This is a genomic window from Cellulomonas sp. (assembly GCF_017744555.1).
Lineage (GTDB): Bacteria > Actinomycetota > Actinomycetes > Actinomycetales > Cellulomonadaceae > Cellulomonas.
In genome coordinates this window covers 1-57,413 of the sequence record NZ_JAGIBD010000006.1, presented here as the reverse complement: position 1 = coordinate 57,413, position 57,413 = coordinate 1, and the positions used below count along the sequence as shown (strand labels likewise).

The 57,413-nt window shown below is 73.7% G+C and carries 53 protein-coding genes (1 of these 53 running past the window's edge); 43 read left to right on the top strand and 10 right to left on the bottom strand.

What is annotated here, in order from left to right:
• From J7523_RS05820 to J7523_RS05805, 4 genes are all read left to right on the top strand, one after another.
• On the top strand, window positions 1-1,005 hold the 3' portion of the coding sequence (locus J7523_RS05820) for an ATP-binding protein (RefSeq protein WP_291883497.1). 558 nt of this gene lie to the left of the window's left edge; the window shows 1,005 of its 1,563 coding nt (coding positions 559-1,563); its start codon lies off the left edge, out of view; it ends in the stop codon at window positions 1,003-1,005.
• A gap of 34 nt (window positions 1,006-1,039) precedes the next feature.
• Window positions 1,040-1,477 carry a response regulator gene (locus J7523_RS05815; protein ID WP_291883494.1) on the top strand — a complete coding sequence of 146 codons (438 nt, stop codon included), beginning with the start codon at window positions 1,040-1,042 and terminating at the stop codon, window positions 1,475-1,477.
• A gap of 88 nt (window positions 1,478-1,565) precedes the next feature.
• Window positions 1,566-2,501, top strand: coding sequence for a PAC2 family protein (locus tag J7523_RS05810; protein ID WP_291883491.1), 936 nt, complete (start codon window positions 1,566-1,568; stop codon window positions 2,499-2,501).
• A 260-nt stretch (window positions 2,502-2,761) separates the two neighbouring features.
• Window positions 2,762-2,965, top strand: a complete 204-nt coding sequence (locus tag J7523_RS05805; protein WP_203758173.1) for a cold-shock protein — start codon at window positions 2,762-2,764, stop codon at window positions 2,963-2,965.
• A 96-nt stretch (window positions 2,966-3,061) separates the two neighbouring features.
• Here the strand turns inward: J7523_RS05805 and J7523_RS05800 are convergent, their stop codons facing one another.
• Complete coding sequence (locus J7523_RS05800) at window positions 3,062-3,970, bottom strand: fused MFS/spermidine synthase (RefSeq protein WP_291883486.1); 909 nt, start codon at window positions 3,968-3,970, stop codon at window positions 3,062-3,064.
• 101 nt (window positions 3,971-4,071) lie between these two features.
• Between J7523_RS05800 and J7523_RS05795 the strand changes: the two genes are divergently transcribed.
• Genes J7523_RS05795 through J7523_RS05785 form a run of 3 tightly spaced genes read left to right on the top strand, consistent with a single transcriptional unit; the run spans window position 4,072 to window position 6,261 of the window.
• Complete coding sequence (locus tag J7523_RS05795; protein ID WP_291883483.1) at window positions 4,072-4,533, top strand: SAV_6107 family HEPN domain-containing protein; 462 nt, start codon at window positions 4,072-4,074, stop codon at window positions 4,531-4,533.
• A gap of 16 nt (window positions 4,534-4,549) precedes the next feature.
• Window positions 4,550-5,821, top strand: coding sequence for a DNA polymerase IV (locus J7523_RS05790; RefSeq protein ID WP_291883480.1), 1,272 nt, complete (start codon window positions 4,550-4,552; stop codon window positions 5,819-5,821).
• A 38-nt stretch (window positions 5,822-5,859) separates the two neighbouring features.
• Window positions 5,860-6,261, top strand: a complete 402-nt coding sequence (locus J7523_RS05785) for a DUF3040 domain-containing protein (protein ID WP_291883477.1) — start codon at window positions 5,860-5,862, stop codon at window positions 6,259-6,261.
• 134 nt (window positions 6,262-6,395) lie between these two features.
• Here the strand turns inward: J7523_RS05785 and J7523_RS05780 are convergent, their stop codons facing one another.
• The 3 genes from J7523_RS05780 to J7523_RS05770 are packed head-to-tail and all read right to left on the bottom strand — an operon-like array spanning window position 6,396 to window position 10,980.
• Window positions 6,396-8,708 (bottom strand): DUF3488 and transglutaminase-like domain-containing protein, encoded by a 2,313-nt coding sequence (locus J7523_RS05780; RefSeq protein WP_291883474.1) that lies wholly within the window; start codon window positions 8,706-8,708, stop codon window positions 6,396-6,398.
• Window positions 8,705-9,979 carry a DUF58 domain-containing protein gene (locus tag J7523_RS05775; RefSeq protein ID WP_291883472.1) on the bottom strand — a complete coding sequence of 425 codons (1,275 nt, stop codon included), beginning with the start codon at window positions 9,977-9,979 and terminating at the stop codon, window positions 8,705-8,707. The genes J7523_RS05780 and J7523_RS05775 overlap by 4 nt, the downstream gene beginning before the upstream one ends.
• A complete protein-coding gene (locus tag J7523_RS05770; protein ID WP_291883470.1) occupies window positions 9,979-10,980 on the bottom strand; it encodes an AAA family ATPase in 1,002 nt (333 codons plus the stop codon). Before J7523_RS05770 ends, J7523_RS05775 begins: the two co-directional genes overlap by 1 nt.
• A 369-nt stretch (window positions 10,981-11,349) precedes the next feature.
• On the opposite strand from J7523_RS05770, the gene mraZ reads away from it, so the two are divergent.
• From mraZ to J7523_RS05655, 22 genes are all read left to right on the top strand, one after another.
• Window positions 11,350-11,826 carry a division/cell wall cluster transcriptional repressor MraZ gene (gene mraZ, locus J7523_RS05765; RefSeq protein WP_203758165.1) on the top strand — a complete coding sequence of 159 codons (477 nt, stop codon included), beginning with the start codon at window positions 11,350-11,352 and terminating at the stop codon, window positions 11,824-11,826.
• Between the two features lie 190 nt (window positions 11,827-12,016).
• Entirely contained in the window at window positions 12,017-13,018 is a 1,002-nt protein-coding gene (rsmH, locus tag J7523_RS05760) for a 16S rRNA (cytosine(1402)-N(4))-methyltransferase RsmH (RefSeq protein WP_291883469.1), read from the top strand.
• Window positions 13,015-13,440: a hypothetical protein gene (locus tag J7523_RS05755; RefSeq protein ID WP_291883467.1), complete on the top strand. Its 426-nt coding sequence runs from the start codon at window positions 13,015-13,017 to the stop codon at window positions 13,438-13,440. The genes rsmH and J7523_RS05755 overlap by 4 nt, the downstream gene beginning before the upstream one ends.
• A 329-nt stretch (window positions 13,441-13,769) precedes the next feature.
• Window positions 13,770-15,476 carry a penicillin-binding protein 2 gene (locus J7523_RS05750; RefSeq protein ID WP_291883465.1) on the top strand — a complete coding sequence of 569 codons (1,707 nt, stop codon included), beginning with the start codon at window positions 13,770-13,772 and terminating at the stop codon, window positions 15,474-15,476.
• Between the two features lie 106 nt (window positions 15,477-15,582).
• Window positions 15,583-17,154: a UDP-N-acetylmuramoyl-L-alanyl-D-glutamate--2,6-diaminopimelate ligase gene (locus J7523_RS05745; RefSeq protein ID WP_291883463.1), complete on the top strand. Its 1,572-nt coding sequence runs from the start codon at window positions 15,583-15,585 to the stop codon at window positions 17,152-17,154.
• Window positions 17,151-18,590 carry a UDP-N-acetylmuramoyl-tripeptide--D-alanyl-D-alanine ligase gene (gene murF / locus J7523_RS05740; RefSeq protein ID WP_291883461.1) on the top strand — a complete coding sequence of 480 codons (1,440 nt, stop codon included), beginning with the start codon at window positions 17,151-17,153 and terminating at the stop codon, window positions 18,588-18,590. Before J7523_RS05745 ends, murF begins: the two co-directional genes overlap by 4 nt.
• Window positions 18,587-19,669 (top strand): phospho-N-acetylmuramoyl-pentapeptide-transferase, encoded by a 1,083-nt coding sequence (gene mraY, locus J7523_RS05735; protein WP_291883458.1) that lies wholly within the window; start codon window positions 18,587-18,589, stop codon window positions 19,667-19,669. Before murF ends, mraY begins: the two co-directional genes overlap by 4 nt.
• Window positions 19,670-21,085 carry a UDP-N-acetylmuramoyl-L-alanine--D-glutamate ligase gene (gene murD / locus J7523_RS05730; protein WP_291883455.1) on the top strand — a complete coding sequence of 472 codons (1,416 nt, stop codon included), beginning with the start codon at window positions 19,670-19,672 and terminating at the stop codon, window positions 21,083-21,085.
• A 6-nt stretch (window positions 21,086-21,091) separates the two neighbouring features.
• Window positions 21,092-22,336, top strand: coding sequence for a putative lipid II flippase FtsW (ftsW, locus tag J7523_RS05725; RefSeq protein ID WP_291883451.1), 1,245 nt, complete (start codon window positions 21,092-21,094; stop codon window positions 22,334-22,336).
• Window positions 22,329-24,923 (top strand): UDP-N-acetylmuramate--L-alanine ligase, encoded by a 2,595-nt coding sequence (murC, locus tag J7523_RS20590; RefSeq protein WP_363266542.1) that lies wholly within the window; start codon window positions 22,329-22,331, stop codon window positions 24,921-24,923. The genes ftsW and murC overlap by 8 nt, the downstream gene beginning before the upstream one ends.
• Before the next feature lie 260 nt (window positions 24,924-25,183).
• Entirely contained in the window at window positions 25,184-25,981 is a 798-nt protein-coding gene (locus J7523_RS05710) for a cell division protein FtsQ/DivIB (RefSeq protein WP_291883448.1), read from the top strand.
• Between the two features lie 218 nt (window positions 25,982-26,199).
• A complete protein-coding gene (gene ftsZ / locus J7523_RS05705; RefSeq protein ID WP_291883445.1) occupies window positions 26,200-27,450 on the top strand; it encodes a cell division protein FtsZ in 1,251 nt (416 codons plus the stop codon).
• Window positions 27,451-27,476: 26 nt separating this feature from the next.
• A complete protein-coding gene (pgeF, locus tag J7523_RS05700) occupies window positions 27,477-28,193 on the top strand; it encodes a peptidoglycan editing factor PgeF (RefSeq protein WP_291883443.1) in 717 nt (238 codons plus the stop codon).
• Window positions 28,194-28,369: 176 nt separating this feature from the next.
• Window positions 28,370-28,861, top strand: coding sequence for a cell division protein SepF (gene sepF, locus J7523_RS05695; RefSeq protein WP_291883441.1), 492 nt, complete (start codon window positions 28,370-28,372; stop codon window positions 28,859-28,861).
• Between the two features lie 3 nt (window positions 28,862-28,864).
• Window positions 28,865-29,149, top strand: coding sequence for a YggT family protein (locus tag J7523_RS05690; protein ID WP_291883438.1), 285 nt, complete (start codon window positions 28,865-28,867; stop codon window positions 29,147-29,149).
• 140 nt (window positions 29,150-29,289) lie between these two features.
• Window positions 29,290-29,958 (top strand): DivIVA domain-containing protein, encoded by a 669-nt coding sequence (locus J7523_RS05685; RefSeq protein ID WP_291883435.1) that lies wholly within the window; start codon window positions 29,290-29,292, stop codon window positions 29,956-29,958.
• A 136-nt stretch (window positions 29,959-30,094) separates the two neighbouring features.
• Complete coding sequence (locus J7523_RS05680) at window positions 30,095-30,556, top strand: TraR/DksA family transcriptional regulator (protein WP_203758150.1); 462 nt, start codon at window positions 30,095-30,097, stop codon at window positions 30,554-30,556.
• Between the two features lie 20 nt (window positions 30,557-30,576).
• Window positions 30,577-31,182, top strand: a complete 606-nt coding sequence (gene lspA, locus J7523_RS05675; protein ID WP_291883432.1) for a signal peptidase II — start codon at window positions 30,577-30,579, stop codon at window positions 31,180-31,182.
• Window positions 31,175-32,113: an RluA family pseudouridine synthase gene (locus J7523_RS05670; protein ID WP_291883429.1), complete on the top strand. Its 939-nt coding sequence runs from the start codon at window positions 31,175-31,177 to the stop codon at window positions 32,111-32,113. Before lspA ends, J7523_RS05670 begins: the two co-directional genes overlap by 8 nt.
• 120 nt (window positions 32,114-32,233) lie before the next feature.
• The gene (gene dnaE, locus J7523_RS05665) at window positions 32,234-35,773 is read left to right on the top strand and encodes a DNA polymerase III subunit alpha (protein WP_291883426.1); all 3,540 of its coding nucleotides are present in this window, start codon (window positions 32,234-32,236) and stop codon (window positions 35,771-35,773) included.
• 46 nt (window positions 35,774-35,819) lie between these two features.
• Window positions 35,820-36,188, top strand: coding sequence for a metalloregulator ArsR/SmtB family transcription factor (locus tag J7523_RS05660; RefSeq protein ID WP_291883684.1), 369 nt, complete (start codon window positions 35,820-35,822; stop codon window positions 36,186-36,188).
• 93 nt (window positions 36,189-36,281) lie between these two features.
• Window positions 36,282-36,779, top strand: coding sequence for an SRPBCC family protein (locus tag J7523_RS05655; RefSeq protein ID WP_291883423.1), 498 nt, complete (start codon window positions 36,282-36,284; stop codon window positions 36,777-36,779).
• A 3-nt stretch (window positions 36,780-36,782) separates the two neighbouring features.
• Here the strand turns inward: J7523_RS05655 and J7523_RS05650 are convergent, their stop codons facing one another.
• Entirely contained in the window at window positions 36,783-37,001 is a 219-nt protein-coding gene (locus J7523_RS05650; protein ID WP_291883419.1) for an RNA-binding S4 domain-containing protein, read from the bottom strand.
• 85 nt (window positions 37,002-37,086) lie between these two features.
• Here J7523_RS05650 and hisD point away from each other — a divergent pair, with 85 nt between their 5' ends.
• The 4 genes from hisD (at window position 37,087) to J7523_RS05630 (ending at window position 43,127) form a co-directional block, all read left to right on the top strand.
• Complete coding sequence (gene hisD / locus J7523_RS05645; RefSeq protein WP_291883415.1) at window positions 37,087-38,409, top strand: histidinol dehydrogenase; 1,323 nt, start codon at window positions 37,087-37,089, stop codon at window positions 38,407-38,409.
• A gap of 133 nt (window positions 38,410-38,542) precedes the next feature.
• Window positions 38,543-39,565, top strand: coding sequence for a 3-oxoacyl-ACP synthase III (locus tag J7523_RS05640; protein WP_291883412.1), 1,023 nt, complete (start codon window positions 38,543-38,545; stop codon window positions 39,563-39,565).
• Window positions 39,562-42,144 carry an alpha/beta fold hydrolase gene (locus tag J7523_RS05635; protein WP_291883409.1) on the top strand — a complete coding sequence of 861 codons (2,583 nt, stop codon included), beginning with the start codon at window positions 39,562-39,564 and terminating at the stop codon, window positions 42,142-42,144. The genes J7523_RS05640 and J7523_RS05635 overlap by 4 nt, the downstream gene beginning before the upstream one ends.
• Window positions 42,141-43,127 (top strand): NAD-dependent epimerase/dehydratase family protein, encoded by a 987-nt coding sequence (locus J7523_RS05630; protein ID WP_291883407.1) that lies wholly within the window; start codon window positions 42,141-42,143, stop codon window positions 43,125-43,127. Before J7523_RS05635 ends, J7523_RS05630 begins: the two co-directional genes overlap by 4 nt.
• A 22-nt stretch (window positions 43,128-43,149) precedes the next feature.
• Here J7523_RS05630 and adhP read toward each other — a convergent pair whose 3' ends face one another.
• Window positions 43,150-44,181, bottom strand: coding sequence for an alcohol dehydrogenase AdhP (adhP, locus tag J7523_RS05625; RefSeq protein ID WP_291883405.1), 1,032 nt, complete (start codon window positions 44,179-44,181; stop codon window positions 43,150-43,152).
• A gap of 152 nt (window positions 44,182-44,333) precedes the next feature.
• Between adhP and J7523_RS05620 the strand changes: the two genes are divergently transcribed.
• The 8 genes from J7523_RS05620 to J7523_RS05585 all read left to right on the top strand — a co-directional run bounded on the left by J7523_RS05620 (window position 44,334) and on the right by J7523_RS05585 (window position 52,057).
• Window positions 44,334-45,449, top strand: coding sequence for a histidinol-phosphate transaminase (locus J7523_RS05620; protein ID WP_291883402.1), 1,116 nt, complete (start codon window positions 44,334-44,336; stop codon window positions 45,447-45,449).
• Between the two features lie 47 nt (window positions 45,450-45,496).
• Window positions 45,497-46,108 (top strand): imidazoleglycerol-phosphate dehydratase HisB, encoded by a 612-nt coding sequence (gene hisB / locus J7523_RS05615; RefSeq protein WP_291883399.1) that lies wholly within the window; start codon window positions 45,497-45,499, stop codon window positions 46,106-46,108.
• Complete coding sequence (locus tag J7523_RS05610; RefSeq protein WP_291883397.1) at window positions 46,105-46,596, top strand: hypothetical protein; 492 nt, start codon at window positions 46,105-46,107, stop codon at window positions 46,594-46,596. The genes hisB and J7523_RS05610 overlap by 4 nt, the downstream gene beginning before the upstream one ends.
• A gap of 256 nt (window positions 46,597-46,852) precedes the next feature.
• On the top strand, window positions 46,853-48,529 hold the full coding sequence (locus J7523_RS05605; protein WP_291883394.1) for a cellulase family glycosylhydrolase: 1,677 nt from the start codon (window positions 46,853-46,855) through the stop codon (window positions 48,527-48,529).
• Between the two features lie 97 nt (window positions 48,530-48,626).
• Entirely contained in the window at window positions 48,627-49,778 is a 1,152-nt protein-coding gene (locus tag J7523_RS05600) for a cellulose binding domain-containing protein (RefSeq protein ID WP_291883392.1), read from the top strand.
• Window positions 49,779-49,888: 110 nt separating this feature from the next.
• Complete coding sequence (hisH, locus tag J7523_RS05595; RefSeq protein WP_291883388.1) at window positions 49,889-50,539, top strand: imidazole glycerol phosphate synthase subunit HisH; 651 nt, start codon at window positions 49,889-49,891, stop codon at window positions 50,537-50,539.
• 26 nt (window positions 50,540-50,565) lie between these two features.
• On the top strand, window positions 50,566-51,306 hold the full coding sequence (gene priA, locus J7523_RS05590; protein WP_203758135.1) for a bifunctional 1-(5-phosphoribosyl)-5-((5-phosphoribosylamino)methylideneamino)imidazole-4-carboxamide isomerase/phosphoribosylanthranilate isomerase PriA: 741 nt from the start codon (window positions 50,566-50,568) through the stop codon (window positions 51,304-51,306).
• Window positions 51,307-51,319: 13 nt separating this feature from the next.
• On the top strand, window positions 51,320-52,057 hold the full coding sequence (locus J7523_RS05585) for an SseB family protein (RefSeq protein ID WP_291883382.1): 738 nt from the start codon (window positions 51,320-51,322) through the stop codon (window positions 52,055-52,057).
• A 135-nt stretch (window positions 52,058-52,192) separates the two neighbouring features.
• Here J7523_RS05585 and J7523_RS05580 read toward each other — a convergent pair whose 3' ends face one another.
• From J7523_RS05580 to J7523_RS05570, 3 genes are read right to left on the bottom strand one after another with little or no spacing between them, the layout of a single operon-like run.
• On the bottom strand, window positions 52,193-52,723 hold the full coding sequence (locus tag J7523_RS05580) for a hypothetical protein (RefSeq protein ID WP_291883379.1): 531 nt from the start codon (window positions 52,721-52,723) through the stop codon (window positions 52,193-52,195).
• A 13-nt stretch (window positions 52,724-52,736) separates the two neighbouring features.
• Entirely contained in the window at window positions 52,737-53,468 is a 732-nt protein-coding gene (locus J7523_RS05575; protein WP_291883376.1) for a serine protease, read from the bottom strand.
• The gene (locus J7523_RS05570; RefSeq protein ID WP_291883374.1) at window positions 53,465-54,271 is read right to left on the bottom strand and encodes a hypothetical protein; all 807 of its coding nucleotides are present in this window, start codon (window positions 54,269-54,271) and stop codon (window positions 53,465-53,467) included. Before J7523_RS05570 ends, J7523_RS05575 begins: the two co-directional genes overlap by 4 nt.
• Before the next feature lie 105 nt (window positions 54,272-54,376).
• Between J7523_RS05570 and J7523_RS05565 the strand changes: the two genes are divergently transcribed.
• Complete coding sequence (locus tag J7523_RS05565; protein WP_291883372.1) at window positions 54,377-55,819, top strand: MFS transporter; 1,443 nt, start codon at window positions 54,377-54,379, stop codon at window positions 55,817-55,819.
• Here J7523_RS05565 and J7523_RS05560 read toward each other — a convergent pair.
• Window positions 55,800-56,159 carry a DUF1844 domain-containing protein gene (locus tag J7523_RS05560; protein WP_291883369.1) on the bottom strand — a complete coding sequence of 120 codons (360 nt, stop codon included), beginning with the start codon at window positions 56,157-56,159 and terminating at the stop codon, window positions 55,800-55,802. The genes J7523_RS05565 and J7523_RS05560 overlap by 20 nt on opposite strands.
• Before the next feature lie 370 nt (window positions 56,160-56,529).
• Here J7523_RS05560 and infC point away from each other — a divergent pair.
• On the top strand, window positions 56,530-57,413 hold an 884-nt coding region (infC, locus tag J7523_RS05555), incomplete at its 3' end, for a translation initiation factor IF-3 (protein ID WP_291883367.1).

Below are 57,413 nucleotides of genomic sequence, written 5' to 3'. Positions count from 1 at the left end.
CTCGACCGGTGGACCCGTATCGCGTCGTCCATCGTCTCGGTGCTCGTGCTCGCCGCGATCGCCGTCGGGGTCCTGCTCTGGGTCGCGCTCAAGCGGTGGGTCGTGGAACCCGTCGACGCGCTCGCCGCGGACGCGCGCGCGGTGTCGTCCGGCGAGCTCGACCACCCCGTCCAGGCGACCGGCCCGGGCGAGATCGCGACGCTCGCGGCGGACGTCGAGACGATGCGCGTCTCGCTCGTCCGACAGGTGCAGGTGGTCGAGGCGAGCCGCGCCGAGATCACGCTCGCGCACGACCGGCTCACCGAGCAGGCGGAAGAGCTGCGTCGCTCGAACCGCGACCTCGAGCAGTTCGCGTACGTCGCGTCGCACGACCTGCAGGAGCCGCTGCGCAAGGTGGCGAGCTTCACCCAGCTCCTGCAGAAGCGGTACGGCGGCCAGCTCGACGAGCGGGCCGACCAGTACATCGAGTTCGCCGTGGACGGCGCCAAGCGCATGCAGCGGCTCATCCAGGACCTGCTCGGGTTCTCCCGGGTGGGGCGCGTCGGCGGCGAGGTGAGCGACGTCGACCTGGGCCAGACGCTCGCGCAGGCCGAGGACAACCTCGAGGAGTCGATCGCCGAGGCGCACGCGGTCGTCACGCACGACGAGCTTCCGGTGGTGCGCGGCGAGTCGGCGCTGCTCGTCCAGCTGTTCCAGAACCTCGTCGGCAACGCCGTGAAGTTCCGCCACCCGGACCGCCCGCCCCACGTGCACATCTCGGTGGCGCGCACCGACGACGCGTGGCAGTTCGAGTGCCGCGACAACGGGATCGGCATCGACGCCCAGTACGCTGACCGCGTCTTCGTCATCTTCCAGCGGCTGCACGCCAAGGACGTGTACGAGGGCACCGGCATCGGGCTCGCGCTGTGCAAGAAGATCGTCGAGTTCCACGGCGGCCGGATCTGGATCGACCAGCGGGAGGGCGACGGGACCAGCATCTGCTGGACGTTGCCGGACCGGACCTGACCTCGCCCGCCGGGCGACGAGAGCGGAGTGCTGCGTGCCGAACGAAAAGATCATCGACGTCCTCCTGGTCGAGGACGACCCGGGCGACGTCCTGATGACGCGCGAGGCCTTCGAGCACAACAAGGTCCGCAACCGCCTCTCGGTGGTCGCCGACGGCGTGAGCGCCATGGAGTTCCTCCGCAAGGAGGGCGAGCACGCCGACGCCCCGACGCCCGACCTGATCCTGCTCGACCTCAACCTGCCGCGGATGGACGGGCGCGAGGTCCTGCAGGCGCTCAAGGCGGACGACAGCCTGCGCTCGATCCCGGTCGTGGTGCTCACCACGTCCGAGGCGGAGGAGGACGTCGTGCGCAGCTACTCGCTGCACGCCAACGCGTACGTCACGAAGCCCGTCGACTTCGACCGGTTCATCGACGTCGTCCGGCAGATCGACGAGTTCTTCGTCGAGGTCGTGCGGCTGCCGGGCCGCTGACGGGGGAACACACCTCCCCACCTGTGCGTTGTGGCCCGGTGTACCTGCTCGACGAGGGCAGGCGCCGGACGGAAGTGAGCGCACACGCATGCTGAACCCCTCGGACATCTACGACGTCGACCCGGAGGTCGCCGCGCTGCTCGAGACCCGTGCCCCGGAAGGGTCGGGCCCGGTGCTGGTGCACGCGGTGCGCGGGTTCGTCGACGCGGGCAGCGCGGGGTCGCTGCTGGCCGACCACGTCACGGACGAGCTGCCCAGCTCGCGTCTCGTGACGTTCGACGTCGACCAGCTGCTCGACTACCGGTCGCGCCGCCCGATGATGACGTTCGACGCGAGCACGTGGAGCGCGTACGAGGAGCCGGAGCTCGTCATCGACCTCGTCGACGACGTGAACGGTGTCCCGTTCCTGCTGCTGCACGGCGTCGAGCCGGACGTGCAGTGGGAGCGGTATGTCGCCGCCGTCCGCCAGATCGTCGAGCGCTTCGACGTCTCGCTGACGGTCGGCGTGCACGGCATCCCGATGGGGATCCCGCACACGCGTCCGATGTCCGTGACCGCGCACGCGACGCGTCCCGAGCTCGTCGCCGACCACGCCGCGTGGTTCGGCACCGTCCAGGTCCCGGCGAGCGCGAGCGCGCTGCTGGAGCTGCGGCTCGGACAGTCGGGGCACGACGCGATGGGGTTCGCGGTGCACGTGCCGCACTACCTCGCGCAGTCGGCGTTCCCGCAGGCGACCGTCGCGGCGCTGCACAGCGTCGAGCGGGCGACGGGCCTCGACCTCAGGTCGGCGGCCCTGACGGAGGCGGCCGGCGAGGCGATGCGGGAGATCGAGCGCCAGGTGGCGGGCTCGGAGGAGGTCGGCGCGGTGGTGCAGGCGCTCGAGGAGCAGTACGACGCGTTCGCGCGCAACGCCGGCCGGACGAACCTGCTCGCCGGGTCCGTCGACCTGCCGACGGCCGAGGAGCTGGGCGCCGAGTTCGAGCGTTTCCTCGCGCAGCAGGGGGACGACGGAACGCCGTCCTGATCTGTGACCGAACCTTTACCGGATCGTTGTGGGAGCGTTTCTGACAAGCGTCCGAAAACGTGGCGTGGCCCACACTGCCATGCAAGGATGCCAGCGTTGCAGTGACGTACTCGTTTGACCGGCGCCGATCCCGGGGTTGACCTCGGCGGTCGATCCCGACCAGTCGTTCCGGCTGGGCCATCCGGTGCAGGACGTGAGGCATTGCGGCACGGCACGGGCAGAAGGCGCGGCCGTCACCGGTTGGACAGAAGGAACAGAACATGGCACAGGGTGCTGTCAAGTGGTTCAACGCTGAGAAGGGCTACGGCTTCATCGCCCAGGACGGCGGCGGCGCCGACGTCTTCGTGCACTACTCCGCGATCGACACGCAGGGCTACCGCTCGCTCGACGAGGGGCAGCGCGTCGAGTTCGAGATCACGCAGGGCGACAAGGGCCCGCAGGCCGAGCGCGTCCGCCCGCTCTGATCTCCCGATGACGGTCGCACCGCGACCACACTTCTGACGCAGGGCCGCACCTCCGGGTGCGGCCCTGCGGCGTCTCTCGGGTGGTGCGCGTGCCGATCACGCGTCGGCCGGCTCCGCGTCGGTCTCCGGCGCTGTCTCCGGCGCCCGGTCGAGCAAGGGCGGGGTCGCGCCGCGGAAGGCACGGAGCTCGTCGCCGTGCAGCAGCCGCGCGGGCGCCGGGAGGCTGCGGATCGCGCGGTCCAGCGCCGCCGACGGGAGCACCGCGGCGTCGTCGGTGCCCGCGAGGACCACGTTCCCGTACCCGCGGCCGCGCAGCAGCGCAGGCTCCGCGACCGCGGCGACGTCGGCGAACACCTCGGCGAGAGTCGCGACCTCGGCGCGCGTCGTCGTGAGCGGCGGCCGGTCCGCGCAGTTGGCGAGGTAGAGGCCGCCCGGACGGAGCACCCGCGCGACGTCACGCGTGAACTCCAGCGTCCGGACGTGCGCCGGGGTGGTGTCGCCGGCGAACACGTCGCGCACCACGACGTCCGCCGACCCGTCGGCCATGGCCGCGAGCTGTTCCCGGGCGTCGCCCGACCGGATGCGCAGCGCGGGGGAGCGCGGCAGGTCGAACCAGCCGCGCACGAGCTCGGGGAGGCCCGTGTCCAGCTCGACGGCGATCTGCTGCGACCCCGGACGCGTCGCGTGCACCCAGCGGGCGAACGCGCACCCCGCGGCGCCGAGATGGACGACGGTGAGCGGCCCGCCGCTCATGTCGAAGCGGTCGACGACAGCGGCGAACTGCTGCATGTACTCGAACACGAGCCGGGTCGGGTCGGCCAGGTCGAGGTAGGAGCTGGGCACGCCGTTGACGAGCACGGTGACGGCGTCCGCGTCGTCCGGGTCGGCGACGAGCTCGACGGTTCCGGTCGCGATGGGTACCGGACCGGTCGGCCACGACGCCCGTCGTGTGGGTGGTCGCTGCGAGGCTGGTGCACGTCGGGAGCTGCGGTCACGGCCGGACATGCGCCCACGGTACGCAGCGGCAACCGACGGGCGCGTCCACGTGACGGTTGACGGACATCGAACACCTGTTCGATACTGAGTGGCGGGAAGGAGCTCACGCGATGGCACACCAGATCGACCGACCTCTGCCGGGCGTCGGCGCGCCGGGTTCCGCACGCGTCGCGGAGCTGCTCAGCCGCGCGGACGCGGAGCTCCTCGCCGCCCAGTTCTCGTCCGAGGCGTGGGAGCAGTTCTCGCACGCCCATCTCGCGGCGGTGCGCGCAGGCGCCGCCGTGGTCGCCGCGACCGGACGCCCGAGCGGTCGGCGTGGACCCCGCTCGGTCTGGGAGATGCTCGACGCCGTCGCCCCCGAGCTCGCACGCTGGTCCGCCTACTTCGCGGGTGCGGCGTCGCTGCGCTCGGCGGTGGACGCCGGACGGTTCGACGCGATCTCGCCCGCGCGGGCCGAGCAAGCCGTGTGCGCCGCGGAGGACTTCGTCGACGCGACCCGCGACCTGCTCGACGCGCGAGCCGACGTCGTCGACGAGCGCTCCGCGCGGATGCTGACCGTGAGGGCGTCATGAGGGGACGTCCGCGGCGGTGAGCAGCGGACCGCGGTCGGACGCCGCCCGGCGCGACGAGCGCGACGGCGAGGACGGCTGCTCGGTGCTCCACGTCGAGCTCGACGCGTTCTTCGCCTCGGTCGAGCTCGCTCGCCGTCCGCAGCTGCGCGGACGGCCGATGATCGTGGCCGTCTCCGACGGTGGTGTCGTGCTCGCAGCGACCGACGAGGCGCGTGCGCTCGGCGTTGATCGGCCCATGCCGGTGGCGACGGCCCTCACGCTCTGCCCGCAGGCGGTGGTCGTCTCTCCGGACCCCGCGACGTACCGCGAGGTGTCGGTGGGTGTCATGGCCGTCCTGCGCGACGTCACCGCGATCGTCGAGCAGGTCGGCCTCGACTCCGCGTTCCTCGACGTCAGGGGAGCGCGCCGGAGGCTCGGCCCGCCGTCGGACATCGCGGCGCGCATCCGGTCGCGCGTGCGGGACGACTTCGGCCTCACGTGCTCCGTGGGGATCGCGTCGACCAAGGCCGTGGCGGTGCTGGCCTCGAGCCTCGCGGGACCGGACGGGGTGCTGCTGGTGCCCAAGGCGGCCGCGCTCAGCTTCCTGCGTGCCCTTCCGGTCGGCGCGCTCGGGGGTGTGGGGCAGCGTGCCGAGGCCGCCCTGGCGAGTCGTGGAGTGCGCACGGTCGCCGACCTGGCCGACAGCGACCTGGCGGTCGTCCAGCGGGTCGTCGGCGCGGTGGCGGGGTCCCACCTGTTCGACCTGGCGTGGGGACGTGACCCGAGGCCGGTCGACCCGGAGCGTGCTGAGCGCTCGGTCGGTGCGGACGTGACGTTCGAGGACGGCGCGGCGGATGTGTGCGCGATCGAGCTCGCGGCACTGGAGCTCGCCGAGCGGTGCACCGCGCGACTGCGTCAGCGAGGCAGGGTCGCTCGCACGGTGAGCGTCACGGTGCGGACCTCCGACCTCCGGACGCTCACTCGTTCGCGCACGCTCACGACACCGACCGACGTGGGTCGGGAGGTGAATCTCGTGGCCCGGACGCTGCTCGCGGGAGCGGACCTCGGCGGCCAGCCGGTGCGACTCGTGGGGCTCCGGCTCGAGGGGCTGTCGGCGGCATCCGGCCTGGTCCGTGACCCGACGCCGGAGGAGGCGTCGGACCTCCCGGACTCGCGGTGGCGAGGTGTCGATCCCGCCGTCGGTCAGCCGTGCGACGTGTCCGGGGCTGCGGCGGTCTGGGCGAGCGCCACGCCGGTCGGTCGGCCCGCCGCTTCGACTACCACCATCGTTCCCTCCGATCTATCCTGAACCCGTCATGGGTTTTCCTTGGTGCAACGGGGGTCAGGATGCCTCTCTCCGAGTACGAGCAGCGCGTACTTGAGCAGATGGAGCGCCAGCTGACGTCTGACGACCCTCGGCTCGCGAACACGCTGACCCAACGTGGACGACGGTCGTTCGGTCGGTACGCGCTCGCGGGTACCGGTGCGGTCGTCGGCCTGCTCGTCCTCGTGCTCGGTGCCGCCAACAGCACCGCGTGGCTCGGCGTCATCGGGTTCGTCGTGATGTTCGCGGCAGTCGCGTTCGCGTTCGCGAAGCCGCGCAGCGCGGCGGCCCGCCGCGGACCGCAGGGCACGGTGCAGGCGGACGGCGCCATCAAGCCGGCCGCCGCCTCCCGGCACCACAAGCCGGGGTTCATGGCACGGCTCGAGGAGCGGTGGGACCGCCGGCGCGGCGAGAGCGGCCGCTGATCTGACGTCGACGACCGTCGGCACGAGGACGTGCCGGCGGTCGCCTGCTGTCCGGGGTCGGAAGAAGGACCAGGTCGCTGGACTCGCGGCTCGCGCGCGACGAGCGCGCCGGGGGTCGGGCACGCTCGGCGCGGTCAGCCGCCGCGGACCAGGTCGCTCGGCTCCGCCGCGTCGGCCGACGCGGGCGCGCCGCCCGTCTGGCGCTCCTTGAGCAGCGTCTCGACACCGCCTACCAGCTCGTCGACCCACCGGTCGAGCTCGTCGGGGTCGAACTCGATGGGCTCACGGGCGTACCGCTCCCGCTCGACGGTGCGCGCGAGCGCGACGAGCGCAGCCTCGGGCGCACCGCTGAGGGCGGTTCCGGACGCGGTCCGGACCTGGTCCTGCACGGTGGCGACCACACCGCGCGGGGTGGTCGCGTCGGTCCACGTGACGCCTCGGTTCGCGAGCCCGCGCCGGGCGCGGAGCCAGGCCCGCTCGGGAGTGAGGTCGGCCCGGGTGCGGGTCCGGCGCCGGGCGACGGTGAGACCGAGGATGCTCGCGACGAGCACGAACCCGACGACCACCCCGATCGTCACCCAGTGGTCGCTGGTCGACTCGGCGGTGGCGGTGGACGACTGCCCGCTCGGCCGGGTCGTGGCGACCGACGGTGCGACGCCGCTCGGCGCGGCCTCCGACGGCTGGCTGCCAGGCTGCGAGATGGCGGTGAACGGGTCGCTCCAGATGGGCGGCGCGCCCGTCTGGACGGCCGGCGTCGGCTCGAAGCGGACCCACCCGGAGCCCTCGAAGTAGAGCTCGGGCCACGCGTGCGACTTCTTCCCGCTGACCAGGTAGAGGCCGTCGCCGTTGGTGTCGCCGGGCAGGAACCCGACGCCGACGCGCGCGGGGATGCCGAGCGTGCGCGCCATCATCGCCATCGACGTGGCGAACTGGACGCAGTACCCGCGTCGGGACTGGAGGAAGTCCCACACGGCGTCGGAGCTGCGGGCCGGGGGGACGCGGGTGTCGTACGTGAAGTTGGTCGTCGCGCGGAAGTACGACTGCAGGTCCATGGCCTGCTCGTACGGGGTGGTCGCGTCCTCGGTGACGTCCTTGGCGAGGGCGGCGATGTCGCCCGCGTGCGACGTCGCCGGCACGACGAGCGAGGCGCCGCCGTCGCCCGGGTCGCCGACGTCCGCGTTCTCGAGGTCCTCGGCCTTGAGGTCGGGGACCTCCACCACCATGCCGTAGTGCATGCCGTCGAACGTGCTGCGCTGGCCGACGACCTCGTCGCGCTTCTCGTCGTACCCCCACGCGCCCCGCACGTCGACGGTTCGCGGGAACGTGCTGACCGGAAGGTGCCGCTCGCGGAGCGACCCGACCTCGACCTGCACGGTCGCGAGGGTCCCGCGCGCGGCGTCGGGCGCGCTGCCGCGGATCTCGGGGTCGGACGTGAGGAGCTCGTCGGGTTCCCACGTCCCGCTCGGGTCGGCGTCGTCGCGCTGCCAGGTCTGGCCGTCGAACGAGGTGAGCGTGAAGGCCCGCAGCGGTCCAACGAGCCGGGCGGTCACGGTGTCGACAGGGTCGGCCGACGCGCCCGGCGACGGCTCGACGACCGCGGGTTCCGGCTGGCCGTCCGCGCCGACCACGGTGTAGCGCAGCACGATCTGCCCGGACCGGGTGCCGAGGCTCTCGCGCAGGTCGAGGTTGTCGCTCAGCTGCAGCGGGCCGACCGGGCCGGTGCCGAAGTCGGGGAGCCGCAGCGACGCCCACCCAGGCAGCGCGGCGATGACGGGCCCGGCGACGAGCGTGGCGACGACGACGCCGGTGGCGCACACGACGGCGGTGCCCACGCGTCGTCCGCCGTCGCTGTGCGCGGAGGCCGGCGCGGCGCCGAGGGCGAGCAGGAGCAGGTAGGCCAGGCCGGTCCAGGCCAGCGCCCAGGCGCTCGCGGGGAAGCCGAGGACGACGGCGGGGAACCACAGCGTCACGAGCGCCAGCCCGGCCCACGCGGGCGCGCCGAGCCCCACGGCGACCAGGTCGGCCAGGAGCAGCACGAGGAGCGCGCCGGTCACGACGAGCAGCTCGGCGGGCCGGACGCCGGGCATGGGGACGAGCGACTGGTTGATCACGGTGACGCCCTCGTGCGCCGCCGCGAGGGTCCGCTCGAACGCGCCGACGTCGGGCAGCACCTGGATGCGTCCGGGGGGCGCGCCGTACCGGACGACCAGACCCGCGACCGACACGAGCAGCCCGGCGAGCGTCGGGGCCCACCAGGAGCGGGTCACGGCGCGGACGCCTGCGCACACGGCGGCGACCAGGACGATCGCGACCCAGGCCCGGACGAGCCAGGTGGTGCCGTCGATGAGCCCGGTCAGCGCGAGCAGGCTCGACCCGGTCGCGACGGCGCACAGGCCCGTCGCGAGGGTCGCCCGGGGACCACGGGGGATCCGCGCGCGCGCGTTCATCGCACGCTCCCGAGCAGCCGGAGCCAGCACGCGACGAGGTCCTCTCCGGGAACCACGACGCACGCGCGCCAGCCGGCCCGCTGCAGGGCGTGCACCGTGTGCTCGGCCTCGCGCTGCTGCGCCGGGTTCGGGCCCTCGGCACGCACGACCGCCCAGCCCTGCGCGGTGTCGGCCACGTGCGCGAGCGCGGCGCGGGCGGTCCCGCCCAACGGGCCGAGCACGGCCAGCACGATCTCGCCGCCCGCGTCAGTGGTCTCGAGGAGGTGCGCCGCGGAGACGAGCTCGGCGTCGGCCTGCTCGCTGGTGCGCGGCGCCTCGAGGTCGACGGTGCGGTCCAGGAGCGCGGCGCGGACGGCAGGGCCGGTGCGGGCGTGCACGAAGCCGACGGGGGACCGGCGCGCGAGGGCCGACCCGGGTGCGACGTCGGGGGCAGCACCGCCGACGAGGCGCACGGGGTGACCGGCGTCGAGCATCGCGAGCGCCATCGACGCCGCGAGCGAGATGCTCCACTCCAGCGCGGCCGCGCGGGCCGGGAGGTCGAGCAGGACGGAGACGGGGCGCATGCCGGCCCGCTCGTCGGAGCGCACCATGAGCGCACCGCGCCGGGCGCTGCTGCCCCAGTGCACGCGCCGCAGGTCGTCGCCCTCGCGGTAGTCGCGCAGCGAGGCGTCGTCGGTCGACGGGGTGCGTGCCCCGAGGGCGACGCGGTCCGGCTCGCCGACGAGCACGTCGGACGGCGTCGGCAGCGGGACGACGGCGGGCCACACGACGACCTCGGCGGGGTCACCGAGGGTCGCGGTCGTGCGCGCGACGCCGAACGGGTCGGTGCGCGTCACGACGAGCGGCCCCAGCGGCCAGCGACCCCGGCGCGCGGCCTGCACGGTGTAGCTGACGGTGACGCGCTGCGCGCTGCGGGCCACCCGGGCGCGCAGCGGTCGGCCCGCGGACAGCTCGGTCGCGGCCTGCTCGGCGAACTTCAGGCCGGCGAGCCGCACGCGCGCGGCCTGGTCGGTCGCAGTGATGACGACGTCGACGAGCGCCTCCTCACCGGCGTGCACGGGGTTCGGCGTGGTGCTGCGCATGATCGACAGCCGGTGCCTGCCCCGTCCGGGGTCGAGCAGGCCGACGCCGATCGCGGCACCCACGACGAGCAGCAGCGCGAGCGAGCCGATGCGCACGAGGTCCACGGACCCGAGGAACACGCCGACGAGCATCACGGCGACGCCGGCGAACGCGAGCCCCCAGCCCCGGGTCGTGGGTCGAAGTCGCATCAGCCGATCGCGCGACGGGCGCGCGCCGTCCCGACGCTCACCGGGAGCGGGATCCGCTCGACGATCTCCCCGACGATGTCGGAGGTGCTGCGCCCCGAGAGGCGCGACTCGGTGCTGGGCAGCAGACGGTGCGCGAGCACCGGCTCGGCGAGCTGCTGGACGTCGTCGGGAAGCACGTGGTCGCGGCCCCCGATCGCCGCGAGGGCCTTCGCGGCCCGGAGCAGCTGGATCGCGGCGCGCGGAGAGGCCCCGAGCCGGAGGCCGTGGTCCTCCCGGGTGGCCGTCACGAGGTCGACGACGTACCGCTTGACGGCCGGGGCGGCGTACAGGCGGCGTGCGGTGTCGATCAGCGTGCCGACCGTCGCGGCGTCCGTGACGGGCTTGAGCGCGTCGAGCGGGTCCGACGTCTCCTGCAGGTCGAGCATGTCGAGCTCGGCGTCGACGCTCGGGTAGCCGACGGTCAGCCGGGCCATGAAGCGGTCGCGCTGCGCCTCCGGCAGGGGGTAGGTGCCCTCCATTTCGACCGGGTTCTGCGTGGCGACGACCAGGAACGGCCGGGGCAGGGGATAGGTCTGCCCGTCGACGGTGGCCTGCGCCTCCTGCATGCACTCCAGCAGGGCCGACTGCGTCTTCGGCGAGGCGCGGTTGATCTCGTCGCCGATGACGACGTGCGCGAAGACCGGTCCGGGCCGGAACTCGAACTCGTGCGTCTGGCTGCGGAAGATGTTGACGCCGGTGAGGTCGCTCGGGAGCAGGTCCGGCGTGAACTGGATGCGGCCCACCGTGCAGTCGATCGTGCGCGCGAGCGCCTTGGCCAGCGTCGTCTTGCCGACGCCGGGCACGTCCTCGAGCAGCAGGTGACCCTCGGCGAGCAGGACCGCGAGTGTCGTGCGCACGAGCTCGGGCCGTCCGGTCATCACCGACTCGATGCCGGCCCGCATCTGTGTCGTGATGTCGACGACGTCGTCGAGCTCGCTCGACGACGGCACGGCCTGCAGCATGACGCCTCCCTTGGCGGAACTGTGACGAGCCTAAGGGGAAGGGGGGCTCCCGGCACCCACCTTCCCCTCCACTTCGCTCCACCGCGGGACGACGTCCGACCTGCGGCAGCACGCAGCGTGCCGGTCGAGCGTCCTGTTCGTCCAGGCGAGTCCGTTTGCGCGGGACGTCGACACGCCAGGACGCCCCGCGGGCCGGTTCCGCCCCCCACTTCGCTCCACCGCCTCTGACCTGCGGTTTCACCCCCACGTTCGGGTGAAATGGGCCTCTCTTCCGGTGGCCGGTGGAGGGAAGTGGAGTACCGTGGAGGCACGTGGTGAGGCGGGGAGCGCGGCACCGAGTGCGGGACCGGACCTGAGGAAGGAGGCGGGGTGACCCATGAGTCGTCCGCCGGCTTCGTCGGGTCGTTCGCGCCCTTCCTCGGCACCTACACCCCGCGCCTCGACGAGAAGGGCCGGCTCATCCTTCCCGCGAAGTTCCGCGGCCAGCTCGCCCCTGGGCTGGTCATGACGCGCGGGCAGGAGCGCTGCCTCTTCCTGCTCCCGATGGACGAGTTCCGCCGCATGCACGACCAGCTGCGTCAGGCGCCCGTCACGAGCAAGCAGGCGCGCGACTACCTGCGCGTGTTCCTGTCGGGCGCGAGCGACGAGCTGCCGGACCGGCAGGGCCGCATCTCGATCCCGCCGATGCTGCGCAAGTACGCCGGTCTCGACCGCGACGTGGCCGTGATCGGTGCGGGCACGCGCGTCGAGATCTGGGACCTCGAGGCGTGGGAGACGTACCTCGCCGAGCAGGAGGCCGGCTACGCCGACACCGCGGAGGAGGTCTTCCCGAACGGCCCGTTCTGACCGCACGACCGCTCCACCGCTCGACAGCCTCGCCCCGCACCCGCACCGCACGCCCGCACTCCCGCCCGACGAGACCTCCTCCCGTCCTTCCTGACGCACTTCCCCGGCGTCAGGGGGTCGGTGGGGGATCTGGTCGGACGGCGGAGGGGCCGCCTGACCACACACCCCCGACGCACCGAGAGGAGCAGCCATGACCGACGACGCCGCCAGCCGTCACACGCCGGTGCTGCTCCAGCGCTGCCTCGACCTGCTCGAGCCGGCGCTCGCGGGCGACGGCGCCGTGATGGTCGACTCGACGCTCGGCATGGGCGGGCACACGGAGGGCGTGCTGCGGGCGTTCCCGCACGTGCGCGTCGTCGGGCTGGACCGCGACACGCAGGCGCTCGAGCTCGCGGGCCGCCGGCTCGCCCCGTTCGGCGACCGGTTCACGCCGGTGCACGCGATCTACGACGAGATCGGCGCCGTGCTCGCCGGTCTCGGCATCGCGCAGGTACAGGGCGTCCTCATGGACCTCGGCGTCTCGTCGCTGCAGCTCGACGAGGTCGACCGCGGCTTCTCGTACGCGCAGGACGCCCCGCTGGACATGCGGATGGACGCGACCACGGGCCTCACGGCGGCGGACGTGCTCAACACGTACGACGAGCGCGCGCTCGCCCGGATCCTGCGGGAGTACGGCGAGGAGCGGTTCGCGCCGCGCATCGCCCGGGCGATCGTGCGGACGCGCGCCACGACCCCGCTGACCCGGACCGGCGAGCTCGTCGACCTGGTGCGGGCCAACATCCCGGCCGCGACGCGCAAGACGGGCGGCCACCCGGCCAAGCGCACGTTCCAGGCGCTGCGCATCGAGGTGAACGGTGAGCTCGAGGTCCTCGAGCGCGCGGTGCCGGCCTCGATCGAGACGCTCGCGGTCGGCGGTCGCATCGTCGTCGAGGCCTACCAGTCCCTCGAGGACCGGATCGTCAAGCGGGCGTTCGCGGCCGGAGCCACGTCGAGCGCGCCGCCCGACCTCCCGGTCGAGCCCGAGACCCACGCGCCGTACCTGCGGCTCGTGACCCGCGGGGCGGAGGAGGCCGACGAGGCCGAGCTCGCCCGCAACCCCCGGTCCCAGTCCGTCCGCCTCCGCGCGGCGGAGCGGATCCGTCCCACCCCCGACCACATGCGTGGTCCCCAGTCCGGCAGGAGGGCAGCATGAGCGCTCAGTCAGCAGTCCGTACCAGCGCCGCGCGCGCCTACCCGGCACCGGCACGTCCCCGTCCGGAGCAGGCGCCGGCACCCCGGCTCCTGCTGGTCCGCGCGCCGCAGACGACCCGCACGCGCGTGCCGTTCGTGCTCGCGTGCATGGCGATCCTCGCCGGTGCGTTGCTGTCGGCCCTGCTGCTCAACACGCAGATGGCGCAGGGGTCGTACGAGCAGTACCGCCTGGCCAACGAGCTGGGCCGGCTCGACCAGGACCAGAAGGACCTCGACGCCGAGCTCGACCGCATGGCGGCACCGGCTCAGCTCGCCCAGAAGGCGCAGGAGCTCGGCATGGTGCCGGCCGACGGCACCGGTTGGGTCACCCTGTCCGACGGCACAGTGCAGGGGGCGCCGGCACCCGCCGGAGCCGGCGGATGACGACGCCCGTCGGCGGGTCGACCCGGTCTTCGTCGCGCGGCCCGCACACTGGGCGCATGTCCGCCGCCCGCACGCCTGGTGCCGCCCGGGCCACGGGTGCGCCGCGCACGGCGGGACCACGGCCGGACGCGACCCAGCCGCGCACGGCGAGCACACCACGCGATCGTTCGGGCACGGCCGGCGCCCGCCCCGCCAGGACGGTGTCGGCGCGTCCGACGACCGGCGTGGTGCCGCGTCCACGAGGTTCCGGCCGCGGACCGGTCGGCCGCACGGTCGTTCCGCCGCCGCCGCGGGGGCCGCGGCCGCCCGTCTCGGGGTCACGCGGACGGATGGCGTTCCTCACGATCGCGATCGTCGCCGTCATCGCGGTCTTCGCGGGCCGTCTCGTCTACGTGCAGGGCCTGCGCGGCCCGGAGATCGCCGCCGAGGCGCGCGACGCGCGGCTCCTGTCGTTTTCGCAGCTCGGGACGCGCGGGCAGATCACGGACGCGAACGGCGTCGCCCTGGCCTCGTCCGTCGAGCGCTACGACATCTCGGTGAACCAGAAGCTGATCGGGCAGTTCCGCAGCACGGGAACGCCCGCCGTCCCCGACGGTGCCGCCGGAGCCGCCGCCCGTCTCGCGCCGTTGCTCGACATGAGCGCCGCAGAGCTCGGCGGCATGCTCGTGGGCGACCGCTCGTTCAAGTACATCCGAAAGAACGTGCTGCCTGACGTCGCGCGCCAGATCCGGGCGCTGCAGCTGCCCGGCATCAACGTGGACAAGGTCGCAGAGCGCGTGTACCCGAACGGGAACCTCGCCGGGAACGTCATCGGCTACGTCAACTCCAACGGGGTCGGCCTGGCGGGGCTCGAGCGGTCGCTCGACGAGAAGCTGCAGGGCACGGCGGGCTCCGAGACGTACGAGAGCGGCATCCACGGGCAGGCGATCCCCGGCGGCTACTCCAAGGACGAGCCGGCCAAGCAGGGCGACTCGGTCCAGCTGACCCTGCGCTCGGACGTGCAGTGGAAGGCCCAGCAGGCGCTCACGGCGCAGGTCGCGGCCACGGGGGCCGACTCGGGCACGATCATCGTGATGGACACGAAGACCGGCGAGATCTACGCGCTGGCCGACTCGAACACCGTGGACCCGAACCACCCCGGCGACGCCAAGGGGTCGCTGTCGAGCGCCGTCTCGGACGTGTTCGAGCCGGGCTCGACGGGCAAGGTCGTGACGATGGCGGCGATCCTCGAGAACCACATCGCGACGCCCACCGACCAGTGGCAGGTGCCGTACACCTACTCGCCGGACGGCAAGGAGACCTTCAAGGACTCCCACGAGCACGGCGTCCTCAACCTCACGACGACGGGCGTGCTCGCCGAGTCCTCGAACACGGGCACCGTGATGATCGGCCAGAACCTGCCGGTGCAGACGCGGTACGACTACCTGGCGAAGTTCGGGTTCGGGTCGAAGACGGGCATCGAGATGCCCAACGAGTCGTCCGGCCTGCTGCACCCGGTCGAGGACTGGCAGCGGCGCGACAAGTTCGCGGTCCTGTTCGGCCAGGCGGTGTCGGTGACGGCGATCCAGGCGGTGCAGGTGTTCGCGACGATCGCGAACGGCGGGGTCCGGGTGCAGCCGCACATCATCAAGGGCTGGACGACCGCCGACGGCACCTACACGCCGTCGCCGGCCGCGCCGACGACGCAGGTGGTCTCGCCCGAGACGGCGAAGACCGTGCTCACGATGATGGGCAGCGTCGTCGACGACGGCACCGGCTCGAGCGCCGCGATCCCGGGCTACCAGGTGGCAGGCAAGACCGGTACCGCGCAGAACTGGGTCGGCGGCGTGCAGGGGATCACGGCGTCCTTCATCGGCGTCGCACCGGCGGACGACCCGCGCATCGCGGTGGCCGTGATCCTGCACAACCCGCGGTCGTCGATCTACGGCGGCACCGTGGCGGCCCCGGTGTTCAGCGACGTCGCCGGCTACACGCTCGGCGACCTGGGCGTGGCGCCGTCGGGGGCGACGCCTCAGCTGTTCCCGACGACGTGGTGAGGGACGCGGTGACCGGCGTCCCCGCCGTCCCCGGAGCCGCCCAGGGGTCGGGGCGACGGTGCGCGGACCGACGGTCGGCGACGTGCGTGCACGGTAGATTCTCCGCATGACGTCACCGGTCCGGATGCGCCCCCAGCATCCCGAGTCCCGCCGGATGGACGAGCTCCTCAGCACGTTCTCCCTGGTCAGCGCCGGTCGACCGGCCGATCCCGACACCTCGTTCACCGGCGTGACGCTCGCGAGCACCGAGGTGGTCCCCGGCGACGTGTTCGTCGCGGTCCCGGGCCTCAAGGTGCACGGCGCCGCGTACGCGGCCCAGGCGGTCGCCGCCGGTGCGGTCGCGGTCCTCACGGACGCCGTCGGCGCGGGGGAGTGCGCGCACCTCGACGTGCCGGTGCTCGTCGCCGAGGACCCGCGCGCGCTGGCCGGACCGGTCGCCGCGTGGGCGTACGGCACGCCGGCGACCGACCTCGTGACGGTCGGGGTCACGGGCACGAACGGCAAGACGACGACCACCTACTTCGTCGACGCCGCGCTGCGGGCCGCGCACGCCCTGACCGCCGTGCTGGGCACGGTCGAGCTCCGGATCGGCGAGGAGGCGATCGAGAGCCCGCGCACCACGGTCGAGGCGCCCGCGCTGCAGGCGATCCTCGCGCTCGCGCGCGAGCGGGGCGCCACGGCGGTCGCCATGGAGGTGTCGTCGCACGCGCTCGCGCTGGGCAGGGTGCGCGGGCTGACGTTCGACGTCGTCGGGTTCACCAACCTGCAGCGCGACCACCTCGACTTCCACGGCGACATGGAGGGGTACTTCCGCGACAAGTCGCGCCTGTTCGCGTCGGGCCAGGCCCGGCGGGGGGTCGTCGTGGTCGACGACGAGTGGGGCCGCCGGCTCGTCGAGGAGTCGCCGATCCCGGTCGAGTCCGTCTCGACGCACGTCGGTGCCGACGTGGTCGCCGACTGGACCGTGGTCGCCGCGGACATCGGGCTCGACGGCGTCGGCTCGTCGTTCGTGCTGCGCGGTCCTGACGGCGCGGAGCACACGGCGGCGAGCCCGCTGCCGGGTCTCGTCAACGTCTCCAACGCGGCGACGGCGATCGTCCTCGCGCACGCCGCCGGCGTGGACCTCGACGTCGCGATCGACGCGGTCGCGCACGCGCACGAGATCCCCGGTCGCATGGAGCGGGTCATCGAGCGCGACGAGCGCTGGCCCCTCGCGCTCGTCGACTACGCGCACACCCCGGACGCGCTCGTGCTGGCCCTCGAGGCCGTGCGTCCGATCACCCCGGGGCGGCTCGTGCTCGTCTTCGGGTCGGATGGCGACCGCGACCAGGGCAAGCGCCCGATCATGGGCGAGATCGCCGCCCGGCTCGCGGACGTGATCGTCGTCACGGACGAGAACCCCCGTTCCGAGCAGCCCGAAGCCATCCGGTCCGCCATCCTCGACGGGGTGCGGGCGCAGCGCCCGGACCTGACCGACGTGCACGAGGCGACGAGCCGCGCGCAGGCCATCCGCGACGCCCTGTCCCTCGCGACCCCGCAGGACACCGTGATCATCACGGGCAAGGGCCACGAACCGACACAGGAGATCGCCGGGGTGTTCCACCGGTACAACGACCGTGACGTGCTCCAGGCGGCGTACGCCGCCGGACCCGACCAGCGGGCGGAGCAGCACGCGTGATCGCCCTGACGGCGGCCGAGATCGCGGCCGCGACGGGCGGCGTGCTGCACGCGGACCCGGCCCTCGTGGTGAGCGGACCCGTCGTGGTCGACTCGCGCGACGTGCTGCCGGGCGGCCTGTTCGTCGCCCTGCCGGGCGAGCACGTGGACGGGCACGACTACGCCGTGACGGCCGTGGACGCGGGCGCGGCGCTCGTGCTCGCGAACCGTGAGCTGCGCGACGGCGACCGGGACCTGCCGACGGTCGTCGTCGACGACGTCGAGGTCGCGCTCGGCGAGCTCGCGCGCACGGTCCTCGAGCGGCTGCGCGAGGCCGCGCTCGAGCCGGGCGGCAGCGACCTGCGCGTGATCGGCGTGACGGGGTCGGTCGGCAAGACGACGACGAAGGACCTGCTGTCGCAGCTGTGCGGCAGCGTCGGCCCGACGATCGCGCCGGTCCGGTCGTTCAACAACGAGATCGGCCTGCCGCTCACCGTGCTGCGGGCCGACGAGTCGACGCGGTTCCTCGTCCTGGAGATGGGCGCGAGCGGGATCGGCCACCTGACCTACCTCACCCGGATCGCGCCGCCCGACGTCGCGGTCGTGCTCGTCGTCGGGCAGGCGCACATCGGCGAGTTCGGCGGGATCGAGGCGGTCGCGACGGCGAAGCGCGAGATCGTCGAGGGCCTCGTGCCCGACGGTGTCGCGGTGCTCAACGCCGATGACCTGCGCGTGCGGGCGATGTCCGCGGCCGCGCCGGGCGAGGTCGTGCTGTTCGGGGAGGCGTCAGACGCGGCCGTGCGTGCCCGCGACGTGCGGCTCGACCGTGCCGGGCGGGCGCGGTTCACGCTCGTCGAGCGCACGCAGGACGGCGAGGAGGCCGCCGACGTCGACCTGCGGCTCGTGGGCGAGCACCACGTGCACAACGCGCTGGCCGCCGCGGCCGCCGCCCGGGCCGTCGGCCTGAGCCTCGCCGAGGTCGCCGCGGGGCTGACCGCGGCCGACGCGCTGAGCCCGCACCGGATGCACGTGGTGGACCGGCCCGACGGCGTGACGGTCGTCGACGACTCCTACAACGCGAACCCCGACTCGATGCGCGCGGCGCTCAAGGCGCTGGCCGTGCTGGCGGGCCGCGACCGCCGGTCGGTCGCGGTGCTCGGCGAGATGCTCGAGCTCGGCCCCGGGGCGCGCGACGCGCACGACGAGATCGGCCGGCTCGTCGTCCGCCTGAACATCGGCCTCACCGTCGTGGTGGGCGAAGGGGCGCGGGCGATCCGCGACGGCGCGAACCACGAGGGGTCGTGGGGTGACGAGGTCGTGCTCGTCGACGACCTCGAGAACGCCCGGCTCTTCCTCGAGCACGAGCTGCGCGAGGGGGACGTCGTGCTCGTGAAGTCGTCGTACGGCGCTGGCCTCTGGCGGCTCGGTGACCAGCTCGTGGGGGAGGCCGCCTCGTGAGGGCGCTCCTGCTCGCCGGTGGGCTCTCCATGCTCATCGCGCTGCTCGGCACACCGCTGTTCATCCGGTTCCTCGTGCGTAAGCAGTACGGCCAGTTCATCCGCCAGGACGGACCGACGGCGCACTTCACGAAGCGCGGCACCCCGACGATGGGCGGCGTCGTCATCATCGGTGCGACCGTCCTCGGGTGGGCCGGCGCGCTCGCCGTGACCGGCACGCTGCCGAGCGCGTCCGCCGTCCTCGTGCTGTTCCTCATGACGGGCCTCGGCCTCGTCGGGTTCCTCGACGACTACATCAAGATCTCCCGGCAGCGCAGCCTCGGGCTCAAGGCGCGCTGGAAGATCCTCGGGCAGGGCATCGTCGGCGTGACGTTCGCGGTGGCGGCGCTGCAGTTCGCGAACGAGAAGTTCCGCACGCCCGCGTCGACGCGCATCTCGTTCATCCGCGACACCAACGTGGACCTCGCGTTCGCCGGCATGACGGTCGGGCTGCTGCTGTTCGTGATCTGGGCGAACTTCCTCATCACCGCCTGGTCCAACGCCGTGAACCTCACGGACGGCCTCGACGGCCTCGCGACGGGCGTCTCGCTCATCGTGTTCGGCGCCTACGTCATCGTCGGCGTGTGGCAGTTCAACCAGAGCTGCCAGGTGCTCGCGTCGGCGGGCCCGCGCTGCTACGAGACCCGGGACCCCCTGTCGCTCGCCGTCGTCGCCGCCGCGATCACCGGTGCGTGCTTCGGCTTCCTGTGGTGGAACGCGAGCCCCGCGAAGATCTTCATGGGCGACACCGGCTCGCTGGCGCTCGGTGGGGCGCTGGCCGGTCTGTCGATCCTGTCCCGCACCGAGATCCTGGCGGCGATCATCGGTGGTCTGTTCGTGCTCGAGGTCCTCTCCGACGTCATCCAGATCGGCTTCTTCCGGCTCACCGGGAAACGCGTGTTCAAGATGGCGCCGCTGCACCACCACTTCGAGCTCCAAGGCTGGGGCGAGGTCACGATCGTCATCCGGTTCTGGATCATCGCCGGGTTGTTCGTGGCGCTCGGGGTGGGCATCTTCTACGCCGAGTGGGTGGCGGGCTAGGTGGCGGCGCTCGACCTCGACGGTGCGCACGTCGTCGTCGCCGGTCTCGGCGTCACCGGGCGCGCGGTCGCGGACGTGCTCGCGTCGCAGGGCGCCCGGGTCGTGCCGGTCGACGACGCCGCGGACGACGTCATCGGCTCGGCCGAGTTCCTCGCCGGCACCGGTCTCGACCGGGCTCAGCTCGTCGTCGCGTCGCCGGGTCTGGCTCCGCACCACCCGCTGCTCGCGGCCGCGCTCGGCCGGGGGCTGCCCGTGTGGAGCGAGGTGGAGCTCGCCTGGCAGCTGCGCGCCGACCGTCCGGACGGACCCGCGCCGTGGCTCGCCGTCACCGGGACCAACGGCAAGACCACGACGGTCGGCATGCTCGAGTCGATCCTGCAGGCCGCGGGCGAGCGCACGCTGGCCGTCGGCAACGTCGGCACGCCCGTCGTGCTAGCCGCGACCGACCCCACGCTCGACGTGCTCGCCGTCGAGCTGTCGAGCTTCCAGCTGCACTTCACGCACTCGATGTCGGCGCAGGCGGCCGCGGTGCTCAACGTCGCTCCCGACCACCTCGACTGGCACGGCTCGTTCGAGGCGTACGCCGCGGACAAGGGCCGGATCTACGAGCGCGCGCAGGTGGCGTGCGTCTACAACGTGGCCGACCCCCTGACGGCGGACCTCGTGCGCGAGGCGGACGTCGTCGACGGCGCCCTGGCGGTCGGCTTCACGCTCGGCACGCCGAGCGTCGGGCAGGTCGGGCTCGTCGAGGACGTGCTCGTGGACCGCGGGTTCATGCGGCTGCGGCACACGCACGCCGCCGAGCTGGGCACGCTCGACGACCTGCAGCGCCTCGCCGGACCGGACGGCACGGTGCCGCCGCACGTCGTCGCCGACGCCCTCGCGGCGGCGTCGCTCGCGCTCGCGCACGGCGTCGACCCGTCCGCCGTCCGTGACGGGCTGCGCGCGTACGCGCCCGGCGCGCACCGCATCGCGTCGGTCGCCACGCTCGACGGCGTCGCCTACGTGGACGACTCCAAGGCGACGAACGCCCACGCGGCGGCCGCGTCGCTCGCGTCGTTCGCGGACGGCTCGGTCGTGTGGGTCGCCGGCGGCCTGGCGAAGGGCGCGCAGTTCGACGACCTCGTCCGGACGCGTCGCGACCGGCTGCGCGCCGTCGTGCTCATCGGCGTCGACCGTGCCCCGCTGCGCGACGCGCTCGCCCGACACGCACCGGACATCCCGGTCGTCGAGGTCGACGCCGGTGACACTGGGGCGGTGATGACCCGTGCCGTGCAGGAGGCCCGCCGCCTGGCGGCGCCCGGGTCGACCGTGCTGCTCGCGCCCGCGTGCGCGTCGATGGACCAGTTCGCGTCGTACGCAGCCCGGGGTGAGGAGTTCGCCGCCGCCGTGCGTGCGCTCGGCGAGGGTGCGTGACGGCCCGTGGCTGACGTCCGCACGGGTCCGCGCGCGCCCGCAGCCGCGCCGGCCGAGCGCACCGGGTCGCTGATCGGCCAGTGGAACAGCGCGGTGACGAGCTACTACGTGCTCGTCGGCGCGACCACGCTGCTGCTCGTCATCGGGCTCGTCATGGTGCTGTCGAGCTCGAGCGTCGAGTCGCTCGACCAGGGCAACTCCGCGTACTCGGTGTTCTTCGACCAGGCGAAGTTCGCGCTCGTCGGCCTGCCGGCGCTGTTCGTGCTGTCGCGCATGAAGGTCCGCGTCCTGCAGCTGTTCGCGTGGCCGGCGCTCGGCGTCGCCCTCGTGTTCCAGCTGCTCGTCTTCGTCCCCGGGCTCGGTGCCGGCGTCGGCGGCAACCAGAACTGGATCCGGGTCGGCGGCATCTCCGCGCAGCCGTCGGAGACGATCAAGCTCACGCTCGCGGTGTGGCTCGGCGCGGTGCTCGCACGCAAGCTGCACCTGCTGCAGCAGTGGAAGCACGCGCTGATCCCGGCCGTCCCGGTCGCGGGGCTGGCGATCCTCGTCGTGCTGGCGGGCCACGACCTCGGCACGGCCCTCGTGATGATCATGCTCGTCGCCGGCGCGCTGTTCGTCGCCGGCGTGCCGCTGCGCATGTTCGGCCTCGCCGCGCTCGCCGGTGCGGGTGTCGCCGCGCTGCTCACCGTGACGAGCAAGAACCGCACGGACCGCATCGCGAGCTGGCTGTCGAACGAGTGCGACGTCCAGACCGCGTGCTACCAGACGCTGCACGGCGGCTGGGGCCTGGCGAGCGGCGGCTGGGGTGGTCTCGGGCTGGGGGAGAGCCGCGAGAAGTGGTCGTACCTGCCCGCCGCCCACAACGACTTCATCTTCGCGATCATCGGTGAGGAGCTGGGACTGATCGGCACGCTGCTCGTCGTCGGACTCTTCGGGTTGCTGGCGTTCGCCATGATCCGGGTCATCCGCCGCCACCCCGACCCGTTCGTGCAGATCACGACAGGCGCGATCCTGTGCTGGATCATCGGCCAGGCGCTCGTGAACATCGCGGTCGTCATCGGCCTCGCGCCGGTGATCGGCCTCCCGCTGCCGCTCGTGTCGGCCGGCGGGTCGGCGCTCATCATGACCATGGCCGCCCTCGGTGTGGTGATCGCGTTCGCGCGCGACGAGCCCGGTGCCGCCGAGGCCCTCGCCGCGCGCGGCGGGGTCGTGCGCCGCTCGCTCGCCGTCATCGGGAGGGCCCGTGGCTGACACGCCCACGTCTGGGTCGGTGCTCCTGGCGGGCGGCGGCACCGCCGGGCACGTCAACCCGCTGCTCGCGGTGGCCGACGAGCTGCTGCGCCGGCGGCCCGACGTCCGCCTCACCGTCCTGGGGACGTCCGAGGGTCTCGAGGCGCGGCTCGTGCCCGAGCGCGGTCTCCCGCTCGCGGTCGTGCCGCGCGTGCCGCTCCCGCGCCGGCCCAGCGTCGACCTGCTGCGCCTGCCCGGCCGGCTGCGCGCCGCGGTCCGGGCCGCCGACCGGGCGATCACCGAGTCGGGGGCGGACGTGGTCGTCGGCTTCGGCGGCTACGTGTCGACCCCGGCGTACCTCGCCGCCCGGCGGCGGCGCATCCCGATCGTCGTGCACGAGGGCAACACGCGCGCGGGCCTCGCCAACCGGGTGGGCGCACGGTGGGCGAAGGCGGTCGCGGTGACGTTCCCGGCGACCCGCCTGCGCGGTGCCCAGCTGACCGGGCTGCCGTTGCGCGCGTCGATCGCCGACCTGCTCGCGGCACGCGAGGCGGACGCCGACGGCACCCGCCGGTCCGCCGCGGCGCTGCTCGGCCTCGATCCCGCGCTCCCGACGCTCCTGGTGTTCGGCGGCTCGCTGGGCGCGGTGAGCATCAACACCGCGATCTCCGGCGCGGCGCCCGAGCTGCTGGCCGAGGGCGCCCAGGTGCTGCACCTCACGGGCCTCGGCAAGGCCGACGCGGTGCGGTCGGCGCTCGACGGCGTACCGGGCGCCGAGCGGTACCACGTGCTCGAGTACCTCGCGGAGATGCATCTGGCGCTCGCGGTCGCCGACGTGGTCGTCGGTCGGGCGGGTGCGGGCACCGTGAGCGAGCTCGCCGCCCTGGGCATCCCCGCGGTCTACGTCCCGCTGCCGATCGGCAACGGCGAGCAGCGGCTCAACGCTGGGCCCGTCGTCGCGGCGGGCGGCGGCCTGCTCGTGGAGGACGACGAGCTCGACGCCGCCTGGGTCCGCGCGCACGTGCCGGTGCTGCTTGTCGGCGACACCGCCGCGGAGACGCGCGCACGGATGGCGGCGGCCGCCGCGCGCGTGGGCGTGCGCGACGGGGCCGCCCGGGTCGCGGCGCTCGTCGAGCGTGAGCTGCCCGCCGTCCCGGCGCCCACCGAGCCCCAGCCTGCTCCGGCCCCGTCCGGGCTGTCGGCGCTCGGGCGCGTCCACCTCGTCGGTGTCGGCGGTGCCGGGATGTCCGCGGTCGCGGCGCTGCTCGCAGCGCGCGGACTCGCGGTGAGCGGCTCGGACGCCGCCGACGGGCCCGCGCTCCCGGGCCTACGGGACGCGGGCGTCACGGTCCACGTCGGGCACGACGCCGCGCTCGTCGACGGGGTCGACACGGTCGTCGTGTCGTCCGCGGTCCGCGAGACCAACCCCGAGCTGGCCCGCGCGCGCGCCCTCGGCCTGCGCGTCCTGCACCGCTCGGAGGCACTCGCCGCGCTCATGGCCGACCGGGACGCGGTCGCGGTCGCCGGCGCGCACGGCAAGACGACGACGTCCGCGATGGTCGCGACCGCGCTGCTGCACGCCGGCGCGGACCCGTCGTTCGCGATCGGCGGCACCGTCCTGTCCGACGAGGGACCGCTCGGTGGGAGCCGCGACGGCGCCGGCCGGGCGTTCGTCGCGGAGGCCGACGAGTCCGACGGCTCGTTCCTCGCGTACGCCCCCCTCGTCGCGGTCGTGACGAACGTCGAGCCCGACCACCTGGACCACTACGGGTCGACAGAGGCGTTCGAGGACGCGTTCGTCGCGTTCGCCGGTCGGGTGCGTCCGGGCGGCCTGCTCGTCGCGTGCGCCGACGACGAGGGCGCGGCCCGGCTCGTCCACCGGGTGCGCGACGACCTGGCGACGCGCGACGTCGAGGTCGTCACGTACGGCACGTCGGCCGACGCTGACGTCCGGGTCGGCGCCCTGCGGTCGTCGGGCGACGGGTGGCTGGTGCCGCTCGAGGCGTCGGACGCCAGCGTCGAGGTCAGCCTCGCGGTGCCCGGTGAGCACAACGCGCTGAACGCGGCGGCCGCCTGGGTCGCCGCCCGGCGGCTCGGAGTCGACGCGGACGACGCGGCGACCGCGCTGGGCGGGTTCCGCGGCACCGGCCGTCGGTTCGAGCACCGCGGCACGGTCGCGGGCGTGCGCGTCGTCGACGACTACGCGCACCACCCGACGGAGGTCGCGGCGCTGCTGCGCGCCGCGCGGTCGGTCGTCGGCGACGGGCGCGTGCTCGTGCTGTTCCAGCCGCACCTCTACTCGCGCACCCGGACGTTCGCCGCGGAGTTCGGACGCGCGCTGGACCTCGCGGACGTCGTCGTCGTCACCGACGTGTACGCAGCGCGCGAGGACCCGGACCCGACCGTCACGGGCGGGCTCCTCGTCGAGCATGTGCCGACGCCCGGCAAGGCCGTCTTCGTCGCCGACCGCGAGGCGGCCGCGCGTGCGGTCGCGGAGGCGGCCCGACCGGGGGACCTGCTCCTGACCGTCGGTGCCGGTGACGTGACGGCGCTGGCCCCGGTCGTGCTGGACGAGCTCGGTCGAGCGGCGGAGCAGGGCACGTCATGAGCCCGTCCCGGCCGCCGCGCCCGCGCGTGCCGCAGCCGGAGCGTCCGGCAGGTCCGCGTCCGGTCGCCGACACCGGCGCGCCGCGCCCGGACAGCGAGACCGCGGCGCGTCGTCCCGCCCCGGCCCCGCCGGTGCGGTCGGTGCCGACGCCGGCTCGTCCGTCCCCGCGTGCGGAGCCGGAGGCCCGGCGCGGGGCCGCTCGCCCGCGGGCGGCCGTCCCCGTCTCGACCGACACCGCGCCGACGCCGTTCGGCCGGGCGGTGACCACCTACACCGGCGGGCGAGGCGGTCCGGTCCGTCCGCCCGTCGTCTCGACGACGTCCGTCGCCCGCTTCGCGGAGCGGGCGAAGGCGCGCCGTACGGTCGCGCGCCGCAAGGTCGTGCTCACGGCGTGCGCGGCGGCGGCCGTGGCCGCGGTGGCCTGGCTGCTCTTCCTCTCGCCCGTGCTCGTGCTGGAGCCCGGCGAGGTCGAGGTGCGCGGCGCCGGCACGGTCGTCGCGGTCGACCAGGTACTGGCGGCCGTCGACCAGCACGCAGGCACGCCCCTGCCTCGGCTCGACACCGTCGGGCTGCGCGACCGGGTCCTGGAGGTCCCGGGTGTCCGGGAGGCGCGCGTGACCCGGGCCTGGCCGCACGGGCTCACGGTCGTGCTCGTGGCGCGCGAGCCCGTCGCGGCGGTGCCCGAGCCTGCGCAGGACGGCGCCGGCCCGGGCTTCGCGCTGCTCGACATGGACGGCGTGCAGGTCGGCCGGGTCGACGCCGCACCCGAGGGCCTGCCCGTGGTCGACGTCCCGGTGGGGGACAAGCGCGCGCTCCGCGCGGTCCTCACCGTGCTGCAGCAGCTGCCGGCCGACCTGCTCGCGCAGGTCGCCTCGGTGTCCGCGCACACGCAGGACCGGGTGACGATGATGCTGCGCGACGGGGTCGAGGTGGACTGGGGGAGCGCGGTCGAGACACCCCTGAAGATCGCGGTGCTCGGCACGCTGCGGGCGTCGCCCGCGACCGAGGGGGCCAGGGTGTTCGACGTCTCGGCGCCGCGGCTGCCGATCACGCGGTGAGCCCGACGGGCGATTTCGGACCCGGTTGGAGACACGCGCGGCGCGGTCGTTGATCCGGTGCGCGAGCCCACCTAGCGTCACGCACTGACAGCGCACCTGACATAACTATAACCCTCAACCTGAGGGTGAAGGTTGAACCCCGCCGCGGCGTGTCGCGGCAGGGCCCGTGGTCGGACCCGCGACCGACCACGACCGGCACAGAACGAGAGGCACCCACCGTGGCAGCTCCCCAGAACTATCTGGCGGTCATCAAGGTCGTCGGTATCGGCGGCGGCGGCGTGAACGCCGTGAACCGCATGATCGAGGTCGGCCTCAAGGGTGTCGAGTTCATCGCCGTCAACACCGACGCCCAGGCCCTGCTCATGTCGGACGCCGACGTCAAGCTCGACGTCGGCCGCGAGCTGACCCGCGGCCTCGGCGCGGGCGCCGACCCCGAGGTCGGCAAGAAGGCTGCCGAGGACCACAAGGAGGAGATCGAGGACGTCCTGCGGGGCGCCGACATGGTCTTCGTCACGGCGGGCGAGGGCGGTGGCACGGGCACCGGCGGCGCGCCCGTCGTCGCGCGCATCGCGCGCTCGCTCGGCGCGCTCACCATCGGTGTCGTCACGCGGCCGTTCACGTTCGAGGGCCGCCGCCGGTCGGTCCAGGCGGACACGGGCATCGAGGCGCTGCGCGCCGAGGTCGACACGCTCATCGTCATCCCGAACGACCGCCTGCTGTCGATCTCCGACCGTTCGGTCTCGGTGCTGGACGCGTTCCACTCCGCCGACCAGGTGCTGCTGTCCGGCGTCCAGGGCATCACCGACCTCATCACGACCCCGGGCCTCATCAACCTCGACTTCGCCGACGTGAAGTCCGTCATGCAGGGTGCCGGCTCCGCTCTCATGGGCATCGGGTTCGCGCGCGGCGAGGACCGTGCCGTCCAGGCCGCCGAGATGGCGATCTCGTCGCCGCTGCTCGAGGCCAGCATCGACGGTGCCCACGGCGTGCTGCTCTCGATCCAGGGCGGGTCGGACCTCGGGCTGTTCGAGATCAACGAGGCGGCACGGCTCGTCCAGGAGGCGGCGCACCCCGAGGCCAACATCATCTTCGGTGCGGTCATCGACGACGCCCTCGGCGACGAGGTCCGCGTGACGGTCATCGCCGCTGGGTTCGACGGCGGCTCCCCGGTCGTCCGCCGGGACGCCCGCGCGCTCGGCCAGATCAGCGGTGCGACGGCCCGTGTGGTCCCGCCGGCCCAGGCGCCGCGCCTGCCGACGCCGCGCCCCGTCCTCGACCCGGACGACGACGTCGTGCCCGTCGCGTCGCTCGCCGCGGCCCGCCCGGCCCAGCCCGACGTGCCGGCGTTCCTGTCGACCGAGGCCGAGCCGACGCCGATCACAGGTGCTCTCGAGGTCCCGCGGATCTTCACCGACGAGGCGCCGCGACGCGAGCGCGACGACCTCGACGTCCCGGACTTCCTCAAGTAGTGGCATACGGGGACGACGAGCTCCCGGTGGAGCTCGTCGACCTCGGGCCCGGCGTCCGCGCCGGGTTCACCACGCGCGCCGGAGGCGTGAGCCGGGAGCCGTACGCGTCGCTCGACCTGGGTGTCGCGGTGGGCGACGACCCCGCCGCGGTGCGCGACAACCGGGCCCGCGTCGAGCGCTGGGCGGGTGCCCCGGTCGCGTACGGACGGCAGGTGCACGGCCGGGCGGTCGCCGTGGTCGAGGCGCCGCCCGCGGAGCCGCCCGAGGTCGACGCGCTCGTCTCGGTGTCCCCGGACCTCGCGGTCGCGGTGGTCGTGGCCGACTGCGTGCCCGTGCTGCTCGCCGATCCCGTCGCGGGCGTCGTCGCCGCCGTGCACGCGGGTCGCCGCGGTCTCGTCGCGGGGGTCGTCCAGGCCACGCTCGAGGCGATGGTCGGACGGGGTGCCGCGACCGACCGGATCCGGGCCGCCGTCGGTCCCGCCATCGCCGGCGCGTCGTACGAGGTCCCTGCCGAGCTGCGCGAGGAGGTCGCGGCGGTGGTCCCGGCGACGTGGTCGACGACCTCGTGGGGCACGCCGTCGCTCGACCTCCCCGCGGGCGTGCGCGCGATCCTCGAGCAGGAGGGCGTCCGCCGGGTGTCCGTCTCGACGCGCGACACGTTCACGGACGACGACCTCTTCTCGTTCCGCCGGTCGTCCGTCACGGGCCGGTTCGGCGCGGTCGTCCGGCCGCCGGAGCGCTGAGCCGACCGTCCGTGCAGGTGACGCGCGCGAGTGTCGGGCGTGTCGCGATGTGGTCCGGCGCCCCCGTTGCTAGCGTGCTCGGCAGAGGGAGCCCGTCCCCGCCCCAGCCGGTGGTCCGCCGGTCCGGGTCCGGGCTCCGGGGGAGTCCGGAGCGGATCCGGGGAGGGAGCGAACCGATGGCCGGAGCGCTGCGCAAGACGATGCTGTACCTCGGCCTGGCCGACGACAGGTCGGAGCACGAGGAGTACCTCGAGGAGTACGACGGGGGAGAGGCCACCGTGGAGCACGAGTACGAGGCCCAGGTCACGCCGCTGCACCGCCCCGCCCGGTCGGCCGTCCCGGCTCCCGTGGCCGTGCCCGCGCCCGCCCACACCGGCGAGCTGCGCCGCATCACCACGATCCACCCGCGCTCCTACAACGACGCGCGCAAGATCGGTGAGGCGTTCCGCGAGGGCACCCCGGTCATCATGAACCTCACGGACATGGACGACGCCGACGCCAAGCGCCTGGTCGACTTCAGCGCGGGTCTGATCTTCGGGCTGCACGGTGCCATCGAGCGCGTGACCAGCAAGGTCTTCCTGCTCTCGCCCGCGCACGTCGAGGTCGCCGGCGACGCCACGCCCACCGCCGAGCCCGCCACGCGCGCAGGCTTCTTCAACCAGAGCTGACGCGTGCAGCTCGTCTGGTCGCTGCTGTACTTCGTCGTCCTCGCGTTCTTCTTGCTGCTGCTCGTCCGGCTCGTGCTGGACTGGGTGCAGTTCTTCGCGCGCGAGTGGCGGCCACGTGGTGTGGCGCTGGTCATCGCCGAGGTCACGTACTCCGTGACCGACCCGCCGCTGCGCCTGCTGCGGCGGTTCCTGCCTCCGGTCGGCATCGGTTCCGTGCGCCTGGATCTCGCGTTCTTCGTGCTGATCCTGCTGTGCTCGGTGCTCCTGTCCGTGCTTGGGAGGCTCTGACCGATCCGTCCGCTCGCGACCTCTGACCTCGTGTCGAGCGGGGCGGACTGCCCGAAGATTGTCCGCTACGGTGATCCGAGACGGTCGCAGGAACACTGCCGCCGCCCTGACCGAGAGCTCGACCGACAGAGGTGACGACGATGGCACTGCTGACCGCAGACGAGGTCCTGAACAAGAAGTTCCAGGCCACCAAGTTCCGCGAGGGCTATGACCAGGACGAGGTCGACGACTTCCTGGACGAGGTCGTCAACACCCTCCGTGAGCTCCAGAACGAGAACGAGGACCTCAAGACGAAGCTCGCGGCGGCCGAGCGCCGCATCGCCGAGCTGAGCCGTGCGGGTGCGCAGCAGGCCGCACCGGCCCCGAAGCCGGAGCCCGCGCCCGAGCCGGTGCCCGCCGCGGTCGCCCCCGTGGCGCCGCCGGTCGTCGCTCCCGTGGCACCCACGCCCTCGCGTGCGAACGAGCCCGAGTCGGCCACCGGCATGCTGGCGCTCGCGCAGAAGCTGCACGACGACTACGTGCGCAGCGGCCAGGAGGAGTCCGACCGTCTGATCGGCGAGGCGAAGAGCCAGGCCAACCGCATCGTGCGTGAGGCCGAGGAGACGTCGCAGCGCACGCTCGGCCAGCTCGAGCAGGAGCGCTCGCTCCTCGAGCGCAAGATCGACGAGCTCCGTGTGTTCGAGCGTGACTACCGCACCCGCCTGAAGAGCTACCTCGAGAACCTCCTCGGCGACCTGGACAACCGGGGCAACGCCCTGCCGCCGCGCTCCGGTCAGGCGCAGCCGGTGGGCGACGGGCAGAACCTCTGAGATTTCGCCCTCGTCGGCGACGTCCGAGCAGGTCACGACGCACACACCACGCCGGGTTTCACCCGGCGTGGTGTGTTGTGCGATGCAGATTGCCCGTTTAGAGTCACGTGACTTCGAGGACTAGGGGGGCCCGGTCGTGGCCATCAACGACTCACTGAGTGCCGTCGCAGCGACGGTCGACGCCAAGGAGCTGTCCAAGCTCGTGCGGCAGTTCCCGGTGCGGGACGGCGAGAAGCCGTGGACCGCGCGCGAGGTCAAGGACATCGCGGACGAGCTCACGGGCGACATCGACCGGCTGACCGGCGAGCTCGCGGCGGCCGACGCCGAGCTGTCCGACCTGCTGCGCAACTCGGGTGACGGCGCCGGCGACGACCAGGCGGACTCGGGCTCGTCGGCACTCGAGCGCGAGCAGGAGCTCACGCTGGTCAACAACACGCGCGACCTGCTCGCGCAGACTCAGCGCGCACTCGGCCGGATCGCGGCGGGCACGTTCGCCACGTGCGAGTCGTGCGGCCGCGCGGTCGGCAAGGCGCGTCTGCAGGCGTTCCCGCGGGCCACGCTCTGCGTGGAGTGCAAGCAGCGCGAAGAGCGGCGCTGACCCGCACGTAGACTCCACCGGTGCCCACCACCACGGACGACGCGACGGTCGAGAACCTGACCACCCCCGCCCGCAGGCGCCGGCTGCTCGTGACGCTCGTCGCGATCACGGTGTCGGTGCTGGTGGTCGACCAGCTCACCAAGGTCTGGGCGCTGTCGGCTCTCGAGGGCGAGGGGCGGCATGAGGTCCTCGGGAGCCTGCTCGGCTTCGAGCTCGTGCGGAACCCCGGTGCCGCCCTGTCGATCGCGACGGGGATGACGTGGGTGCTGACGCTGGTCGCGATCGCGGTCGTGGTCGTCGTCGTGCGGGCCGCGCGACGGATCGGCTCCATGCTGTGGGCGGTCGCGCTCGGTCTGCTGCTCGGCGGGGCGCTCGGCAACCTCGGGGACCGGCTGTTCCGCGAGCCGGGTGTCGCACGCGGCCACGTCGTGGACTTCATCGCGTACGGGAACTGGTTCGTCGGCAACGTCGCCGACATCGCGATCGTGGTCGCGGCCGTGCTCGTCGTGCTGCTGGCGATGCTCGGGATCCGCATCGACGGCTCGCGGGAGCGCGACGACGCGGCACAGGGCGACGACCGTGCGGTCGATGCCGACTCGACCCAGGAAGGCTCCGCAGGTGCCTGAGCTCCGCTCGTTGCCCGTGCCGGACGGGCTCGCGGGTGAGCGCGTCGACGCCGGCCTGTCCCGGCTCCTCGGCCTGTCCCGGACCCGGGCGGCGGAGATCGCGGCCGCGGGCGGCGTGCGGCTCGACGGCCGCGAGCTCGGCAAGTCGGACCGGCTCACGGCCGGTGGCTGGCTCGAGGTCGAGCTGCCGGACCCGTCGGCGCCGGCGGGTGTCGAGGTCGTGCCCGAGCCGGTCCCGGGGATGGCGATCGTGCACGACGACGACGACGTGGTGGTCGTGGACAAGCCGGTGGGCGTCGCGGCGCACCCGTCGCCGGGCTGGAGCGGGCCGACGGTCGTCGGTGCGCTGGCTGCCGCGGGGTACCGCATCTCGACGTCGGGGGCTGCGGAGCGTCAGGGCGTCGTGCACCGGCTGGACGTCGGGACGTCGGGGCTCATGGTCGTCGCGAAGAGCGAGCACGCGTACACCGTGCTCAAGCGCGCCTTCAAGGAGCGGACGGTCGACAAGGTCTACCACGCGCTCGTGCAGGGCCACCCCGAGCCGACGACGGGCACGATCGACGCCCCGATCGGCCGGCACCCGTCGGCGGACTGGAAGTTCGCGGTGGTCGCGGACGGCAAGCCGTCGGTCACGCACTACGAGGTGCTCGAGATGCTGCCGTCGGCGTCGCTCGTCGAGGTGCACCTGGAGACCGGGCGCACGCACCAGATCCGGGTGCACTTCTCGGCGCTGCGGCACCCGTGCGTCGGCGACCTCACGTACGGCGCGGACCCGACGCTCGCGGCCAAGGTCGGGCTGACCCGGCAGTGGCTGCACGCCGTCCGGCTGGGCTTCGAGCACCCCGGGACGGGCGAGTGGCTCGAGCTGACCAGCGACTACCCCGAGGACCTCGCGAAGGCCCTCGACACGCTGAGCGCCGGGTACCGCTGAGCCAGCTCCGGCCGTCCGGAATGACGCGCCGGGCACGACGCGCCGGATGTCGTCGACGCCACCGCCGACACGGCGGCCGGGCGTCGGGAGGTGTCGGTGGGCCGACCTAGGATGGCCCGCATGGCAGCAGCTGGAGGTTCCGACTTCGTCCACCTCCACGTGCACACCGAGTACTCGATGCTCGACGGCGCGGCCCGCCTCGGCGACCTGTTCGCGGAGGTCGAGCGCCAGGGCCAGACGGCCATCGCGACGACCGACCACGGGTACCTGTTCGGGGCGTACGACTTCTGGTCGAAGGGCACGGCCGCCGGGATCAAGCCGATCATCGGCGTCGAGGCGTACGTCACGCCGGGCACGAGCCGCTTCGACCAGACGCGCGTCCGGTACGGCGGCCAGGGTCAGGAGCAGGACGACGTCTCGGCGCGTGGTGCGTACACCCACATGACGATGCTCGCCCGCAACAACGAGGGCCTGCACAACCTGTTCCGCGCGAGCTCGCTCGCCTCGCTCGAGGGGCAGATGGGCAAGTGGCCGCGCATGGACCGCGAGCTGCTCGAGCGCTACGGCAAGGGCCTCATCGCGACCACGGGGTGCCCGTCGGGCGAGGTGCAGGTGCGCCTGCGCCTCGGCCAGTGGGACGAGGCGGTCCGCGCGGCCGGCGAGCTGCAGGACATCTTCGGCAAGGAGTACTTCTACGTCGAGCTGATGGACCACGGCATCGAGATCGAGACGCGCGTCCTCAAGGACCTGCTGCGGCTCTCGGAGACCATCGGCGCCCCGCTCGTCGCGACCAACGACCTGCACTACGTCAAGCAGGAGGACAGCGCGTCGCAGGAGGCGCTGCTCGCGATCAACTCGGGCTCGACGCTCTCCGACCCCGACCGCTTCAAGTTCGACGGCGACGGCTACTACGTGAAGTCGGCCGCGGAGATGCGGCGCATCTGGGCCGAGCTGCCCGAGGCGTGCGACAACACGCTGCGCATCGCGGAGCAGTGCGAGGTCTCGTTCAACACGTCGGCGAACTACATGCCGAACTACCCGTGCCCGCCGGGGGAGAACGAGACGAGCTGGTTCGTCAAGGAGGTCGAGAAGGGCCTCCACCAGCGCTACCCGGGCGGCATCCCCGACGACGTGCGCAAGCAGGCCGAGTACGAGACCGAAGTCATCACGCAGATGGGCTTCCCCGGGTACTTCCTCGTGGTCGCCGACTTCATCAACTGGGCCAAGGACCACGGCATCCGTGTCGGCCCGGGCCGTGGCTCCGGCGCGGGCTCGATGGCGGCGTACGCCATGAAGATCACGGACCTCGACCCGTTGCAGCACGGCCTGATCTTCGAGCGGTTCCTCAACCCCGACCGCGTCTCGATGCCCGACTTCGACGTCGACTTCGACGAGCGTCGGCGCGGCGAGGTCATCAGGTACGTGACGGAGAAGTACGGCGAGGACCGCGTCGCGCAGATCGTCACGTACGGCACCATCAAGGCCAAGCAGGCGCTCAAGGACTCCGCGCGGCTGCTCGGCATGCCGTTCGCGATGGGGGAGAAGCTCACCAAGGCGATGCCGCCCGCGATCATGGGCAAGGACATCAGCCTCACGGGCATCTTCGACCCGTCGGACAAGCGCTACAACGAGGCCGAGGAGTTCCGCCAGGTCCACGCCGTCGACCCGGAGGCGCAGCGCGTCGTCGAGCTCGCGAAGGGCATCGAGGGCCTGAAGCGGCAGTGGGGCGTGCACGCGGCCGGCGTGATCATGTCGAGCGACCCGCTCATCGACATCATCCCGATCATGCGGCGTCCGCAGGACGGCGCGGTCATCACGCAGTTCGACTACCCGACGTCCGAGGGCCTCGGCCTGATCAAGATGGACTTCCTCGGGCTGCGCAACCTCACGATTCTCGACGACGCGCTCGAGAACATCGTGATGAACGGCAAGGACCCGGTCGTGCTCGAGGACCTCGAGCTCACGGACCGCAAGACGTACGAGATGCTCGGCCGGGGGGACACGCTGGGCGTGTTCCAGCTCGACGGCGGCGGCATGCGGACGCTGCTGCGCCTCATGCGGCCCGACAACTTCGAGGACATCTCGGCCGTCGGCGCGCTGTACCGCCCGGGACCGATGGGCGCGAACTCGCACACCAACTACGCGCTGCGCAAGAACGGTGCGCAGGAGGTCACGCCGATCCACCCTGAGCTCGCGGAGCCGCTCGAGGACATCCTCGGCACGACGTACGGCCTGATCGTGTACCAGGAGCAGGTCATGGCGATCGCGCAGCGCGTCGCCGGCTACTCGCTCGGTCAGGCCGACATCCTGCGCCGCGCGATGGGCAAGAAGAAGAAGTCGGAGCTGGACAAGCAGTTCGAGGGTTTCTCGAACGGCATGAAGGAACGCGGCTTCTCGATGGCCGCCGTCCAGACGCTGTGGGACATCCTGCTGCCGTTCTCCGACTACGCGTTCAACAAGGCGCACTCGGCGGCGTACGGCGTCGTGTCCTACTGGACGGCGTACCTCAAGGCGAACTACCCGACCGAGTACATGGCGGCGCTCCTGACGTCCGTGAAGGACGACAAGGACAAGTCGGCGCTGTACCTCGGCGAGTGCCGGCACATGGGCATCACGGTGCTGCCGCCGGACGTGAACTCGTCGTCGGCCAACTTCACGGCCGTCGGCAACGACATCCGGTTCGGTCTGACCGCCGTCCGCAACGTCGGCGCGAACGTGGTCGACGCGATCGTGCGGACGCGCGAGGAGAAGGGCGCGTTCGCGTCGTTCACCGACTTCCTCGACAAGGTGCCGGCCGTCGTCTGCAACAAGCGGACCATCGAGTCGCTCATCAAGGCGGGCGCGTTCGACTCGCTGGGCCACCCGCGCCGGGCGCTGCTGCTCGTGCACGAGCAGGCGGTCGACTCGGTCATCGGCGTGAAGCGCAAGGAGGCGGAGGGCCAGTTCGACCTGTTCGCCGACCTCATGGGCGGTGACGACGACGGTCCCGGCTTCGCGGTGACGATCCCCGACCTGCCGGACTGGGACAAGAAGCAGCGGCTCGCGTTCGAGCGGGAGATGCTCGGGCTCTACGTGTCGGACCACCCGCTGTCGGGCATCGAGCACGTGCTGGCCGCTGCGGCGGACGTGTCGATCGCGACGTTGCTCGCCGACGAGGCGCGGCCCGACGGGTCGACGGTGGTGATCGCGGGACTCATCACGTCGCTGCAGCGCAAGATGTCGAAGCAGGGCAACCCGTGGGCCGCGGTCACCATCGAGGACATGGAGGGCTCGGTCGAGGTCATGTTCTTCGGCGAGACCTACCTGGCCTACTCGACGATCCTCGCGGAGGACGCGGTCGTGGTGGTCCGCGGCCGGGTGCGCCGCCGCGACGAGACGATGCAGCTGCAGGCCATGGAGGTGTCGCTGCCGGACGTGTCGCAGGCGGCCGACGCGCCAGTCGTCGTGTCGATGGCCGTCGCGCGCTGCACGCCGCCCGTCGTGGAGCGGCTGCGCGAGGTGCTCTCGACCCACCCGGGCGTCACCGAGGTGCACCTGCGCCTGACGAGCCCGGGCCGCGCCACGGTCATGCGCCTGGACGACGGGCTGCGGGTCGGCCGGTCGCCGTCGCTGTACGGCGACCTCAAGGCGCTGCTGGGTCCGAGCTGCCTCTCGTCCTAGCCCATCACTCTTGCGTTATATAACGCAGAGTGGAAACGTGCCCCCCGTGCACCCGATGGACGCGCTGGGAGACCCGGTCCGACGCCGGATCGTCGAGCTGCTCGCCGACGGCGGTCGCCCGGCCGGCGAGCTGGCTGCCGTGGTGGGCGCCGAGTTCGGCATCAGCCAGCCGGCGACGTCCCGGCACCTGCGGGTGCTGCGTGAGTCCGGCCTGGTCGACTCCGAACCACGCGGGGCGGTCCGGCTGTACTCGGTGCGGCCCGAGCCGCTCGACGACATCGAGCAGTGGGTGCACGGCGTGCGCCGGTTCTGGGACCAGCGGCTCGACGCGCTCGGGACCGAGATCGCACGCGGCGCTCCCGCGCGCCGCGCGGGAGCGCCGGACGACCCGGGGACCCATGACGACGCACGGTGACCGGGCTGCCCGACCGCACGGAACCGCACGACCGACGCACGGTGACCCGGCTGCCCGACCACACGGAGCCGCACGACGACGGAGGGCCGCACGATGACGACTGACCGGCGCGGATTCCTGACCTCGGACGCGCACGGAACCACGGTCCGCTTCGAGCGCACGTACCCGACGACCGTGGACGACCTCTGGGCTGCCCTGACCGACCCGAACCGGGTCGCCCGCTGGCTGGGCCCTGTCCACGGCGACCTGCGCACGGGCGGCGCGTTCGAGCTGCGCATGGGCGACGACGTGCCCGGCGGCGACCAGAACGCGACGGGCGAGGTGCTCGCGTGCGACGCCCCGCACGGGTTCGCGGTGTCGTGGGCCTTCCCCGGCGAGCCCGTGACCCGCGTGGAGGCGTCCCTGCGCCCCGACGGGGACGCGACGGTCCTGGTCCTCGTGCACTCGGGTCTCACGCTGTCGGCCGCGCGCGGCTACGGCGGCGGGTGGCACGCGAGCCTCGACCTGCTCGACGACGCCGTCGCGGGTCGTCCGGTCCGCCCGTGGGACAAGGCTTTCGAGGCCGCCCTGCCGGCGTACCGGGAGGCGTGAGGCTCAGCCGACGGTCGCGGACTCCCGCCCGCCCGGCAGGTCCACCTCGACGACGTCGCCGCGGACCAGCTGACGTCCGCGGCGGGCCTCGGGCTCGCCGTTCACGGTGACGGCCCCGTCCTCGAGGAGCTCGCGGGCCTGCGCACCCGACTCGGCGAGGTCCGCGAGCTTGAGGAACTGGCCGAGCCGGATGGAGTCGTCGGCGATGGGCACCTGCGTCATGGGTGCAGTCTGCCCGACCGCGACGCGAATGCCCGCCTCGTGGTCACCCCGGCCGGCGGGTGCCTGCACGCCTAGACTCGCGAGGGTGATCACCCGCATCGACCTGCGCGGTCGCTCCCTGTCCCGTCGTGACCTCCTCGAGGTGCTGCCGCGCGCCGAGGTCGACGTCGAGCACGCCGCGGAGGTCGTGGCCCCGATCCTCGCGGCGGTGCGCGAGCGTGGTGCGGCCGAGCTGCGGGACCTCGCCGAGCGGTTCGACGGTGTGCGGCCGGAGCACCTGCGCGTGCCCGCCGACGTGGTCGCGGCCGCCGTCGACGCGCTCGACCCCGAGGTGCGGGTCGCGCTCGAGGAGACGATCCGCCGGGTGCGCAGCGTGCACGCCGCCCAGGTGCCGGCGGACTTCACCGTCGAGGTCGCCCCGGGGGCCCAGGTCCGGCAGCGGTGGATCCCCGTGCGCCGCGTCGGGCTGTACGTGCCGGGCGGGCTCGCGGTGTACCCGTCGTCCGTGGTCATGAACGTCGTCGCTGCGCAGGAGGCGGGCGTCGGCTCGCTCGCCGTGACGTCCCCGCCCCAGAAGGACAACGGCGGACTGCCCGACCCGGTGGTGCTCGCCACGTGCGCGCTGCTCGGGGTCGACGAGGTGTACGCCGTCGGCGGCGCGCAGGCCGTCGCGATGCTCGCGTTCGGCGCCGCCGGCACGGACGACGTGGACGGCGAGACGCTGTGCGAGCCGGTGGACGTCGTGACGGGGCCCGGCAACGTGTACGTGGCCGCGGCGAAGCGACTGGTGCGCGGGTTCGTGGGGATCGACGCCGAGGCCGGGCCGACCGAGATCGCGGTGCTGGCGGACGGGACCGCCGACGCGGTGCACGTCGCGGCCGACCTCGTGTCGCAGGCGGAGCACGACCCGCTGGCCGCGGCCGTGCTCGTCACCCCGTCCGTCGAGCTCGCGGGCGCCGTCGAGTCGAAGCTCGTCGACCTGGTCGGCGCGACGCGGCACCGGGAGCGCGTCATGACGGCACTGGCCGGCCCGCAGTCGGCGATCGTGCTCGTCGACGACCTCGACGCCGGGCTCGTGGTGGTCAACGCGTACGGTGCCGAGCACCTCGAGGTGCAGACGGCCGACGCCGCGGACGTCGCGGAGCGGGTGACGAGCGCGGGTGCGATCTTCGTCGGGCCGTTCTCGCCCGTGTCGCTCGGCGACTACATGGCGGGCTCGAACCACGTGCTCCCGACGGGCGGCTGCGCGCACTTCGCGAGCGGCCTGGGCGTCCACTCGTTCCTGCGTGCCGTGCAGGTCGTCGAGTACGACGCCGACGCGCTGCGCGAGGTGTCCGCCCGGATCGTCGCCCTCGCCGAGGCCGAGGGGCTGCCCGCGCACGGCGAGGCGGTGCAGGCGCGGCTGTGACCCGTGCCCGAGGGGTGTGACGTGCCGGACAGCCCGTGACCAGGCCGTCCGGCCGTGCACCTGATTACATGGACGCTGACGGGACGACGTTCGTGAGCGCGCCCGGACTGTCGGTACTCCGGAGGGCGCCCAGGTGAACGGGAACGCGACGTTCGAGCACCACGACGTGGCACTGCTCGCGGTCACGGCGATCGAGGCGACCGTGCCGGTCCCGTCGTCGCGGTTCGACGAGGAGCTGCGTCCCACGCTGCGACGGCTGCGTCTGCCGCGCGGTCTGCTCGGCCGGGTCGCGGGCGTGCACGAGCGCCGCTGGTGGGACGCGGGCACCACGTTCGACGACGCTGCGATCGCCGTCGGCGCGAAGGCGCTCGCGGAGGCGGGCGTCGACGGCGACGACGTCGGGCTGCTCGTCAACACGTCGGTCACCCGGACCCATCTGGAGCCGTCGGTCGCGTCGCGCATCCACGACGGCCTGGGGCTCCCGTCGCGCGCCCAGAACTTCGACCTGACGAACGCGTGCCTCGGGTTCGTCAACGGGCTGACGCTCGCTGCCCAGCTCATCGACGCCGGTCAGGTGGACTACGCGGTGGTGGTCGACGGCGAGGACCCCCAGCCGACGCAGGAGGCGACGATCCGCCGGCTGTCCGACCCGTCGAGCACGCGCGCCGACTTCCTGCGCGAGTTCGCGACGCTGACGCTCGGTGCGGGCGCTGCCGCCGCCGTGCTCGGCCGCGCGTCGACGCACCCCGGGGCGCACCGTCTGGTCGGCGGCATCTCGCGCGCCGCGACGCAGCACCACGCGCTGTGCGTCGGCGGCGTCGACGGCATGAGCACCGACCCGCGTGGGCTGCTCGACGGCGGCCTGGAGCTCGTGGTCGACGCGTGGCGCGAGGCGGCGCCGCAGCGCGGCTGGGCCGACATCGACCGGTTCGTCACGCACCAGGTCTCGACGGTGCACACGCAGTCGCTCGTGCAGGCGCTCGGCCTCGACCCGGCGAAGGTGCCGACGACGTTCCCGCGCTGGGGCAACGTCGGACCGGCCTCGTTGCCGATGACGCTCGTCGCGCAGCAGGGCAGCCTGTCGGCGGGGGACCGGGTGCTCTGCATGGGCGTCGGCTCGGGCCTCAACACCGCGATGACGGAGATCGTCTGGTGAGCTCGGCCGACGGCCGGCGCGCGCCGGCGTCGCTGCCCCCGGCAGGGCTGCCGGGCCTCGACCCGGCCTGGTCACGCCTCGTCGACGTACCGGGGTCGGGCACCTGGCACGTGCTCGACAACCGGGACGCGCTCCCGGCCGAGCCCGTGGGCACGATCCTGTGCGTGCACGGCAACCCGACGTGGTCGTACCTGTGGCGTCGGCTGGTGGCGGCCGGTGCGCGGGCCGATCGGCCGTGGCGGGTCGTGGCGGTCGACCAGCTCGGCATGGGGTTCTCCGAGCGGGACGGACGGGTCCGACGACTGGAGGATCGGGTCGCGGACCTCGGCGCGCTCACCAAGGAGCTCGGCCTCGAGGGGCCGGTCGTCACCGCCGGTCACGACTGGGGCGGGGTGGTGAGCCTCGGCTGGGCGGCCGAGCACCGCGACGTCCTCGCGGGGGTCGTGCTGCTGAACACGGCGATCCACCTGCCTCCGGGTGACCGCGCACCGGCGGTGCTGCGGCCCGCGATGGCGCCGGGCGTCCGCACGGCGTCGACCGTGACGACGACCGCGTTCCTCGACACGACCCTCGCGCTGGCGCACCCGACCCTTGCCCCGGACGTCCGTGCCGCGTTCCGGGCCCCGTACCGCACGGCGGACCGGCGGCAGGCGATCGGGGACTTCGTCGCGGACATCCCCGCGACCGCCGACCACCCGAGCCGCCCCACGCTCGACCGGATCGCCGCGGCGGTCTCCACGTTCGACGTGCCCGCGCTGCTGCTGTGGGGCGCCCGCGACCCGGTGTTCTCGGACCGCTTCCTCGACGACCTGAGCGTGCGCCTGCCGCATGCGGACGTGCACCGCTCACCGCGTGCCGGGCACCTGGTGGGGGAGGACGAGGACCTCGCCGGGGGCGTGCTCCAGTGGCTCGACGCACGGCTGTCGGCGGCATCGCCGCAGGAGGAGACGCCGGTCGACGCGTCCTGGACGCCACTCGGGGCGGCGCTCGCGGACCGGCAGGACGACGACGGACCGGCGCTCGTCGAGCTGCACGGCGGCCGGACGCGCACGATCCCGTGGTCGCTGCTCGCGACCCGGGTCGACGAGCTCGCCCGCGGCCTGGTCACGCTCGGCGTGCAGACCGGCGACCGGGTCGCGGTGCTCGTGCCGCCGGGCGGCGACCTGACCGCGGTGCTGTACGCGTGCCTGCGGATCGGTGCGGTCGTCGTCGTCGCGGACGCGGGCCTGGGTGTGCGCGGGCTGAGCCGGGCGGTGCGCTCGGCACGCCCCGCCGCGGTGGTCGGCATCGAGCGGGCTCTGGTCGCGGCCCGCGCGCTCGGGTGGTCGTCGACGCTGGTCGCTGCAGGCCCGGTGCGCCGTCGGCTGCGCCGTGCCCTCGGCGTCGTCGCGACGCTGCCCGAGGTCGCGGACCTCGGACGCGTGTCCGCCGTGGACCTGCCGACGCCCGGGCCGGGCGACGAGGCCGCGGTCCTGTTCACGTCCGGCTCGACGGGGCCGGCCAAGGGCGCCGTGTACACGCAGCGTGGCCTGAGCGCGATGCGCGACGCGGTCGGCCGCACGTACGGCGTCGGTCCGGACCACCCGTTCGTCGCCGCGTTCGCGCCGTTCGCGCTCCTTGGACCGGCGCTCGGTGCGACGACCGCGAGTCCCGACATGGACGTCACGGCGCCGCGCACGCTGACGGCCCGCGCGCTCGCGGACGCCGTGCGCGCGATCGACGGCCGCGTGGTGTTCGCGTCACCGGCCGCGCTCGCGGGCGTGCTCGCCACGCAGGGCGACCTGACCCCGGCCGACCGCGCGGCCCTCGCGGAGGTCACCACGTTCCTCTCGGCGGGCGCTCCCGTGCCCGAGCGGCTCCTCGCGGAGGCGGCGGAGCTGCTCCCGCGCGCGGCGCTGCACACGCCGTACGGCATGACCGAGATGCTGCCCGTCACGGACATCGACCTCGCCGGCATCCGGGCGGCAGGCCCGGGTGATGGCGTGTGCGTCGGCCGCCCTGTGGCGGGCGCCGATGTGCGGATCAGCGCGCTGGACGCCGACGGGTGCGCGACCGGCGAGCCGACCGCGGAGCCAGGGGTCGTCGGTGAGGTCCTTGTGTCCGGCCCCCACCGCAAAGTGCGCTACGACCGGCTCTGGCTCACCGAGCAGGCGTCGTCCCGCGACCCGGGCGCGCACCGCACGGGCGACGTCGGGCACCTCGACGCCGAGGGTCGTCTGTGGGTCGAGGGGCGGCTCGCCCACGTCGTCGTGACCGCGGACGGCGTCGTGACGCCGGTCGGCGTGGAGCAGCGGGTCGACGAGGTGCCGGGCGTGGTCCGGTCGGCGGGCGTCGGCGTCGGCCCACGCGGCACGCAGCAGCTCGTCGTGGTGGTGGAGCCGCAGGCCCCGGCCCGCGAGGTCGTGGCGGACGAGCAGCTCGCCGCCGCGGTCCGTGCGGCGGTCGCGCCCCTGCGGGTCGCCGCGGTGCTCGTCGCCGCGCGGCTGCCCACCGACGTGCGCCACAACTCGAAGATCGACCGAGCGGCGGTGGCGGCCTGGGCGGACGCTGTGCTCGCCGGCCGGCGGGCCCGGCTGTGACGCTCGACGGCTCGACCGTCCTCGTCACCGGGGCGAGCGGGATGCTCGGTGGGGCCGTCGCGCGCACGCTCGCCGCCCGTGGCGCCCGGGTCCGCACGTTCCAGCGCCGGCCCGCGCACGTCGACGGTGCGCACGACGTGCTCGGCAGCCTCACCGACTCCGTCGCGGTCGAGCGCGCGGTCGACGGGTGCGACGCCGTCGTCCACCTCGCGGCGAAGGTGGACATCACCGGGCCCGAGCACGAGTACCGGCAGGTCAACGTCGAGGGCACCCGGCACCTGCTCGCCGCCGCGCGCGCCTCCGGTGCCCGGCGGTTCGTCCAGGTGTCGTCGCCGTCCGTCGCGCACATCGGCGGGTCGCTCGTCGGCGCACCCGCGGGGCCCGCCGAGCCGGGCCTGGCGCGCGGTCCGTACGCCCGGACCAAGGCCGCCGCCGAGCTGCTCGCGCTCGCGGCCGACAGCGACGCGATGCGCGTCGTCGCGGTCCGGCCGCACGTCGTCTGGGGTCCCGGGGACACCCAGCTCGTCGGCCGTGTCGTCGCCCGCGCCCGCGCCGGCCGGCTGCCGGTCCTGGGTTCGGGGGCGCCGCTGATCGACACGACCTACGTCGACAACGCCGCCGACGCGCTCGTGGCAGCGGTGACCGCACCGGACGACGTCTGCGGGCAGGCGTACGTGGTGACCAACGGTGAGCCCCGGCCCGTGGTCGAGCTGCTGCGCGCGATCTGCGCCGCATCGGGTGCGCCCGCGCCGCGCGTCCACGTGCCAGGCGTGGTCGCCCGCGCGCTCGGTGGCGGCCTCGACGCCGTCTGGGCCCGGCTCCCGCTCGCGGGCGAGCCACCGCTCACCCGGTTCGTGGCCGAGCAGCTGTCGACGGCGCACTGGTTCGACCAGCGGCGCACCCGCGAGGCACTCGGGTGGTCCCCACGGGTGTCGCTGGACGAGGGCCTCGCGCGGCTCGCCGCCGCCTCCGCCTCCGCGTGAACGCCGCGTCGGCCGGCCTCCGTCAGGCCGTCATGTCCATGACGATGCGGCCGTCGATGTGCCCCTCCTCCATCTCGGTGAAGATCGCGTTGATGTCGCTCATGGGCCGCACCGTGTAGGTCGGGCTGACCTTGCCGCGCGCGAAGAAGTCGATGGCCTCGGCCATGTCCTTGCGCGTGCCGACGATGGAGCCGCGCACCGTGAGCCCGAACAGCACCGTCGTGAAGATGTCCAGCGGGAACTGGTCGGGCGGCAGGCCGACGAGCGACACCGTGCCGCCGCGCCGCAGCGCGCCCACCGCCTGCGGGAAGGCGTGCGCGTTGACCGCGGTGACGAGCGCACCGTGCACGCCGCCGCCCGTGAGCTCCTGCAGCCGCCCGGACGGGTGGGGCTCCGTCGCGGCGTTCACCGTGACCTCGGCGCCGTGCTTGCGCGCGAGGGCGAGCTTCGACTCGTCGACGTCGATCGCGGCGACCCGGCGGCCCATGGCGACCGCGTACTGCACCGCGAGGTGGCCCAGGCCGCCGATGCCGGAGACCAGCACCCACTCGCCGGGCTGCGTGTCGGTCACCTTGAGGCCCTTGTACACGGTGACGCCCGCGCACAGGATCGGCGCGGCCGCTGCGAGGTCGACGCCGTCGGGGATGATCGGGCAGTAGCGGGAGTCCACGAGCATGTACTGCCCGAACGACCCGTCCACGGCGTAGCCGCCGTTCTTCTGCTGCGGGCAGAGGGTCTCCCAGCCGGTCTCGCAGTACTCGCACTCGCCGCACGCCGACCACAGCCACGCGTTGCCCACCCGGTCGCCGACCTGCACGCGCGTCACGAGGTCACCGACGGCGACGACCGTCCCGGCCCCCTCGTGCCCGGGCACGAACGGCGGGGTCGGCTTCACCGGCCAGTCGCCGCGTGCCGCGTGCAGGTCGGTGTGGCAGACGCCCGAGTACCGGACCTCGACGAGGGCCTCGTGCGGTCCGGGTGTCGGGATCTCGATGTCCGTGACGTCCAGCTCGGCGTCGAACGACCGCACGACTGCAGCCTTCATGGTGCTCATCTCGTCCTCCTCGACGGTGCGCACATCGGGGCGGTCGAGCGGCCGTCCCGCTCTCGACAGTAGGCCGACGGCGTGCCGGGCGGGAGAGGACGATCGTCCCCGATGACGGACGTGACGGACGTCGGTCACCGGGCCGTCCGTAGAATCGGAGGGTGCCCTCCGACCTCGTGCGCCCGTCGCTGCCCCTGCGTCCCGAGCTCGCCGGCGTCGAGCCGTACGGCGCCCCGCAGCTCGACGTGCCGTACGCCCTGAACGTCAACGAGAACCCGTACGCGCCCTCGGCCGAGGTCGTCGCCGACATCGCGGCGTCGGTCGCGACCGCGGCGGCCGGGCTCAACCGTTACCCCGACCGCGACTTCCTGGGCCTGCGCGCGGACCTCGCGGCGTACCTGGCCGGCGAGTCGGGCGTGACGCTGGCCCCCGAGCAGGTCTGGGCCGCCAACGGCTCGAACGAGATCATGCTGCACGTCCTGCAGGCGTTCGGCGGCCCGGGGCGCACCGCGGTCTCGTTCGCGCCGACGTACTCGATGTACCCGGAGTACGCGCGGGACACGCACACCGGCTGGGTCACGGGCCGGCGCGAGACGGACTTCAGCCTCGACCCGCAGGTGGCGCGCGACGCGATCGCCGAGCTCGCGCCGTCGGTCGTGCTGCTCGCGAGCCCGAACAACCCGACCGGCACGGCACTGCCGGCGTCGACGGTCCTCGCCGTCCTCGAGGCGGCCGCCCACGTGCCCGGCGGGTGCGTGGTCGTCGTCGACGAGGCGTACGGCGAGTTCCGTCGGCGGGGTACGCCGTCGGCCCTCGAGCTGCTCGCGGACCACCCGCACCTCGCGGTGAGCCGCACCATGTCGAAGGCCTTCGGCCTGGCCGGCGCACGCGTCGGCTACCTGGCCGCAGCACCTGCGTTCGTCGACGCGCTGCGCGTGGTCCGGCTGCCGTACCACCTGTCGGCCGTCACCCAGGCCGTCGCCCGGGCCGCGCTGCGGCACGCGCCGACGCTCATGGCGCAGGTCAGCTCGTTGCGGGACGAGCGGGACGCGCTCGTCGTCTGGCTGCGCGAGCGCGGGCTGGAGGTCGCGGAGTCCGACGCGAACTTCGTGCTGTTCGGGGTGTTCGACGACCGGCGCGCGATCTGGCAGGGTCTGCTCGACCGTGGCGTGCTGATCCGCGAGTCGGGGCCGGACGGCTGGTTGCGCGTGTCGGTCGGCACCCCGAGCGAGACGCAGGCGTTCAAGGACGCCCTGGTCGACGTGGCAGGGCTCTGAGCGTCCGCCCGGGCGTGACGAGCGACAAGGTGGGACGAGGAGAGACTGTGAGCCCAGCGAAGGGCAGGACGGCGCGGATCGAGCGCGCCACGAGCGAGTCGAGCGTGCTGGTCGAGATCGACCTCGACGGCACCGGCCGCACCGACATCTCGACGACCGTGCCGTTCTACGACCACATGCTCACGGCCCTCGGCAAGCACTCGCTCATCGACCTCACGGTCAAGGCGACGGGCGACACCCACATCGACGCGCACCACACCGTCGAGGACGTCGCGATCACGCTCGGCGAGGCGCTGCGGGAGGCGCTCGGCGACAAGCGCGGCATCTCGCGGTTCGGCGACGCGACGGTCCCGCTCGACGAGGCGCTCGCGCAGGCCGTCGTCGACGTGTCCGGCCGCCCGTACCTCGTGCACACCGGCGAGCCCGCCGGCCAGGAGTACCACCTCATCGGCGGGCACTTCACGGGTTCGCTGACGCGGCACGTCCTCGAGTCGATCGCGCACCACGCGGCGTTCAGCATCCACGTGCGCGTGCTCGCGGGCCGCGACCCGCACCACATCGTCGAGGCGCAGTTCAAGGCGCTGGCCCGAGCGCTGCGGTTCGCAGTGGCGCTCGACCCGCGCGTGGACGGGATCCCGTCCACCAAGGGCGCGCTGTGAGCGACGACGACGACATCGTCGTGCCCGACGACCTGTCGGGGCTGCTCGACGGGACCGCCGAGACGCCGTCGGTCGCGCTCGTGCTCACCCAGGTGGGGGCGCCCGGCCCGCTCGCGGCGGCCTGCGCCCTCGCGAAGGTCGACGTCGACGTCGTGCCGTCCGAGGTCGGCGCGATCGCCGTGCTCCGCGACCCCGCGGCCGCGCCCGACGGTGCCGCGGCGATCTCGAAGCTGCTCCGTTCCGTCCCGGTGGTGCTCCTGGAGCGGCGCGAGGGGCAGATCACCGCGACGCGGTGGACCGCCGGTGCGCGCGGCGACAAGCTCCCGGCGGGGCTCGTGCTGTCGGACGCGCCGCCGGTGCTCGAGGAGCTCCTGCTCGACTCGGTGGACCCGACCACGCTCGCCGACGTCGTGACGAGCGTCGGGCTGTCCCGGTGGCGCGCGACACGGATGCTCGCCGAGGGCGCTCGCCGCCGGCCGACGTCCTGAGGTCCTGTCCTCGGCCGACGACCCGCGCGAGCAACGACCGCGCGGGTCGTTCGTCGTCGGCGCACGTGCGACCACCTGACCCTGCGCGGGGCTCGTCCATTCGTCGCGCCTAAACGTTGCAGTTCCTGTCGGAACGGTTCGAGTGCTGCTTGCATGAACGCTGCCCACAAGCCCTTCCGCCCCGCCGCGCACCGTGCTGGCCGGCCCGCCCCGCTGGAGTGGCGGAAGCGCTCCCATCTCCCTCACAGGAGCGTTCATGACACGCACGAGACGCGGCATCGTCGCCCGTCTGGTCAGCTCGGCGGCGGCCCTCGCCGTCGCCGCGGCGGCGCTGGTCGCCGTCTCCGGGTCCGCCGCGACCGCGGCGAACGCGAACGGCACCGGTACCGGCTACCTCAGCACCAAGGGCAGCCAGATCGTCGACTCCACGGGTGCCACGGTCCGCCTCACCGGCATCAACTGGTTCGGCATGGAGACCGACAACAAGACGTTCCACGGCCTGTGGGCCAGCGTCACGTGGAAGTCGCAGATGGACCACATGGCCGAGCTCGGCTACAACACCCTGCGCGTGCCGTTCGCCGGCGACGCCCTCCGGTCCGGTGCGCAGGCGACGAGCGTGAACTCCAACACCAACCCCGACCTCATCGGGCTGTCGCCGCTCGAGATCCTCGACAAGGTGGTCGACTACGCGGGCCAGCTCGGCATGCGCGTCATCCTCGACCGGCACCGCCCCACGGCGGCCGGCCAGACGGCGCTCTGGTACACGCCCACCGTCTCGGAGGCCAGCGAGATCGCCGACTGGCAGCTCCTCGCCAAGCGGTACGCGGGCAACACGACGGTCATCGGTGCCGACCTGTTCAACGAGCCGCACGCCGAGGGCACCGAGCCGAACAGCACCGGCTCGTGCTGGGGATGCGGCGACACCGCGCGCGACTGGCGGCTCGCCGCCGAGCGGATCGGCAACGCCGTCCTCGCGGCCAACCCGAACTGGCTCGTCATCGTCGAGGGCGTCTCGTGCCTCTCGGGCGGCGTCGCGAACCAGTGGGACAACATCCCCGACGACCCGGCGAACTGCAGCTGGTGGGGCGGCAACCTCGCGAACGCGGGGACGTACCCGGTGCGGCTCAGCGCGAACAACAAGCTCGTGTACTCCGCGCACGACTACGGCATCTCGGTGTACGACCACCAGGAGTGGTTCGACACCACCAAGCACCCGGACTTCCCGGCGAACCTGCCGGCCACGTGGGACCACTACTGGGGCTACCTGGTGAAGCAGAACATCGCGCCGGTGCTGGTCGGCGAGTTCGGCAGCACGCTCCAGGACCCGCGCGACACGAAGTGGCTCACGGCGCTCGTCGACTACATGAAGACGAACGGCATCTCGTTCACGTACTGGTCGTGGAACCCGGACTCGGGCGACACGGGCGGCATCGTCAAGGACGACTGGGTGACGGTCCAGACGGCGAAGCAGTCGATCCTGCAGTCCGCGCTCGTGCCGCCGGTCCGCCGCGGTTCGACGCCGACCCCGACGCCCACCACCCCGACGCCGACGCCCACCACGCCGACGCCGACCCCGACCACCCCGACGCCCACGCCCACCCCGACGCCCACGCAGAACCCCGGCGCGTGCACGTCGACCGTCACGTTCACCAACACGTGGGCGGGCGGGTTCCAGGCGGCGATCACCGCGAAGAACGGCTCGTCGTCGGCCCTCAACCCCTGGACGATCACGTTCACGGTGCCGTCGGGCGTGACCGTGAGCAGCGGGTGGAACGGCACGTTCAGCCAGAGCGGCACGACCGTCACGGTCACCGCGCCGACCTGGAGCCCGTCGCTGGCCGCCGGTGCGGTCGCGAGCATCGGGCTCGTCGCGAACGGGCCGTCGAGCCCCGCGCCGAGCAACGTCAAGCTCAACGGGGTCGCGTGCTCCTGAGCTGAGGCCGCCGTCGGGCGGCGGGTGACAGGGCCCGCCGTCCGACGGCTCCCGTCCGTCCGGTTCCTCCACTGCATCGATGCATCGAAGGAGTGCCATGACCCACCGAACCCGCGCCCGGTCGCGCACCGTCGTGCTGACCGCGCTGCTCACCGCCGTGCTGGGCCTGCTCGGCCTGTCCGGCGCCCAGACGGCCACCGCGGCCCCCGTGATCTGCGAGCAATACGGCAGCGCGTCCGTGCAGAGCGGCCGCTACGTCGTGATGAACAACCGCTGGGGGACCAGCGCCACGCAGTGCATCGACGTCTCGTCGACGGGCTTCACCGTGACGCAGGCCGACGGCCAGGCGGCGACGAACGGCGCCCCGAAGTCGTACCCGGCGATCTACTACGGGTGCCACTACGGCAACTGCACGACGAACAACAACATCCTGAGCCCGAACGGTCTGCAGGCGAGCGACTCGCGCTTCGGCTCGATCACGACGAGCGTGAGCATGACGTACCCGGGCAGCGGCACCTACGACGCGGCGTACGACATCTGGTTCAACAAGTCGCGTCCGACCACGACCACGCAGCAGAACGACGGCGCCGAGCTGATGGTCTGGCTCAACCACACCGGCTCGATCCAGCCGATCGGCTCGAAGGTCGGCACCGCGAACGTCGCGGGCGCCACGTGGGACGTCTGGTACGGCTCGTCGGGCTGGAACGTCATCTCCTACGTCCGGCAGTCGCCGACCAGCTCGATCAGCTTCCCGGTGAGCGCGTTCTGGAACGACGTCGTGAGCCGGGGCTACGGGTCGAACAGCTGGTACCTCACGAGCATCCAGGCGGGCTTCGAGCCGTGGATCGGCGGCACCGGCCTCGCGGTGAACAACTTCTCGGTCACGACGAACGGCACGACGCCGCCGCCCTCGCCGACCCCGACGCCGACCGTGACGCCGCCGCCGAACGGCTCGGGCTGCACCGCGACGCTCAAGGTCGACAACGCGTGGAACGGCGGCTTCCAGGGCACGGTGACGGTCGCGAACGCGGGCTCGTCGATGATCAGCGGCTGGACCGTCAAGGGCACGCTCCCGAGCGGCACCACGATCTCCAACCTCTGGAACGGCGTGCTCACGACGAGCGGTTCGGCGATCACCGTGAAGAACGCGGCCTACAACGGGCTGCTGAACGGCGGTGGCTCGACGACGTTCGGGTTCACCGCCAGCGGCACGGCGCCCACCTCGGGGTTCACCTGCACCACCCCGTGAGCGGTCGCTGACGCACGTGAGACGACGGGTCCGGCAGGAGGTCTGCCGGACCCGTCCTCGTGCGTGGACGCCCGGGCAGCCCCACGCGGTGCCGCGGGTAGCCTGGGCCGGTGCCCACCCAGCCTCACGTCGTCGTCCTCGACTACGGATTCGGCAACGTCCGCTCGGCCGTGCGCGCCCTGGAGCGGGTCGGCGCCGAGGTCGAGCTGACGGCGGACAAGCATGCGGCCATCGAGGCCGACGGGCTGGTCGTCCCGGGTGTCGGCGCGTTCGCGGCCGTCATGGCCGGCCTGCGTGAGGTCGGCGGCGACCAGGTCGTCGACCGCCGCCTCGCCGGCGGACGGCCCGTGCTCGGCATCTGCGTCGGCATGCAGGTGATGTTCACCGAGGGGGTCGAGCACGGCGAGCGCACCGACGGGCTGGGGGAGTGGCCGGGCGTCGTCGACCGGCTCGAGGCCGACGTCGTCCCCCACATGGGCTGGGCGACGATCGACGCGGCTCCCGGGTCCGTGCTGTTCAAGGGCCTGGAGGACGAGCGGTTCTACTTCGTGCACTCGTACGCGGCCCGGTCGTTCCCGCTCACCGACGACGGCGCAGGTGCGACCCCGTTCACGACCCCGCTGGTCACCTGGTCCGAGCACGGCGACCGGTTCGTCGCCGCCGTCGAGAACGGCCCGCTCGCCGCGACCCAGTTCCACCCCGAGAAGTCCGGCGACGCCGGCGCGCAGCTGCTGGCCCACTGGGTCGACCAGCTCCGCTGACCTGCCCCCACACCCACGGAGAAGTGATGACCGACCGCCTCGAGCTCCTGCCTGCCGTCGACGTGGCCGACGGCCAGGCCGTCCGCCTCGTCCAGGGGGAGGCCGGCTCCGAGACGGGCTACGGCGACCCGCTGGCCGCCGCGCTCGACTGGGCCGAGGGCGGCGCCGAGTGGATCCACCTCGTGGACCTCGACGCGGCGTTCGGCCGCGGCTCGAACGCGCCGCTGCTCGCGGACGTCGCCGCCGAGCTGTCGGGGCGCGGGGTCAAGGTCGAGCTCTCGGGCGGCATCCGCGACGACGCCTCGCTCGAGCGCGCGCTCGCCACGGGCGCGACCCGCGTCAACCTCGGCACGGCTGCGCTCGAGGACCCGGAGTGGACGGCGCGCGTGATCGCGAGCCACGGCGACCAGATCGCGGTCGGTCTCGACGTGCGCGGCACGACGCTCGCGGCGCGCGGCTGGACGAAGGAGGGCGGTGACCTCTGGGAGGTGCTCGCCCGGCTGGACGCCGCCGGGTGCTCGCGCTACGTCGTCACGGACGTGACGAAGGACGGCACGCTGCGCGGACCGAACGTCGAGCTGCTGCGCGAGGTCTGCAGCCGCACGGACGCGCCGGTCGTCGCGTCGGGCGGCATCTCGAGCCTCGACGACCTGCGGGTGCTGCGCACGCTCGTCCCGGTCGGCGTCGAGGGCACGATCGTCGGCAAGGCGCTGTACGCGGGCGCGTTCACGCTGCCGGAGGCGCTCGACGTCGCCGGCCGCCCCTGAGGACCGCACCGCCGTGGCCGGCCGTGAGCTGCCGCCGTCGTCGCCGTTCGCCGGGGACGACGGCAGCGCCGACCCCGCGGTCGAGGCGGCGCTGACGGCGTACGGCGCAGGGACCGGTCCGCTCGCCGACGTCGTGCGGGCCCTCGCGGGGACGCGCGTGCTGGTCCCGGTGCTCGCCGAGCTCGAGGCGGCCGACGTCGTGGTGCACGACGGCCACGAGCACACCGTCGACAAGGAGGCGTCCGCGGGCATCGTCGCGCTGCGGACACCCGACGGACGCACGGCGCTGCCCGTGTTCACGAGCGTCGCAGCGACGGCGGCGTGGCGGTCCGACGCCCGACCCGTCCCGTCCGACGTCGCGCGCGCCGCGCTGTCGGTCGTGAGCGAGGGCTGGGACGTCGTCGTGGTCGACCCCGGTGGGCCCGTCACGGCGCTCGTGCCCCGCCCCGCCGTGTGGGCGCTCGCGCAGCAGGTGCCCTGGGAGCCCGCGGTCGTCGACGGGCGCGTGGACCACGAGGTCGACCGGGCCGTCCGCGCAGCCCTCGCGCCGGTCGGCGGCGTGGTCGAGGCGTCGACCGTGCCGGGCGCGCGCGCCGAGGTCGCCGTCGCGCTGGCCCTGGTGGCCGGCCTCGACCAGGCGGGGCTCGACGCCGTCCTCGCGCAGGTCAACGCGGCGCTCGCGGCCGACGAGACGATCGCGACGCGGGTCGACTCGGTCGAGCTGCGGCTGCGGGCGGCGCGGCCGGCCTGACGTCCGCTGCACGGAGGCACCGACGCTGCGGCGGACCCGGTGAGCGTCGACACGATGCCGTCGGCGCACGCAGACAGCACGAGGGCGGCGCTCGGACGAGGTCCGCGGCGCCGCCCTCCGTCGTGGGTCAGGCGGTCAGCGGGACGACGCCCAGTGCGACACCGCGTTCGCGATCGTGCCGGCCGCCGCCGAGACGGCACCCGACAGCGCCTTGACGGCCAGCACCGCCGCGAACGCGCTGACGGCGGTGGCGGCGACGGCCTGGCCGCCGAGGATCACCCGGTTGACGTCGATCGACGGCCTCCAGTGCACCCCCGCGTCGTCGATCACGTACACGCCGACGGCCTTGACGTACGCGCCGTACCCGCCGCCCCCGCCGTGGCCGCCGCCGTAGCCCTGCTGGGAGCCGGTACCGCTGTCCGGTGCCGGACCCGAGTCGTCGGACCCCGCCGCCAGCCGGCTCTGCAGGCGGGCGCCGAGCGCGCCGAGCGGGACGCCGCCCTCGCCGTCGCCGAGCCCGAGGCCCGTCGCGGCGAACAGGCGGGCGACCGGGATGACGGTGACGCCGCCGCGCTCGTACGCGTCGCCGAACACGCGGCGCACGGTGACGGTGTCGTTGACCGCGCCGGTGAGGGTGGCGGGGTCGAATCGTGGGACGTCGGCCATGGGAACCTCCGGGTCAGCTGCAGGTGGGCGCAGGGGTGAACGCCGAGTCGTCGTCCAGCATGGCCCGCAGCGTGCTCACAGGCACGACGAAACTCCGGTTCTGCTCATCCTTCGCATACACGACACCGACCACGCGCCCCTGGGGGTCGAGGACGGCCGACCCGGAGCTGCCGAACTCGACCGTCGCGTCGGTGAGGAACACCTGTCCGAGGTTCTCGTTGAGCGGGTCCGTCGTGGCGGCGAGCACCTCACCCGTCGTCACGGTGAGCGCGCGGCCCAGGGGGTACCCGACCACCGTCACCGCGTCCCCGACGACCGGGTCGGCGTCGGCGAGCGCGGGTGCGTAGGGAAGCGCGTCGGCGGTCCGGACGATCGCGAGGTCGGCGAGCCCCGCGGTGCTGGCGGCGGTCGCCGCGACGTCCCGGCCGTCGTACGTGCTGAGCTGGAGGGCCGAGGAGTCCGCGACGACGTGCCGGTTCGTCACGAGGGTGTGGTCGTCGATCGCGAACCCCGACCCCGTCGACACCGAGCCGCAGCCGATGTTGCGGATCCGCACGGCCATCCGCTGGGCGGCGTCGAACCCGTCGGGCGAGAGGTTGCCCGACGACGTCGGCGCGGGTGCGGGCGTGTCCGTCGGGACGACGCTCGTCGGCACCGGTGCCGGGAGCTCCGGCAGCGCGGCGCACCCGGCGAGCGCGACGAGCACGGTCGCCGTGGCGGCACCGCGCGCGAGTGCGGACCTCACTTCTGGAGCTCGCGCTGCAGCGCGGCGTTCGCGTCGGTCGCCGCTCCGCACACGGTCGTGACGTCCTGCTTGAACCGCGCGAGGTCCGCCGGGTCGTACCGGTCGGACTCCTCGAGGTAGCCGATGAGCTTCTGCTGCCCGGTGATGCACTGCGCGAGCGCGGTCGCGACGTTGCCCGCGGCCTGCGACACCCGTGCCTGGTAGTCGGCGAGCTGCGTCTGTGCGGCGGTCGTGTCGCCGAGCTGGGCCTTCTCGTCGGCGAGCTCGGTGATGCGCGCCTGCGCGGTCGCGAGCTGGGTCTGGGCATCGGCGAGCTGGGCCTGGGCGGACGACAGCTCCTGCTGCGCGGTCGCCAGGTCGGCGCCGTGCGTCCGGGCCAGCGCCTCCCAGTCGGCGCTCGACCGCTGCCACGCGTGCGTCGTGACGAGCACCCGGCCGACGAGGGCCCCGCCGAGCGCGACGGCGACGACGAGCGCGGCCGTGAGGAGGACGACGGCGCGCCGGGGTCGCCGGTCGGGCGTCGCGGCGCCGACCGGTGCCGGGCCCGCGGAGGACGGCGGGGTCGGTGCCGCGCCTGCGGACGACGGCGTGGCCGGGAACCGCGGGACGTGCGGGACGACAGCCGGGGGGAGCGGTCGGGTGGGGTCCGCGGGCGGTGCCGGGAGCGGCGCTGTCCCGCCGGGCGGAAGGGCCACGGGCTGGGTCGTCGGCGAGGCCGCGGACGGGCTCACGGGCGGTACGGCGGGGGTGGGCGGCGTGGTCGGCGGAGGGGTCCAGCCCGGCACGGGGTCGTCGGACGGCATCTGCCCAGGATAGGGACCCACCCTGGGGGCGATGTGAGGCGTCACACCGCTGCGTCGGCGGAAATCCGTGCGGGAGCACGCGCCGGCCCGGGAGAGAATCGTCGGATGTCCCGGACGCCCTATGCCGCCCTCCTGCGCCTTCCCGGCGTGCTGCGGCTCTACGTGGTGTCCTTCGTCGCGCGCATCCCCGCCGCGATGGTCGGTGTCGTGCTCACCCTGCACGTCGTGACGTCGCTCGAGCGCGGCTACGCCCAGGCCGGTGTCGTCGCGGGGGCCGCCACCGTCGGCATGGCGCTCGGCGCGCCGTGGCGCGGGCGCCTGGTCGACAGGTTCGGGCTGCGCCGCGCGATCGCGCCGTCGGTGCTCGTCGAGTCCGCGGTGTGGCTGTGCGCGCCGCGGCTCTCGTACGAGCTGCTCATCGTGGCCGCGTTCGTCGCCGGGTTGTTCCTCGTGCCGGTGTTCTCGGTGACACGGCAGTCGCTGTCGGTGCTCGTCCCGCTCGCGCAGCAGCGTGCGGCGTTCGCGCTGGACTCGGTCGCGGTGGAGCTCACCTTCATGCTGTCGCCGGTGGTCGGCGTGGTCCTCGCGACGCAGGTGTCGACCGTCGCAGCGCTCACGGTCGTCGGCGTCCTCACGGTCGCCGCGGGCGTGCTGCTGTGGTGGGCGAACCTGCCGACCCGGTCGGCCGCGACCACGGCCTCGGCGGCGCCCACCTCGGCGGTGTCGTCCGACGCGGACGACGCGCCCGCCGGACGGCTGCTCGGCCCCGGCCTGGTCGTCGTGCTGCTCGCGGCCGTCGCCGCCGCGTTCGTCCTGGTCGGCACGGACGTCTCGCTCGTCGCCGCACTGAACGACGCTGGCCGCGCGAGCGACGTCGGCTGGATGATCGCGCTGTGGGCGGGCGGTTCCGTCGTGGGCGGCCTGATCCACGGTGCCCGGCACCGCTCGCCGTCCCCGCTCGTGCTCGTCGCCGTCCTCGCGCTCGCGACCGTGCCGGCCGCGTTCGCCCCCGGGCCGCTGTGGCTGGCACTCGCGGTGGTCCTCGCCGGGTTGCCGTGCGCCCCCGCGCTGGCGTCGATCAACGCGACGCTCGTCCGGCTCGTGCCGGAGCAGCGCCGCGGCGAGGTCATGGGGTGGAGCGGCACGATGTCGACCGTCGGGAACGCGCTCGGCGCACCGCTGTGCGGGTTCGTGATCGACCGGTCGTCGCCCGGTGCCGGCTTCCTCACGGCGGCGTTCGTCGGCGGCGGCATCGCCGTGGTCGGCCTGGTCGTGCTCGCGCTGACGCGCCGCCTGTCGGCCGGTGCGCCCGGGGCCGTCGTGCCGGCTGTCGCCCCGGTGACCGACCCGACGCCGGACGCCGGGACCGTCGGGTCGTCGGACGGTCAGGAGACCGCTGCCCGGGAACCCGCGCACGCCGCGGTGCCGGCGGTGGTGCCCGCGCCCCGCCGCTCGCCCGAGCGCCTGCGCCACACGGTCCGGCGGCGTGTCCGCACGGTCGCGGGCGGCCGCCGCCGGTCCGCAGGCGTCAGACCACCGACCCCGTGAACTTCTCGCCGGGGCCCTCGCCGGGGGCGTCCGGGAACGGGGACGCCTCGCGGAAGGCCAGCTGCAGCGAGCGGAGACCGTCGCGCAGCGACCGTGCGTGCTGGTTGCCGATGTCGGGTGCCGCGGCGGTGACCAGCGCGGCGAGCGCCGTGATGAGCTTGCGCGCCTCGTCGAGGTCCAGGTAGTCCGCGCCCTTGCCGTCAGGGCCGTCCTCGGCGAGCCCGCACTTCACCGCCGCGGCGCTCATGAGGTGGACGGCGGCCGTGGTGATGACCTCGACCGCGGCGACGTCCGCGATGTCGCGCGTCGCCTCGGCGGTGGGGTCGGGGGAGGTGCTCATGGGGTCGATCCTCTCACCGGCGGCGGGCAGGGCCCGCGCGCCCAGGGACGCCCGGCCGGTGCTCGTGCCGTCCTGGGGCATCGGCGTTCCGGCACCAGGTTCGCCCAGAGCGTCGAGCCGAGGCGAGCGCCGGTCCGGGGCCGCGCCGGGGCTCTGGTAGAGTGGGCGGTCGACTGACCTGGTTCGTGCACTTCCGGCGGATCAGGCGCACAAGTGGAGTTCCTCCCACCTGGGTTTCGACCGCACGGCTCACGCCGACAACAGGGACCGGGTCACAGTCCGCACCGGACGGTTCATCGCCGTCACGGTGGCGCGAGCGCGGCCTTCGGCCGGTGCTCGGGTCGAGCGGACCTACCAGAGGCCTCCTCCTGTGCTCAGGACGGGGGCCTTCCTCGTTCCTGGCGGTCGGTCACGACGAACCCGAGGAGCAACAATCAGCGAGCCCCGCATCAACGATCGGATCCGCGTCGCCGAGGTCCGCCTGGTCGGCCCGAACGGCGAGCAGGTCGGCATCGTCCGCGTGGAAGACGCACTGCGCCTGGCCCAGGACGCAGACCTCGACCTGGTCGAGGTCGCCCCGGATGCCCGTCCGCCGGTCTGCAAGATCATGGACTACGGCAAGTTCAAGTACGAAGCGGACATGAAGGCCCGCGAGGCCCGGCGGAACCAGACGAACACGGTCCTCAAGGAGATCCGCTTCCGTCTGAAGATCGACCCGCACGACTACGGGACCAAGAAGGGCCACGTCACGCGGTTCCTCGCCGCGGGCGACAAGGTCAAGGTCATGATCATGTTCCGCGGTCGCGAGCAGTCGCGCCCCGAGATGGGTATCCGCCTGCTGCAGCGGCTCGCCGACGACGTCGCCGACCTCGGCTTCGTGGAGAGCGCGCCGAAGCAGGACGGCCGCAACATGATCATGGTGCTGGGCCCGGTCAAGAAGAAGGCGGACCAGAAGCAGGAGCAGCGTCGTCAGGCGCAGGCCGACGCCGCGCGTGCGGCGAACGCCGCCGCGGCCGCCGCTGCGGCGGCTCCGGCGCCCGCCGACGCTCCGGCCGCCGAGACGCCCGCCGTCGAGACGCCGGCTGCCGTCGAGGCCCCGGTCGTCGAGACGCCGGCCGCCGTCGAGGCCCCGGCCGCGCAGGCCCCGGCCGCCGAGACGCCCGCCGTCGAGACGCCCGCCGCCGAGACGCCCGCCGCCGAGCCGACCCCGGCCCGTCCGGCGGCACCCCGTCCGGCGGCCCCGCGTCCCGCGGC

What these genes read in the sequence shown, in the direction of transcription:
- J7523_RS05810 (WP_291883491.1), top strand. Translation starts at nt 1,566, where the DNA reads ATGCTGAACCCCTCGGACATCTACGACGTCGACCCGGAGGTCGCCGCG.
- J7523_RS05750 (WP_291883465.1), top strand. Translation starts at nt 13,770, where the DNA reads ATGGCGTTCCTCACGATCGCGATCGTCGCCGTCATCGCGGTCTTCGCG.
- J7523_RS05745 (WP_291883463.1), top strand. Translation starts at nt 15,583, where the DNA reads ATGACGTCACCGGTCCGGATGCGCCCCCAGCATCCCGAGTCCCGCCGG.
- J7523_RS05780 (WP_291883474.1), bottom strand. Translation starts at nt 8,708, where the DNA reads ATGAACGCGCGCGCGCGGATCCCCCGTGGTCCCCGGGCGACCCTCGCG.
- rsmH (WP_291883469.1), top strand. Translation starts at nt 12,017, where the DNA reads ATGACCGACGACGCCGCCAGCCGTCACACGCCGGTGCTGCTCCAGCGC.
- J7523_RS05785 (WP_291883477.1), top strand. Translation starts at nt 5,860, where the DNA reads ATGCCTCTCTCCGAGTACGAGCAGCGCGTACTTGAGCAGATGGAGCGC.
- sepF (WP_291883441.1), top strand. Translation starts at nt 28,370, where the DNA reads ATGGCCGGAGCGCTGCGCAAGACGATGCTGTACCTCGGCCTGGCCGAC.
- J7523_RS05770 (WP_291883470.1), bottom strand. Translation starts at nt 10,980, where the DNA reads ATGCTGCAGGCCGTGCCGTCGTCGAGCGAGCTCGACGACGTCGTCGAC.
- J7523_RS05580 (WP_291883379.1), bottom strand. Translation starts at nt 52,723, where the DNA reads ATGGCCGACGTCCCACGATTCGACCCCGCCACCCTCACCGGCGCGGTC.
- adhP (WP_291883405.1), bottom strand. Translation starts at nt 44,181, where the DNA reads ATGAGCACCATGAAGGCTGCAGTCGTGCGGTCGTTCGACGCCGAGCTG.
- J7523_RS05565 (WP_291883372.1), top strand. Translation starts at nt 54,377, where the DNA reads ATGTCCCGGACGCCCTATGCCGCCCTCCTGCGCCTTCCCGGCGTGCTG.
- J7523_RS05605 (WP_291883394.1), top strand. Translation starts at nt 46,853, where the DNA reads ATGACACGCACGAGACGCGGCATCGTCGCCCGTCTGGTCAGCTCGGCG.
- J7523_RS05775 (WP_291883472.1), bottom strand. Translation starts at nt 9,979, where the DNA reads ATGCGACTTCGACCCACGACCCGGGGCTGGGGGCTCGCGTTCGCCGGC.
- J7523_RS05655 (WP_291883423.1), top strand. Translation starts at nt 36,282, where the DNA reads ATGACGACTGACCGGCGCGGATTCCTGACCTCGGACGCGCACGGAACC.
- J7523_RS05795 (WP_291883483.1), top strand. Translation starts at nt 4,072, where the DNA reads ATGGCACACCAGATCGACCGACCTCTGCCGGGCGTCGGCGCGCCGGGT.
- J7523_RS05800 (WP_291883486.1), bottom strand. Translation starts at nt 3,970, where the DNA reads ATGTCCGGCCGTGACCGCAGCTCCCGACGTGCACCAGCCTCGCAGCGA.
- J7523_RS05755 (WP_291883467.1), top strand. Translation starts at nt 13,015, where the DNA reads ATGAGCGCTCAGTCAGCAGTCCGTACCAGCGCCGCGCGCGCCTACCCG.
- priA (WP_203758135.1), top strand. Translation starts at nt 50,566, where the DNA reads ATGACCGACCGCCTCGAGCTCCTGCCTGCCGTCGACGTGGCCGACGGC.
- J7523_RS05560 (WP_291883369.1), bottom strand. Translation starts at nt 56,159, where the DNA reads ATGAGCACCTCCCCCGACCCCACCGCCGAGGCGACGCGCGACATCGCG.
- J7523_RS05805 (WP_203758173.1), top strand. Translation starts at nt 2,762, where the DNA reads ATGGCACAGGGTGCTGTCAAGTGGTTCAACGCTGAGAAGGGCTACGGC.
- dnaE (WP_291883426.1), top strand. Translation starts at nt 32,234, where the DNA reads ATGGCAGCAGCTGGAGGTTCCGACTTCGTCCACCTCCACGTGCACACC.
- J7523_RS05570 (WP_291883374.1), bottom strand. Translation starts at nt 54,271, where the DNA reads ATGCCGTCCGACGACCCCGTGCCGGGCTGGACCCCTCCGCCGACCACG.
- J7523_RS05600 (WP_291883392.1), top strand. Translation starts at nt 48,627, where the DNA reads ATGACCCACCGAACCCGCGCCCGGTCGCGCACCGTCGTGCTGACCGCG.
- J7523_RS05650 (WP_291883419.1), bottom strand. Translation starts at nt 37,001, where the DNA reads ATGACGCAGGTGCCCATCGCCGACGACTCCATCCGGCTCGGCCAGTTC.
- J7523_RS05685 (WP_291883435.1), top strand. Translation starts at nt 29,290, where the DNA reads ATGGCACTGCTGACCGCAGACGAGGTCCTGAACAAGAAGTTCCAGGCC.